Consider the following 57671-nt stretch of genomic DNA (forward strand, 5'->3'; position numbering starts at 1 on the left):
CCGGTTCTCGGTGAAGGGTTACAAATGCGTTTCAGCGTACTCAGCCAGTATCGAGCGAGGCACCCCTTGCAGGGTGATGTGCACCCCGTTGGGGAAATCCTTGAAGCGTTCGGTCAGGTAGGTCAGCCCGGAGCTGGTCGCGGACAGGTAAGGGGTGTCGATCTGTGCGAGGTTGCCCAGGCACACCACTTTGGAACCGGCGCCGGCACGGGTGATGATGGTTTTCATCTGGTGCGGCGTGAGGTTCTGGCATTCGTCGATCAGGATCAGGCTTTGCTGGAAGCTGCGACCGCGAATGTAGTTGAGCGATTTGAACTGCAATGGCACCTTGCTGAGGATGTAATCCACGCTGCCATGGGTGTTTTCATCATCCATGTGCAAGGCTTCGAGGTTGTCGGTGATAGCGCCCAGCCAAGGCTCCATTTTTTCCGCTTCGGTGCCGGGCAGGAAGCCGATCTCCTGATCCAGACCCTGCACGCTACGGGTGGCAATGATGCGGCGATAACGTTTGCTGACCATGGTCTGCTCGATGGCAGCGGCCAGCGCCAGAATGGTTTTACCGGAGCCGGCGGCACCGGAGAGATTGACCAGATGAATGTCCGGGTCGAGCAGCGCATACAGCGCCAGGCTCTGATAGATGTCGCGTGGTTTGAGCCCCCACGCCTCTTGGTGCAGCAGTGGCTCCTGATGCAGGTCGAGAATCAGCAAGCGGTCTTCTTCAATCTCCTTGATCCAGCCGACGAAGCCCTGTTCATCAATGATGAACTCGTTGATGTGAACGGCCGGCAGGTTGTCAATCAGTTGTACCTGGTGCCAGGTGCGGCCGTGATCCTGCCGGGTTTCGACCTTGCTCACGCGGTCCCAGAAGGAGCCGGTCATGTTGTGGTAGCCGTTCGGCAACAGGGACACGTCGTCGACCAGTTGGTCGGTGCTGTAATCCTCGGATGCAATACCGCAAGCGCGCGCCTTCAGGCGCATGTTGATGTCTTTGGTAACCAGCACCACCGGTTTTTTCGGCTCGCGGGTGTGCAGGTCGATCAGTTGGTTGATGATTTTGTTGTCGTTCAGATGCTCGGGCAAAATCAGGTTCGATTCGGCCTGCTTGCTCATCAGAATTGACAGCAAGCCCTTCGGCCCGCCCTTGCCGCGCTGGATCGGCACACCCAGTTCGACATCTTCCGGGGACGCATCGCCCAGGGTTTTGTCGATCAACCGGATGGCCTGACGGCATTCAGCGGCCACGCTGTGATGCCCGCTCTTGAGCTTGTCCAGCTCCTCAAGCACGGTCATCGGGATCGCGACGTGGTGTTCTTCGAAATTCAGCAGGGCGTTTGGATCGTGAATCAATACGTTGGTATCGAGTACATACAGGATTGGCTGGTTGGAGGAAGGGCTACGTCCGTGATCATCCATACTCGGTCACCTATGTCAGAGCCAGTAGACGCAATACCTGAGCGGTGCTGCGCCTCGAAGTGACTGCCGAAATCTCACCTGCGGAGATTCAAGTGACTGCAAACAAACGGGTCTTGGAAGACGCCACCTGTGTTGCAGGTTTCGGCGGTCTGTCTTCGTAATACTCCAAAACCGATGACATAAAAAAGTACTTTGACGGTTTTTTTAAGTTTATTTTGCAAAGTGACGAAAAGCCCTTGGCGGACTCCGTCGACACCGTTAGAGTCGGAAGTCCACCTGCCGCAAATTCTCTTAAAAAATCACCCCAAGCCCAATGTTTCCGGGCTTTTTCCCGTTTCTCAACGAAACGCGTCCTGACAGTCTTCCCAACCGATGCCGCTCTGCGCGGTTTGCGTGATCAGCCACGGCAACGAGGTCTTCACCGCGTCCTGTTTCATATTGAAATTGATCACCCCGTGGCGCCACAACAGCATCAGGGTCAGCACCCGCTGCGCACTCGGCGCGCCCTTGAGTTTGCCGGCACCGTCCTGGGCATCGATGTCCCACAGCGCCACTTGCAGGCCCTGGGTGTTGAAGAAACCTTGTGCGTCACTGCGGCGCTGACCCTCCGGCGGGCGGAACAGCGGCACGTAGTTTTCCGGCAGTTTGGTCTTTACCAGATCGGCGCTGCGGCGCACTGAATCCTGCCAGTCCTGCCAGTGACTGTGAGAGCGGAACTCCCAACCCTGTACACCGACGCATTGTTTCGAGAAACCCGCTTGCAGGCTGGTGACCGAACGATCGGCCAGCCGCGCCTGAATATCCTTGCCCAACACGAAGAACGTGCCACTGAGGTTCGACTTGCGCAGGTACTCGGTGAGCCATTCGGTGTTGTCCGGTTGCAGGTTCGCGGCGCTGTCGAAGGTCAGCAGAAACAGCCGGTCGTGCATCTCGTCGCCGTTGCGCTCGTAGTCGCCGAAACGATCGAATTCATTGCTGGTCTGCGGCGACAGCGCGGCCTTGCGCATCAACTCGTCCAGGTACTGCAAATGGAAGATCCGGCTCGGCTCGGCCCACTTGGTGTAATAGCTGTCGTCGCTGACCACGAACTTCGCGGCTTGCTCACGCAAGGTCGGCAGGTCTTCGACGAGAAAGCAGAACGAGGCATCCTGATCGCAGCTTTGCTGGGCGTAGTTGTAGTTGGCCAACAGGCGCTGCCAGAGGCGCTGGCGCAGCTCGTTGACTGCATCGATATTGACCGTGCGCAGGCCCAGACGCTGCGCCAGGGCGGCGTCGGTTATCGATTCGGTGCCGAGCAAACCACGGGCGAACATGAGGATTTCGGCCCGTGAGGCGACATCGAACAGCGTCGGGCTGCTCAGCTGCTCAGGCCAGGTGCTGCGATCCAGCGTCGCCACATCGCCCGGCGCCGCCACGGCACCGAAGCTCAACAGCCACGCGGTGAATAAAAGAACAATGCGCAAAGGGATGTCTCCGTAACAAAACCCGCGCGGCACTATAGCTGATCCCACACGATTCCCCTTAGCCGCGGATGATCGTTCCCACGCTCTGCGTGGTAACGCCTCCCCGGACGCTCCGCGTCCAGCTCGACGGTGACGCAGAGCGTCACAGGCGGCATTCCCACGCAGAGCGTGGGAACGATCATCGCCAAGCCGTCGATCACCTATGGGCTTGATAGCTGGAGTCAACTCGGACAACCCCCTAGAATCGCCCCCACGATTAAAGGAGACGACTTCATGCTGATGGTGATTTCCCCCGCCAAGACCCTCGATTACGAAACACCGCCGGCGACCCAGCGCTTTACCCAGCCGCAATACCTCGACCATTCGCAGGAACTGATCCTGCAACTGCGCGACCTGACGCCGGCGCAGATCAGCGAGTTGATGCACGTGTCCGACAAGATCGGCGGGCTCAATGCCGCGCGTTTCGGTAGCTGGACGCCCGCGTTCACCCCGGAGAATGCCAAGCAGGCACTGCTCGCCTTCAAGGGTGACGTCTACACCGGCCTCGACGCGCAGTCCTTCAGCGAAGGCAATTTCGACTACGCGCAAAAACACCTGCGCATGCTCTCCGGTCTTTATGGCCTGCTGCGTCCGCTGGACTTGATGCAACCGTATCGCCTGGAAATGGGCACCAAACTGGCCAACGCCCGCGGCAAAGACCTCTACGCCTTCTGGGGCACGCGTATCAGCGAATGGCTGAACGAAGCGCTGGCTGACCAGGGCGATGACGTGCTGCTCAATCTCGCCTCCAACGAATACTTCTCGGCGGTCAAACGCAGCGCCTTGAACGCGCGGATCATCAATACCGAGTTCAAGGATCAGAAGAACGGCCAGTACAAGATCATCAGCTTCTACGCCAAGAAAGCGCGTGGCCTGATGAGCCGTTTTGTGATCCAGGAGAAAATCAACGATCCGGCGCAGCTCAAGCAGTTCGATGTGCAGGGTTATCGCTACAGCGCCGAGCAATCGAAACCCGACAATCTGGTATTTCTGCGCGACCACGCCCCCGAATAAAGCATGCCTAATGCACGACTCTTTCTATATAGAGTCGTGCACCTCGCACGATGTCAAAAATCCCTCGCCCGTTTTCGCCATTTTAATGGCGTCAGAAATTTTTCCCTGTCCTTTCTAAGATTAGTTTCACTCGACACTGATCATTTTTTTCAGTAGTGGCACCTAAATTTTTTCACGGTAGTGGCACAAAACTATCTACCGCGAGTATCTCCCTATCAATAAAGGGCGAAACGGAAAGTGCTATCAAATTGAGACCAGTGCCATCTTTGTCAATATTTCAAGAAATTTCAGATGGCGCGATGAGCGGACTGGAACTATGTCCAAATGCGTAGCTCATACCACCGGTAACGATTCTCGCCGAGTTTGTACGAGATAACTTACGTAGGACAAAAAGCCATGTAACCAAGTTGTCACAGCAACTTGCCTAGATGACTAACTAGTCTGAAACCACACTGAAGGACAGGAGATAGGCGACATTAATATCCCCTGCAAGGCCATGGCCGCGCCCCTATAAACGTGCTCGCCTGAGCACCCAACCGCTTGATCCACGGGCCTTTCGCCCGACATCGAGCGCATAAGACCAATGCACCAGAGTCTTCCACAAAGAAGATCCGCTGCATAACAGGGCAAGTCATAACTACAAGGCCTGGTTGCGCACATCTTGAGTGCACTTATTTAGACACTCGGAACTTAGTATGCCTGCACACGGCATTGTGGCGCCTGTAAGCCGCACTTTCGAGTGCACTAGTGACCGCTGAACACCATTAACTCCGGCCTTCTAAGGCCTGATATATACAGAGGTAATTGCGATGCGCATCAGCATATTTGGTTTGGGTTACGTTGGCGCAGTATGTGCCGGTTGCCTGTCTGCACGGGGCCATGACGTAGTTGGCGTCGATGTAGCCAAAGACAAGATCGACATGATCAACGCTGGCAAATCCCCCATTGTTGAACCGGGCCTGGGCGAACTTCTGCAACAGGGCATTCAGACCGGTCGTCTGCGTGGCACGACCAACTTCGCCGAAGCGATTCGTGACACTGACCTGTCGATGATCTGCGTCGGTACGCCGAGCAAAAAGAACGGCGACCTGGAACTGAACTACATCGAGGCCGTGTGCCGCGAGATCGGTTTTGTCCTGCGTGAAAAAACCACCCGCCACACCATCGTTGTGCGCAGCACCGTTCTGCCGGGCACTGTTGCCAACGTGGTGATCCCGATTCTCGAAGACTGCTCGGGCAAAAAGGCTGGCGTCGACTTCGGCGTTGCGGTCAATCCTGAGTTCCTGCGCGAATCCACCGCCATTGCCGACTACGACCTGCCACCGATGACCGTCATCGGCGAGTTCGACAAGGCTTCGGGCGACGTTCTGCAATCGCTGTACGAAGAACTCGACGCCCCGATCATCCGCAAGGACATCGCCGTTGCCGAGATGATCAAGTACACCTGTAACGTTTGGCACGCGACCAAAGTGACCTTCGCCAACGAGATCGGCAACATCGCCAAAGCGGTCGGCGTCGATGGCCGTGAAGTGATGGAAGTGGTTTGCCAGGACAAGACCCTCAACCTGTCCCAGTACTACATGCGCCCGGGCTTCGCCTTCGGCGGTTCGTGCCTGCCGAAAGACGTGCGCGCCCTGACCTACCGCGCCGGCTCCCTGGACGTCGAAGCGCCGCTGCTCAACTCGCTGATGCGCAGCAACGAATCGCAAGTGCAGAACGCCTTCGACATCGTTGAAAGCCATGACAAACGCAAAGTCGCCCTGCTTGGCTTGAGCTTCAAGGCTGGCACCGACGACCTGCGCGAAAGCCCGCTGGTAGAACTGGCCGAGATGCTGATCGGCAAGGGTTACGACCTGAGCATCTACGACAGCAACGTCGAGTACGCCCGTGTTCACGGCGCGAACAAGGACTACATCGAGTCGAAAATCCCGCACGTGTCTTCCCTGCTCAACGCGGACTTCGATTCGGTGATCGACAACTCCGACGTGATCATCCTCGGTAACCGCGACGAGAAATTCCGTGCGCTGGCCCAGCAGGCGCCGCACGGCAAGCAGGTCATCGACCTGGTCGGCTTCATGGCCAAAGCCACCGACGCCGGTACTCGCACCGAAGGTATCTGCTGGTAAAGCAGCCCTGTAGGAGCTGTCGAGTGAAACGAGGCTGCGATCTTTTCGGGAACACCAAAATCCCAAGCGAAAGATCAAAAGATCGCAGCCTTCGGCAGCTCCTACATGTCCTTGCAAGTTTTTGTAAGCCTGCCTTAACCCCATCGGGCCCGGCCCGAGATAGAGACGGATGCAGATTATGCACAGGCTAAAACACGGCCTACTTCAGGCCGCCGGTTGGCTGTTCTACCTAAGTTTGTTGATGGGCCTGGCCTTGATGCTGCCCACGTCCACATTCGACTCCGAGTCGAAGGACTTCATTTTCCTGATTGGCGCCGTGGGTATCTGGCGCTACTCGATGGGTGCAACGCACTTTGTGCGCGGCATGATTTTTCTCTACATCGTTTACCCGCATCTGCGCCGCAAAGTGCGCAAGCTGGGTAAAGCGGCGGACCCGTCGCATGTGTTCCTGATGGTCACCAGTTTCCGTATCGACGCGCTGACCACGGCGCAGGTCTACAGCTCGGTGATTCGCGAAGCCATCGACTGCGAACTGCCGACCACCGTGGTCTGCTCGATCGTCGAAATGTCCGATGAGCTGCTGGTCAAGGCAATGTGGGCGCGGATGAATCCGCCAGAGCGCGTGAAGCTCGACTTCGTGCGCATTCCCGGCACCGGCAAGCGTGATGGCCTGGCCTATGGTTTCCGCGCGATCTCCCGTCACCTGCCGGACGACCGCGCCGTGGTGGCCGTGATCGATGGCGACACCGTGCTCGGCGAAGGCACCGTGCGCAAGACCGTGCCGTGGTTCCAGCTGTTCGGCAACGTCGGCGGCCTGACCACCAACGAATTCTGCGAAGTGCGCGGCGGCTACATCATGAGCGAATGGCACAAGCTGCGTTTCGCCCAGCGCCACATCAACATGTGCTCGATGGCCCTGTCCAAGCGCGTACTGACTATGACCGGGCGCATGTCGGTGTTCCGCGCCACCGTGGTGACCAACCCGGAATTCATCGCCGACGTTGAAAGCGACTCGCTGCAACACTGGCGCCTGGGCCGTTTCAAGTTCTTGACCGGCGACGACAAGTCGAGCTGGTTCAGCCTGATGCGTCTGGGTTACGACACTTTTTACGTGCCTGACGCGGCGATCAACACCGTTGAACACCCGCCGGAAAAGAGCTTCATCAAGGCCAGCCGCAAACTGATGTTCCGCTGGTACGGCAACAACCTGCGCCAGAACTCGCGAGCACTGGGCCTGGGTGTGAAACGCCTCGGCGCCTTCACCTCGGTGGTGCTGTTCGACCAGCGGGTATCGATGTGGACCTCGCTGCTCGGCCTGACCGTGGCGATAATCGCCAGCTTCAAATACGGCACCGCGTTCATCCTCGTTTACCTGCTGTGGATCGGCATCACCCGCCTGATTCTGACCTTGCTGCTGTCGTGCTCCGGTCACCGCATCGGCCCGGCTTATCCAGCGATTCTCTATTACAACCAGATCGTTGGCGCGCTGGTGAAGATCTACGTGTTCTTCCGCCTCGACCAACAATCCTGGACGCGCCAACCCACATCCCTGACCCGTGATCTCGCCAGCTTTCAACGTTGGTTCAACACCTGGTCGTCTCGGACCATGACCTTCTCCGCCGGCAGCATTTTTGTCGCCGTGCTGCTGATGATGGTCTGACCCGCCCCTATTGAATTAACAAGGAAATCGCCCCTATGAATACCGCCGTGAACGTCAACGTAGTGCATGAATCTGAAGCCCAGCGCCAACACGCCCGTGTGAAAATCCCGGCCAAACTGCGCTTCTTCGGTCCAGACCGGACACCGGTTGAAGCGCGGGTCATCGACCTGTCTGCCGGTGGTCTGGCGTTCAACGCCGGGCAAATGCCGCTGACCATCGGCGAGGTGTACAAGGCGCGTCTGCAATTCGTCATCGATAACCTCGGTCTGGCGATGGACGTTGAACTGCAAGTGCGTTCCTACGACCGCCCGACCGGCCGCGTCGGTTGCCAGTTCCAGAACCTTGAGCAGCAAGACATTTCCACCCTGCGGCACTTGATCACCTCGCACCTGGCCGGCGACATCGTCAGCATCGGCGAAGTACTCGCGACCCTGCAGCGCGACAACTTCACCAAGGCGCGCAAGGTCAAGGACGGCGGCTCCGGCATGACCCCGTTCGGGCGCCTGAAAGCGGTGACGTTCAGCGCCGGTATCTTTGCGGTCGGTCTGGTTGCAGCGGGTTTCATTTTCAAATCGGTGTACAGCATGTACTTCGTCAGCCACGCGCAGGCCGGTCTGGTCAGCGTGCCGGGGATGAACATCACCATGCCGCGCGACGGCACCGTGCAGAGCCTGGTCAAGTCCGACGGCGTCGCCGCCAAAGGCGCGCCATTGGCGACCTTCAGCACCAGCATGCTCGACGTGCTCAAGGGCCATCTGGAAGAAGATCAACTGTCGCCGGCCAAGGTTGAAGAACTGTTCGGCAAGCAAATGACCGGCACCCTGACTTCGCCGTGCGATTGCACCGTGGCCCAGCAACTGGTGGCTGACGGTCAGTACGCGAGCAAGGGCGACGTGATCTTCCAACTGGTGCCGCGCAACACCCTGGCCAACGTTGACGCGCGCTTCTCCTATCGCCAGTTCGGCGACGTGCGTCCGGGCACCCCAGTGAGCTTCCAGATCGCCGGCGAAGACAAGACCCGCACCGGCAAGATCGTTAGCAGCACCAGCCTGAAGAGCGAAGACCTGTCTTCCGACATCCGCGTGCAGATCAAGCCTGACGAGCCGCTCGACAGCAGCCTCGCCGGCCGCCCGGTGGAAGTGAACAGCGACCGTGGCCCGAACCTGAACTGGCTGATCGACAAAGCCATGGCTGCCGGTCTTTAAGTCGAGGACATGCCTGTGACTATCACCAGTCTTTTCAGAACGCCACGATCCCTGTGGGAGCTGGCTTGCCAGCGATCGGATCAATGCGGTCCTGCTGAAATACCGAGTCGCCTGAATCGCTGGCAAGCCAGCTCCCACAAGGGGACCGTGTGTGCCTTGGCATTGGCAGTCAGCCTGGCCGGTTGTGCCGGCCTGCCCGATCAGCGTCTGGCCAACGAAGCGCTCAAGCGTGGCGACACCGCCACCGCCGCGCAGAATTACCAGCAACTGGCCGACCTTGGTTACAGCGAAGCGCAAGTCGGCCTCGCCGATATCCAGGTCGACAGCCGCGACCCTGAGCAAATGAAACAGGCCGAAGCGACTTACCGCGCTGCCGCCAGTGTTTCACCGCGTGCTCAGGCGCGTCTCGGTCGCCTGCTGGTGGCCAAACCGGGCTCCACCGAAGCCGAGCATCAGGAAGCCGAAAGCCTGCTGAAAAAAGCCGCCGCCAATGGCGAAGGCAACACGTTGATCCCGCTGGCGATGCTCTACCTGCAATACCCGCACAGCTTCCCGAACATCAACGCCCAGCAGCAGATCGATCAGTGGCGCAAATCCGGTTTTCCGGAAGCAGGTCTGGCCCAAGTGCTGCTGTATCGCACCCAAGGCACCTACGATCAGCACCTGGATGACGTGGAAAAGATCTGCAAAGCCGCGCTCAACAGCACCGACATCTGCTACGTCGAACTGGCCACCGTGTACCAGAAACGCGCGCAGCCTGAGCAACAAGCCGAGCTGATCAAGCAGATGCAGGCCGGTTACAGCCGTGGCACCGTCACCGCGCAGCGCATCGATTCCGTGGCCCGTGTACTGGCCGATTCGACCTTGGGCAAGCCTGACGAAAAAACCGCGCAGTCGTTGCTTGAGCCGATCGCTCCAGGCTACCCGGCGTCGTGGGTGACCCTCGCGCAATTGCTGTACGACTACCCGGAACTGGGCGACGTCGACCAGATGATGAAGTACCTCGACAACGGCCGCGCTGCTGACCAGCCGCGCGCCGAGCTGTTGCTGGGCAAGCTCTACTACGAGGGGAAAATGGTCCCGGCCGACGCCAAAGTCGCCGAAGAACATTTCCAGAAAGCCGTTGGCCGTGAAGTCGCCGCCGACTACTACCTCGGCCAGATCTATCGCCGTGGCTACCTCGGCAAGGTCTACCCGCAGAAGGCTCTCGACCACTTGCTGACCGCTGCGCGCAACGGCCAGAACAGCGCCGATTTCGCCATCGCCCAATTGTTCTCCCAAGGCAAGGGCACCCAACCCGACCCGGTCAACGCCTACGTATTCAGCCAATTGGCCAAGGCGCAAAACACCCCGCAAGCCGATGAGCTGGCGACCACCCTCGCCGCGCAACTGCCGCCCGAGCGTCTGGCCGAAGCCCAACGTCTGCTGCAACAAGAGCAAGCCAGCCGTGGCGCTCTGAACCAGAACACGCTGCAACTGCACGCCCTGCAAGAAGAAGACGGCGAGGAAAAATTATGAAGTTGAATCCATTTGTGAAGGCCGGTATTGGCCTCACCTTCGCGCTGATCTGGTCTTGCCCGACACTGGCCGCGATGACTGAAACCAAGAACTTCGGCCTCGAAGTGAAAGTCACCGGCCAGTCCGAAGACGACCGTGATCTCGGCACTGCCAGCGGTGGCGACGTCAACGGCGTCGGCCTCGATTTGCGTCCGTGGATCTACGGCGAAAGCGGCGCGTGGAGCGCCTACGCCATGGGTCAGGCCGTGACCTCGACCGACATCATCGAAACCGACACCCTGCAACAATCCGACGGTGAACAAACCACCGACAGCGGTGATCGTGAAACCAAGAAAAACTACCTGGCGATGCGCGAGTTCTGGGTCGGCTACAGCGGCTTCACACCCTACCCCGGCGAGATCCTCAAGTTCGGTCGCCAGCGTCTGCGCAATGACGACGGCCAATGGCGCGACACCAACATCGAAGCGCTGAACTGGACGTTCGACACCACCCTGTTGCGCGCCAATGCCGGTGTTGCCGAACGCTTCAGCGAATACCGCACCGACTTGAAAGAGCTGGCGCCGAAAGACAAGGATCGCCTGCACGCCTACGCCGACGCCGCTTATCAGTGGACACCGGGCCAGTGGGTCGGCATTCGCGGTCATCACACCCACGATGACGGCAAACTCGATTACGCCGAGCCGGGCGTTCCGCGCGACTCGCTGGATAAAACCGAGAACGGCGACATCAGCTGGCTCGGCCTGACCGCCGACAGCGACGCCTACAACTGGCGCAACACCAACACCGTCAACTACTGGGGCAGCATCACCGGCATGAGCGGCGACCGCGACACGGTCAACGCGCTGAACGCCGATGGTTCGCGCCCGGCGCAAGCCAAGCGCAGCGATGACGTTAACGGCTGGGCTACTGACATCGGTGTGCGTCTGCGCCTCGATCCGCAATGGCAAGTCGGCGGTGCCTATGCCCGCGCCAGCGCCGATTACGAGCAGAACGGTCTGGAAAGCAACCGCTCCAACTACACCGGTACGCGCTCGCGCGTTCACCGTTTCGGCGAAGCGTTCCGTGGCGAAATGAACAACATGCAGACCGCAACGCTGTTCGGTTCGTGGATGGTCAACGACGAGTACGACGCCAGCCTGATCTACCACAAGTTCTGGCGCGTCGACGGCAACAAGCCGGTCGGCAGCAACGGCATCAATGCGGTGGAAAACAACACCGACGACGTCACCGGCGCGATCCTTTCCAGCACCTCGCTGCCGCTTGAAGACGGCAACAAGGACCTGGGTCAGGAGATGGATCTGGTCGTCACCAAGTACTTCAAGCAAGGCCTGTTGCCGGCGGCGTTGAGCCAGTCGATCGACGAGCCTTCGGCCCTCGTACGCTTCCGTGGCGGTGTGTTCAAACCGGGTGATGCCTACGGCAAGCAGGTTGATTCGTACATGCACCGCGCGTTCATCGACGTGATCTGGCGCTTCTGATGCAAACCGCCAAGGGAGTGCCCGACATGATCAGCACCAGGATAGGCTCACTCAGCCTGCTGGCCGGCGCGATGCTGCTGGCCAGCGCCGGCGCCTTCGCCAATGTGGAGCCGACGGCGCCACAACCGGCCAAGCCGGCCACCGTGGCCAAAGAACTGCAACAGGCCAAGACCTACACCGTCAGCAGCGCGCCAACCGACGCGCTGAATCTGGCCGCGCCGAAACTGCCGGACATTTCCGGCTACACCGCCGAAGCCGCCGCCGCGAAGATCGTCCGTAGCAAACCGGGCAAGATCAGCGTGCGCCGGATGATGCAGGAAGACGCGCTGAAGGACTTCATCGGCGGCGACAACAAGATGGCTGAATGGGTGGTGCGTCAGCACGGCATCCCGCAGGCGATCTTCGTCGACGACGGCTACATGAACCTCAAGGATCTGGCAAAGAAACTGCCCAAGCAGTACTTCAGCGAGACTTCGCCTGGCGTGTATCTGTCGAAGCTGCCGATTGTGGTCGGCCGCAAAGGCATCCTCGAAATCGACGGCCAGACTCAGGAATTGCGTCTGTCGCAAGAGGCCGGCTCGTTCCTGGTCAACGACGGTCAGCTGTTTGTGCGTGACACCAAAATCACTGGCTGGCGCGAAAAGGAAAACGGCCCGGCGACCTTCCGTTCGCCGAAGGAATTCCGTCCGTTCCTGCTCGCCTGGGGCGGCACCGAGACCTACATCGTCAACAGCAAGATGGCCAGCTTCGGTTACGCCAACAGTAAGTCGTACGGCGTGAGTATTTCCCAGTACACGCCGAACATGGCCAAGGTGCTCAAGCGCCCTGAACCGACTGGCTGGATCGTCGGCTCCGAGTTCTCCGACATGTGGTACGGCTTCTACTGCTACGAGACCCGCGACTTCGTGGTCAAGGGCAACACTTACAAAGACAACATCGTTTACGGCATCGACCCGCACGATCGTTCCCACGGTCTGATCATTGCCGAGAACACCGTGCACGGTACGAAGAAGAAGCACGGGATCATTATTTCCCGTGAGGTCAACGACAGCTTCATCTTCAACAACAAAAGCTTCGACAACCACCTCTCGGGCCTGGTGATCGACCGTAACAGCGTCAACAACATCATTGCCTACAACGAGATCTACAAGAACCACACCGACGGCATCACGCTCTACGAGTCCGCCGACAATTTGCTGTGGGGCAACAAGGTCATCAGCAACAAGCGCCACGGCATCCGCATTCGTAACAGCGTGAACATCCGCCTCTACGAAAACGTCGCCATGGCCAACGGTTTGACTGGCGTTTACGGCCACATCAAGGACCTCACCGACACCGACCGCGACATCAAGCTCGACCCGTTCGATGCGCAGGTGTCGCTGATTGTCGTTGGCGGTGAGCTGGCGGCCAATGGCAGCGGCCCGCTGTCGATCGATTCGCCTTTGAGTGTCGAGCTGTATCGCGTGTCGATGCTGGCACCGACCAAATCCAGCGGCATCAGCTTCAACGGCATCCTCGGCGAGCGCCAGGATGAGATTCTCGACCTGCTGGTGCGCCAGCAGAAAGCCGTGCTGATCGACCCTGTCGAACGCCAGACCGAAATGCAGGACTGAGGATAATTTTATGCACCCACACTTGATCAAATTACTCAGCCTGTCGGCCCTGACCGTGGGCATTCTCGCGGCCAGCAACGGCGCCCGCGCCGATGAAGGTGCCGCCGCGACGCCGCCGAAGTTCAGCGCCGAACCGTGCTGCAATCTGTGCCCGGCTGCGCATGACGCGAAGAACTACACCACGCGGTATCAGCAGAACTTCACCACGCTGGTGCAGGCGCAAGGCGACTGGTTGTTCCGGACGCAGGAAGACCTGCGCACCGAATTCAACACCACCCCGGCCGGCTACAAGCGTCTGCAACAGTTGCACGATGCGTTCAAGGCCAAAGGCGTCGAGTTGGTGATTGTTTATCAGCCGACCCGTGGTCTGGTGAACCGCAACAAGCTCAACCCGCAGGAAAAAGCCGCGTTCGATTACGAGAAAGCGCTGGGCAACTACAAGACCATGCTCGGCCGTTTCGCCAAGATGGGTTACGTGGTCCCGGACCTGTCGCCGCTGACCAACGAATCGCTGCCGGACACCCTGCCCGCCCACGACTTCTACTTCCGTGGCGACCAACACTGGACACCATACGGTGCGCAGCGCACGGCGAAAATCGTCGCCGAAAAGGTCAAGCAGATCCCGGCCTTCGCCGACGTGCCCAAGCGTGAATTCGAGACCAAACGCTCCGGGCGCATGGGCAAGACCGGCACCCTGCACAACATGGCCGGGCAGCTGTGCGGCACCAGTTACGCGATCCAGTACATGGATCAGTTCACCACCGAGCCGAAAGGTGAGGCCGGTGACGGCGACCTGTTCGGTGATTCCGGCAACCCGCAAATCACCCTCGTCGGTACTTCGCACAGCGGCAAGAACTACAACTTCGCCGGCTTCCTCGAAGAGGCCATTGGCGCCGACATTCTCAACGTTGCGTTCCCTGGCGGTGGTCTGGAAGGTTCGATGTTGCAGTACCTCGGCAGCGACGAATTCCAGAAGACCCCACCGAAGATTCTCATCTGGGAATTCTCGCCGCTATACCGCCTCGACCAGGAAACCATCTACCGCCAGATGATGTCCCTTCTCGACAACGGCTGCGAAGGCAAAGATGCGCAAATGTCCGCGAGCACCACGCTCAAGCCGGGCGGCAAACAAGAACTGCTGGTCAACAGCAAGAACCTGAACCTGCAGAACAGCAGCCATCAGGTCGACATCCGCTTCGCCGACCCTTCGGTGAAAACCCTGCAAGCCACCCTCTGGTACATGAACGGTCGCCACGAGGACATCAAGATCGAGAAACCGGAAACCTCCGACACCGACGGTCGTTTCGCCTTTGAGCTGCGCACGGACGAAGACTGGGCCTCGCAAAATCTGCTGGCGGTCGAAGTCCAGGGCCCGGAAGCGGGCACCGCGCCGCAGAAAGTCGAAGCGAAAATCTGCAAACGCAACGTATTCCCGGGCGCTGGGCAACAAACCGCTCAGGTCGGGCAATGAGGTCTGCTATGCGAAACTCGAAACTGAAAACTCTTTTAGCGCCGACGCTGCTCGGGCTGGCGATCTTCGCCGGCACCGCGCAGGCCGCCGCGCCACTGCGTCCACCTCAGGGCTATTTCGCGCCTGTGGATAAATTCAAGACCGGCGACCACAGCGAAGGCTGTGATGCGATGCCGACGCCGTACACCGGACCGCTGCAATTTCGCAGCAAATACGAAGGTTCGGACAAGGCCCGCGCGACGCTGAACGTGCAGTCTGAAAAAGCCTTTCGCGACACCACCAAAGACATCACCACGCTGGAACGCGGCACCGCCAAACGCGTGATGCAGTTCATGCGCGACGGTCGTCCGGAACAACTTGATTGCACGCTGAACTGGCTGACCGCCTGGGCCAAGGCCGATGCGTTGATGTCGAAAGACTTCAACCACACCGGCAAGTCGATGCGCAAATGGGCGCTGGGCAGCATGGCCTCTTCGTACATTCGCCTGAAATTCTCCGACTCGCATCCGCTGGCGCAACATCAGCAGGAAGCGCAGTTAATCGAGGCATGGTTCAGCAAAATGGCCGACCAGGTCGTCAGCGATTGGGACAACCTGCCGCTGGAAAAAACCAACAACCATTCCTACTGGGCCGCATGGTCGGTGATGGCGACGTCGGTCGCGACCAACCGCCGCGACCTGTTTGACTGGGCGGTGAAGGAATACAAGGTTGGCGTCAATCAAGTCGATGCTGACGGTTTCCTGCCGAACGAACTCAAGCGCCAGCAACGCGCCCTCGCCTATCACAACTACGCCCTGCCGCCGCTGGCGATGATCGCCAGTTTCGCTCAGGTCAACGGTGTTGATTTGCGCCAGGAAAACAACGGTGCGCTGAAGCGTCTCGGTGATCGGGTGTTGTCGGGGGTGAAAGACCCGGATGAATTCGAGAAGAAGAACGGCAAAGAGCAGGACATGACCGACTTGAAAGAGGACATGAAATTCGCCTGGCTCGAACCGTTCTGCACGCTCTACACCTGTGCGCCGGATGTGATCGAGAAGAAGCACGGCATGCAGCCGTTCAAGACCTTCCGCCTCGGCGGCGACCTGACCAAGGTCTACGACCCGTCCCATGAAAAGGGCAACAAAGGCAGCTAGTCGCTGATCGTTCCCACGCTCCGCGTGGGAATGCAGCACGGGACGCTCTGCGTCCCAAAGCGTGACGCAGAGCGTCACAAGAGGCATTCCCACGCAGAGCGTGGGAACGATCACACCCCTCCACTACCACGGGGGGTTTGGGGGGGCTTTGGCCCTTGACTGTTGGTTCAAACATGGAGAGATCGGGATGGTATTTTCATCCAACGTGTTCCTGTTTCTGTTCTTGCCGATCTTTCTCGGCTTGTACTACTTGAGCGGGCAACGCTATCGCAACCTGCTGCTGCTGATCGCCAGCTACGTGTTCTACGCCTGGTGGCGGGTGGACTTCCTCGCGCTGTTCGCCGCCGTCACGCTGTGGAACTACTGGATCGGCCTCAAAGTCGGTGCCGCCGGTGTCAGAACCAAACCGGCGCAGCGCTGGCTGCTGCTCGGTGTCGCAGTCGATCTGTGCATCCTCGGCTACTTCAAATACGCCAACTTCGGCGTCGACAGCATCAACGCGATGATGACCTCGGTCGGTCTTGAGCCGTTCATCCTCACCCACGTGCTGCTGCCGATCGGTATCTCGTTCTACATCTTCGAATCGATCAGCTACATCATCGACGTGTATCGCGGCGACACCCCGGCCACGCGCAACCTGATCGATTTTGCTGCATTCGTGGCGATCTTCCCGCACCTGATCGCCGGCCCGGTTTTGCGCTTCCGCGACCTCGCCGACCAGTTCAACAACCGCACGCACACCCTCGACAAGTTCTCCGAGGGCTGCACACGGTTCATGCAGGGTTTCATCAAAAAGGTCTTCATCGCTGACACCCTCGCGGTGGTTGCTGACCATTGCTTCGCCCTTCAAAACCCGACCACGGGTGACGCCTGGCTCGGCGCGCTGGCCTACACCGCGCAGCTGTATTTCGACTTCTCCGGTTACAGCGACATGGCCATTGGTCTGGGCTTGATGATGGGTTTCCGCTTCATGGAAAACTTCAAACAGCCTTACATCAGCCAATCGATCACCGAGTTCTGGCGCCGCTGGCACATCAGCCTGTCGACCTGGCTGCGTGACTATCTGTACATCACCCTCGGCGGTAACCGTAAAGGCACGCTGATGACCTATCGCAACCTGTTCCTGACCATGCTTCTTGGTGGTCTGTGGCACGGCGCGAACATCACCTACATCGTCTGGGGCGCCTGGCACGGCATGTGGCTGGCGATTGAAAAAGCGCTGGGCCTGAACACTTCGCCGCGCAGCCTCAACCCGATCCGCTGGGCACTGACTTTCCTGCTGGTGGTCATGGGCTGGGTGATCTTCCGCGCCGAGAACCTGCACGTTGCCGGGCGCATGTACGGCGCAATGTTCAGCTTCGGCGACTGGTCGCTGTCGGAACTCAATCAGGCCAGCCTCACCGGTCTGCAAGTGGCAACTCTCGTTGTGGCGTACGTGACGCTGGCCTTCTTCGGTCTGCGTGATCTGTACACCCATCAGCCGCCGGCCAAGACCAAACCTGAAGTCAACGTCGAGGCCAACGGCCCTGCCACAGCGACGCCGGGAATGATCAAAGCCGCGCCTGGCGAAAACCCGGCGAGCATCCATGAGCCTGGCTACACCGTCGGCGTCGAAGCCCAGGTGCAACCGGCCTACTGGAGCGCGAATTGGTCCCGCTATGTGATGCGCGGCCTGATCCTGCTGCTGTTCATCGCCTCGATTCTCAAACTCTCGGCGCAAAGCTTCTCGCCGTTCCTTTACTTCCAGTTCTGAGGGATCTGACATGACCCGCTCATTACGCATCTTCTACATCGCCCTGTTCCTGGTGACGCTGTTGGTCCTCGGTCTGTGGTCGGTTCGCAGCTTCTTCGGCTTCAGCACCAACGCCGATGCAACCGTGCTCAACGGCCGCTGGACCAAGGCTGTGGAAACGCACTACGACGATGAATTTCCGATCAAGCGCCTGGGCACCAATCTCTGGGCCGCGCTGGATTTCAAACTGTTCAACGAAGGTCGTCCGGGCGTGGTGCTCGGTCGCGATCAGTGGTTGTACAGCGATGAGGAATTCAACCCGATCGTCAACGAAGAGCTGAACCTGCAAGGCAACTACGCGCTGGTCGAAGGCGTGCGCCAGACCCTGAAAGCAAAAGGCGTGAAACTGGTGATGGCGATCGTGCCGGCCAAGGTTCGTCTGTACCCGGAGCATCTGGGTGAAGTGAAACCGGCGAGCATCCACGAAAACCTTTATCAGGATTTCCACCATCGCGTGGCGGCCGACAAGATTCTCGCCCCTGACCTGCTCAAGCCATTGCAACAGGCCAAGCAGGGCGGCCAGCAAGTGTTCCTGCGCACCGACACCCACTGGACGCCGGAAGGCGCCGAGATTGCCGCCAACACCCTGGCGAAAACCATTGCTGACAAGTTCCCGCTCAGCGGCGAGCCACAGCGCTTCGTCACTACGCCAGCGGAGAAAGTCACGCACAAGGGCGATCTGCGCTTGTTCCTGCCGCTCGACCCGCTGTTCGAAAACCTGATGCCGGCGCAAGAGCCGCTGCAAAAGCGCAACACCGTCGCGGCTGGCGATCAGCCTGCCGGTGACGACGCGCTGTTCGCCAGCAATGAAGTGCCGGTGGCACTGGTCGGCACCAGCTACAGCGCCAACCCTAACTGGAACTTCGTCGGCGCGCTGAAACAAGCGCTGCACAGCGACGTGGTGAGCTACGCCGAAGACGGCCATGGCCCGATCCTGCCGATGCTCAGCTACCTGAAAAGCGATGACTTCAAGAACAGCCCGCCACAGGTGCTGATCTGGGAGTTTCCTGAACGATATCTGCCTGTGAACAACGAAATCGGCGACGCCGACCCGCAGTGGGTCGCAGAGCTTAAACAAGCCGGCGCGCGCCAACAAAACGTAGCAATCAACACTAAATCCGAGACGCCCGATCGGGCGCAAAACTGAAAGAGAGGTACACCATGACTTTCACTACTACTCCTCGTCGTCTCGCTAAAAGCTTCGCACTGGTTGCTGGTCTCAGTGTGCTTTCCGTCCCAGCCTTTGCCGGTGGCGACGCCGCGCTCTACGGTCCGACCGCACCGAAAGGCTCGACCTTTGTGCGTGTCTACAACGCCAGCAACGCTGAAGTCAGCGCGACTGTCGGCAGCACCAACCTGAGCGATGTTGCGCCACTGGCCAGCAGCGACTTCAGCTTCATGCCGGGCGGTGACTACAGCGCCAAGGTCGGCAGCCAGACCCTGCCGGTGAAACTCGCCGGTGACCATTACTACACCCTGGTCAACAACGCTTCCGGCGCGCCGCAACTGATCGAAGAGCCGCCGTTCAAAAACAAGCAGAAATCTTTGGTGCGCGTGCAGAACCTCAGCGACAAGCCACTGACCCTGAAGACCGCCGACGGCAAGACCGACGTGGTGCCGAACGTGGCCGCCAAGGGCCGTGGCGAACGTGAAATCAACCCGGTGAAAGTCAGCCTGGCGCTGTACGAAGGTGACAAGAAAGTCGGCGACGTAAAACCGGTCGCCCTGGAGCGCGGTGAAGCCGCAGTGCTGTACGTCACCGGCAGCGGCAGCAGCCTGTCGCCAGTCTGGGTAAAACGCCCGGTTTCGACCCGCTAACAAATTCCCGATGAGACGCTGATCCCTGTAGGAGCTGCGGCACGCTGCGATCTTTTGACTTTGTTTTTAAAGATCAAGATCAACAGATCGCAGCCTTCGGCAGCTCCTACAGGGGAATGCGGCGGCCTCTCGGTACGAGACAAAAACAAGAGTGAAACGACACAGCGTTCGTGCCTCTAACCAATCGATTTTATGGAGTAAACAATATGATTCCGGTGATCTTGTCAGGTGGTAGCGGTTCACGTCTTTGGCCGCTTTCGCGTAAGCAGTTCCCTAAGCAATTCCTCGCCCTGACCGGCGAACACACGCTGTTCCAGCAGACCCTCGAGCGTCTGGTGTTCGAAGGCATGGACACCCCGATCGTGGTCTGCAACAAGGATCACCGTTTTATCGTCAACGAGCAGTTGGCCAATCGCAATCTGGAATGCCAGCGCATCCTCATGGAACCGTTCGGTCGCAATACCGCGCCCGCCGTGGCGCTGACCGCGATGATGCTGGTCAATGAAGGGCGTGACGAACTGATGCTGGTGCTGCCGGCCGACCACGTACTGGAAGACCAGAAAGCCCTGCAACGCGCCCTCGCCCTCGCCACTGTCGCTGCCGAGAACGGCGAAATGGTGCTGTTCGGCGTGCCGGCGACCAAACCGGAAACCGGTTACGGCTACATCAAATCCACCGGCGATTCGCTGCTGCCCGAAGGCGTCAGCCGCGTCTCGCACTTCGTCGAAAAACCCGACGTCAAGCGTGCCACCGAGTACGTTGCGTCCGGCGGTTACTACTGGAACAGCGGCATGTTCCTGTTCCGCGCCAGCCGCTTCCTCGAAGAGCTGAAAAAGCATGATCCGGACATCTACGACACCTGCCTGCTGACCCTTGAGCGCAGCGAGCAGGACAACGACACCGTGACCTTCGACGAAGCCACCTTCGCCTGCTGCCCGGACAACTCCATCGACTATTCCGTGATGGAAAAAACCCAGCGCGCCTGCGTCGTGCCACTGACTGCTGGCTGGAGCGATGTCGGCTGCTGGTCGTCGCTGTGGGAAGTCAACGAGAAAGACGCCAACGGCAACGTCAGCAAAGGCGACGTGGTCATCCAGGACAGCAAGAACTGCATGATCCACGGCAACGGCAAACTGGTGTCGGTGATCGGTCTGGAAAACATCGTCGTGGTCGAAACCAAAGACGCCATGATGATTGCCCACAAGGACTCGGTTCAGGGCGTCAAGCAGATGGTCAACACGCTCAATGAGCAGGGCCGCAGCGAAACCCAGAACCACTGCGAAGTCTATCGTCCGTGGGGCTCGTACGACTCGGTGGACATGGGCGGGCGTTTCCAGGTCAAGCACATCTCGGTGAAACCGGGCGCATGCCTGTCGCTGCAGATGCACCACCACCGTGCCGAACATTGGATCGTGGTCAGCGGCACCGCTGAAGTAACCTGCGATGAAAACGTGTTCCTGCTCTGCGAAAACCAGTCGACCTACATCCCGATCGCCTCGGTGCATCGCCTGCGCAACCCGGGCAAGATCCCGCTGGAAATCATCGAAGTTCAGTCGGGTTCGTACCTGGGCGAAGACGATATCGAACGCTTCGAGGATATCTACGGTCGCTCCACCCCGATCGAACGCGGCGTGTCGGTGAAAACCATCGCGCAGTGATCGATCTGCAATAAGAAGCCCCCGTCCAGCCCACTGCGTCCCCTATCCGCAGCGGGTTGGGCGGGGGCTTTTTTTAGAAGCGAAAGATCGCAGCCTGCGGCAGCTCCTACAGGGCAAACGCGTCCCAACTGTAGGAGCTGCCGCAGGCTGCGATCTTTTGACTTTGCCCTTCCCATCGCCAACCTCACCTACGCTTAGGTAGGATGACCCTCTCTCTTCTCGAGGTTGTGCGACATGTTCATCGGCATTTTGCTGGTCATCACCTGGTTGATCCTGCTGTTGCGCTACCCGGCCAAGGCGTTGCCGGTTTCCGTTGCGGCGGCGATTGGCCTGGGTTTTGTGGCCATGTGGGTGGTGTGGCTGGACAACCGCGAGATCAAACAACTGGCGCGCCTTGAGATGCGTATTGCTTACGACCCGGAGCAATGCCCGGCGGATCGTCCGCTGCAACTGAAAATGAAAAACGCCAACGACGTGCCCCTGACCGAGCTGCGCTGGCGCATTGCAGCCTATGCGCCGGGTGACACCGTCAATCTGGCCGACAATCAATACACCGCCCCGCGCTATCGCGGTCCCGGCGAACTGCAAGCCGGCGGCGAATGGGAAGACTGCCTGCCGATGCCTCCGCTGCGCCCCGGTTATCGCCCGCAAACCCTGGAGTTTCGCGCCGAGCGCTTGCAGGGTAGTTTCTCCGACTGATCCCCTCCCCCAATTTGCTGCACAAGGAATGCGCCATGCCCGTTGCGTTGATTACCGGTTGTTCCAGCGGCATCGGCCGCGCCCTCGCCGATGCATTCAAAGTCGCCGGCTACGAGGTTTGGGCCAGTGCGCGCAAAAGCGAAGACGTCGCCGCCCTTAGCGCTGCCGGATTCACCGCCGTGCAACTGGACGTCAATGACGGCACCGCGCTGGAACAACTCGCCGAGCGCATCAACCAGCAACACGGCGGCCTCGATGTGCTGATCAACAATGCTGGCTACGGTGCCATGGGCCCGCTGCTCGACGGCGGTGTGGCGGCGATGCAGCGCCAGTTCGAAACCAACGTGTTCTCGATTGTCGGCGTCACTCGCGCGCTGTTTCCAGTCCTACGCCGGGCCAAGGGGCTGGTGGTGAATATCGGCAGCGTGTCCGGCGTTTTGGTCACGCCATTCGCCGGAGCTTACTGCGCTTCAAAAGCCGCGGTACATGCGTTGAGCGATGCCTTGCGCATGGAGTTGGCGCCGTTCGGCATTCGCGTGATGGAAGTGCAGCCGGGGGCGATTCAATCGAGCTTCGCCAAGAACGCCGGGCATGAGGCCGAGCAGCTGATCAACGAACAATCGCCATGGTTTCCGCTGCGTGAAGGGATCCGCGCCAGAGCCAAGGCCTCACAGGACAAACCCACGCCGGCCAGCGAGTTTGCTGCTGAGTTGCTGAAGGCCGTGCAGCAGAGCAAACCGCCACGGCTGATCCGCATCGGCAATGGCAGCCGCGCATTGCCATTGTTGGCGGCGCTGTTACCCAAGGGCTTGCTGGAATCAACGTTGATGAAGCGGTTCGGCTTGCGCGTAAAGCTCTGAACTAGAGTCGACACCTTCGCGAGCAAGCTCGCTCCCACATTGGCTATCGGTCACACCGAAGATCTCCTGTGGGAGCGAGCTTGCTCGCGAAGAGGCCAGAAAATACACCTCAAACCCTCAGCCCCAACCTTTCATGAAATCGATGAACGCCCGCACCTTCAGCGGCAGATGCCGGGTGTCCGGGTACAACGCGTACACCCCTTGCTGCGCAAAGCGATGATCCGCCAGCAAACGCGTTAAGCGCCCGGCATCCAGATCGTCCTGAATCAGCCATTGCGGCAAAATCGCCACACCTTGCCCGGTCAGCGCAAACGCCCTGAGCGTCGCCGAGTTGTCCGCGACAATCGCAGTGGTGCCCGGTTTTGGCTGGTAGCAATGCTCTGCACCATGCGGATCGGTGACGGTCATTTCCGGCACCCGCCCATGCCCCAATGTCGGCATCGACTCTAGGGTTGCCAGCGTCGCGACCGGGGCAAAACGCTCAATCAGACCCGGCGCGGCCACCGCAAACACTTCGAATGTCGACAACTGCACCGCCCGCAAATTGGAGTCGTGCATGCGCCCCAGACGAATCGCCATGTCGAACCGTTCGGAGATCAGATCGGCATGGGTCGAAGACGTCGACAGATGAATATTCAGCTGGGGCTGCTGCTGGCGAAACACCTCCAGCGCCGGCACCACTTGGGCCAAGGCAAACTCCACGGTGGTGGTGATGCGCAACGTGCCCTTGAGCTGCGAATGCTCCGAACGCGCTTCTTCGATCGCCAGCCGTGCTTCGTCCAAGGTGCGCAGACAGCGCCGATAAAACCGTTCGCCTGCATCGGTCAGCGCCAGTTGGCGGGTGTTGCGGGTGAGCAAGGTCACCCCCAGTTCTTCCTCCAGGCGCTTGAGATTGAAGCTCACCACCGCGCGCGTCTGGCCCAGCGTTTCGGCGGCAGCGGTCAACGAACCGGCCTCGACCACGGCTTTGAAGGTGTCAAAACGGTCCAGGCTGACCATGCTCAGGGGCGCTCCTTGTCAAAATAATTTTGACAAACTAGCAGCCAAACCAGCGTTTTCCTATGGCTAAAAGCGCCCTACCCTGCACGTCTCATCACAGGGAAGTTGCCATGGCTTATCGCTCGAAAGTCGCGCTCGTGTATCTGCTGGGTTTCGCCCTCGACCTGCTCAACATGTTCGTCGCCAGCATTGCCTACCCGGACATTGCTCAGCAATTACACGCCTCGGTGACGCAACTGGCGTGGATCACCAACGCCTACATGCTCGGCCTGACGCTGGTGATTCCGCTGAGCGTGTGGCTGGCGACACGGGTGGGCGAGCGGCGGCTGATCCTCGCTTCATTGCTGTTGTTCGGCATTGGCTCGGCACTGGTGGCGCAGGCCGGATCGATTGAAAGCCTGATCGGCTGGCGACTGCTGCAAGGGCTGGGTGGCGGGTTGCTGCTGCCGATCGGTCAGGCACTGGCCTATCGACAATTTCCGCCGGCGCAGCGTGCGCACTTTACCGGCGTGGTGTTGCTGGTAGCGCTGCTGGTGCCGGCACTCTCGCCAGCGGCCGGTGGACTGATTGTGCAGGCGTTGTCGTGGCGCTGGATTTTCTATCTGAATTTACCGGTCGCGTTATTGGCTTTCGCGCTCGGTGCGTTCTGGCTGAAACCTGATCTACCCAATGATGAGCGCCCGACGCTGGACGCCCGTGGCCTGCTGCTGGCGGCGTCGGCTCTGAGTCTGTTGCTGATTGCCGTCAGTCTGCTGAGCGCCGCCGACAGCCGAATGATCGGCGCGGTTGTCCTGATACTTGGCGCGCTCACGTTGTGTTTCTACCTGCGCGATGGCTGGCGTAAACCCGGCGCCATACTCGATCTGCAACTGATCAAGAATCCGTCACTGCGCTTGGCAATGCTGATTTATTTATGTGTACCGGGCGTGTTCACCGGCACCCAAATGATTGCCGTGTTGTACCTGCACAACCTCGGCGTCGGCGCCGCACCAATCGGTGCGCTGATGTTGCCGTGGGCCGCCGGTTCTGGCGTGGCGATCATGCTCGGCAAACGCAGTTTCAATCGCCTCGGGCCCAAGCCATTGCTCAGCGCCGGCATGCTCCTGCAATGCATCGGCATCGTTCTGTTGATGCGCATCGAACAACCCGCGAGCACGCCGCTGATCTTCGCCTACGTAATGATGGGCCTGGGCGGCAGCCTGTGCAGCGTCACCGCACAAACACTGGCCTTCGTCGGCATACCGGCGGAAAAAATGGGCCACTCCAGCGCCCTGTGGAACATCAATCGCCAGCTCGGTTTCTGCCTCGGCGCGGCGCTGCTCAGTTCACTGCTGGGCGCCCTCGGCGGCAACGCATTCCACGCCTGTTTTGCCGCTGCCGCGCTGCTCACGCTGATCCCTATGGCCAGTGTTCTGCGCTTTGATTCGACCACTGTGCTCGCGCTGCTGAACCCACATCCTGCTGAGGAAAGATCCACATGACCGATTACGCCGCCTATTTTGAAGAAGTGATTCAGGCTCACGAAGCCATCGAGCGATGGTTTGCCGTGGAGGAAAATGACGTTGCGTTGAGGCAATTGTTGAGCCGGTTTTCGCCAGCGTTTTCGATGACTTCACCGCTGGGCCGGGTCTTGGATTTCGACGCGTTGGCAGCACTGTTTCGAATGGCCGGCGGCAAGAAAAAAGGCTTCCGGATCGAGCTCAGTGAACTCCACGGGATTGCATGGCATGAACACGGTGCGACGGTGAGTTACCGCGAGCGGCAGACCGATGCGAGCGGGCTGCATTCGGATCGGCGGGCGACGGCGGTGTTTGAACTAGACGAATCCGGGCGGGTGGTCTGGCGGCATTTGCAGGAGACGTTTTGTGCTGAGTGATTGATTACCGGTATTGGGCTGATACACCGAGTTGCCCTTATCGCGAGCAGGCTCACTCCTACAGGTGATCTTCGGTGTGACGCAGATCCAGTGTAGGAGTGAGCCTGCTCGCGATGCAGACGACGCGGTTAATCAGTTGTCCACGGAATCTTGCTTCACCACCACCGTGCAAGTAATCCCCGCCGCCAACAAAACACCCTCCGGCACTTCATCAATGTGAATCCGCACCGGCACCCGTTGCGCCAGGCGCACCCAATTGAACGTCGGGTTCACATCGGCGATCAGCTCGCGGCTTTCCGGGTTGTCGCGGTCGTAGATACCACGGGAAATGCTTTCCACATGGCCCTTGAGCACTTCGCCGCTCATCAACTGCATGTCGGCTTTATCACCGACTTTGACGTGCGGCAGTTTGGTCTCTTCGAAAAAGCCGTAAACCCAGAACGAATTCATGTCGACCACGGCCATTTTCGCCTCGCCGATGCGCGCGTAATCACCGCGATGCACATTGAGGTTGGTCACGTAGCCGTCGACCGCCGCACGCACTTCGGTGCGTTTGAGGTTGAGTTCGGCGGCTTCCAGTTGCGCTTGGGCGTGCTGGTAATCGGCGAGCGCGGCGTCGGCGATGTTGCTGGCGTCATCGCGGTTTTCCTTGGAGATCACCAGGTTGTCGAGGTCGGCGCGGCGGTGGGCGTTGACCTTGCGCATCTCCCACGTCGACTTGCGCGAAGCGACCAGCGACTGCGCTTGCTTGACCGCGATGCGGTAATGCTCGGGGTCGATCTGCATGAGCAGATCGCCCTTCTTCACCAGTTGGTTGTCGCGCACCGGCACGTCGATCACCTCACCGGTGACGTCGGCGGCAACGTTGATGATGTCGGCACGCACGCGACCATCACGGGTCCACGGCGTGTTCATGTAGTGCTCCCACAACGTGCGGCCGATCCACAGCGCCAGGGCCAGCACCAGCAGGGTCGCGAGCAGGCTGAAAAACTTTTTCATCGGGACGTTCTCAACGGTAGACAGTCAGCGCCATGGCGCCGAACAGACAGGTAAACAGACTCAAGCGCAGCAGCGCCGGGTGCCAGAAAAAGCGATACAGATCAAACCCCGACAAGAACCGGTCCACCGCCCAGGCCAATGCCGCTGCGATGAAAAACATCAAAGTCATGGTCGGCATGTACACGCCGTGGAAAGCGATTTCACGAGGCATGGGCAAGTCCTTCGGGCTTGGCGACGGCGAACGCGGCGAGCGGTGATTGCGGGTCGAGCAGCGAGGTACGGATGAAGTGCAGATAGCTCTTGACCCGGCGCAATGCGGAGGTATCGAAGTGCGGCGCGAATGGCTCGTCGGTCGCCGCCACGCGACTGATCGCGTGATCGACCGCCACCAGTGCGCGCTCCAGATTGCTCGCGTTCGGCTGCAAAAACAGGCGCACCAGTGCACGGCCCATCACGCGGATTGCCTGGCGCCACGGCTGCGATTCGGCATAGGCCGGGTGCACCGGCAGGATCGCCTGTTCCTTGCGCAATTCGATGATCGCGTGACCGACTTCGAGCACCACGAACATCCAGCGCAGCAGGTTTTTCTGCACCTTTGGTTCACCGGCAGCGAGACCGTAAGCCTGATGCAGCAAATCGCGGGTGCGGCTCTCGAAGCTTGAAGCGAGCCCTTTGAGTTTGCCGCTGATTGCATAGACCACTTGCCCACGCAGATCCTGCTCCAGGCGCTTCCACAACCAGCGGCTGTTCGGCGGCAAAATAATCGCGCCCGCAGCGGCGCAGACCAGCATGCCCATGACCATGGCGATGTAGTCGTTGATGAAGGTGTAAGGGTTGTAGATCGTCAGGTTGTCCGGCACTGAACCGGTACTGAAAAAGATCAGCAAACCGAGGCCGACACCGGCGTATTGCGGCCGCGAGGTGAGGAACGAACCGAGTACGATCACCGGTGCGAGCATCACGCACAGCAGCGGGAAACCGTCGATCCACGGGAAGATGAAAAACATCTCGACGAAGCCGATCAGCGCACCGAGGAAGGTCCCGCACGCCATCTGAAATGCCATACGTTTCGGGTTCGGCGTGGCGGCGGAGAGGCCCACGGTGGCGGCCGCAATCAGGGTCATCGTCGCGCCACTTGGCCACGCGGTCGCGACCCAATAACTGCCCAGCACCACGAGAATGAACGAGGCGCGAATCCCCGATGCCGCTGCTGCCCACCAGTTGGTTTGCGGGGTGAACGGCTCGTCCCAGCGCTCGCGTTCATGGCGGTGATCGGCCAGGGAGGCGTGAGTCTGTGCGTAACTGTGCAGGTCGTCGACGAAGCGATAGAGCAACTCGTAAGCGGTGTGAAAATCCAGTTGCTCGGCTTCGCTCGGATCAGTGTCCTGAAAGATTCCGCGCAGGGTTCGCACGCGTGCCGGCAGGCCTTCCTTGTAGCTCGCCAGCGCTGTCGCCAAGCGTGCAGCATCGGGGCTGGTCAGGGCGCGACCGCTGAAACCGTCGAGCACTTCGGCGAGATCTTGCAAGCCCGGCCTGATCGCCGCGACCACGTGTTCCTCGCCATTAACGCGTAGGCGTTCAAGCAACTGATGCAAAGCGTTGAAGCGTGTGGTGATGCCCATGAACTCGCTGTTCAAACGACTCAAGCGGCCGTTGCGCCGGCGCATGTGCGGGTCTTCGAACACGGTCACACTGCGCAAGCCTTCCAGCCCCACCGCTTCGGCGATGAAGCGCACGTTGCTCGCCTCGAAAGACTCGGCTTTGCTGCGCCCGCGCAGGCCATCGGTGACGAACAGCGCGAACACGCCAAAGCGCTGATACAAAGCGTTGCGCATGGCGGCGCTGGCGGTTTGCGGGAGGATCGCGGCGCTGATCAGCGTCGAGCAGAGAATGCCCAATGAGATTTCCAGCACGCGCCACACTGCTGCCATAAAGGCGCCGTCCGGATGCGCCAGTGCCGGCAAACCGACCATCGCCGCGGTGTAGCCGGCAAGGACAAAACCGTAAGCGCGAAAGTTACGGCAACGTGCGGCACCGGCCGAGCAGATGCCAACCCAGATCGCCAACGAGCCGAGGAACAGTTCAGTGTTCTGTGCAAATAACGCAATCAGCGTGACCATCATCGCCGAGCCGGCCAACGTGCCAAGGAAGCGATAGAAACTCTTGGCAAACACCTGGCCGCTCTGCGGTTGCATGACGATAAACACGGTGATCATCGCCGTGCGTGGCTGCGGCAACTCCAGGCGCATGGCCAGCCACAGCGTGAGGAACGCGGCGATCAACACCTTGAGGATATAGACCCAGGTCACGCCATCACTGCGCGCCCAGTCGAACAAACCCCGGCGCCATTCTAGGGAGTAGAGCCAGCGCAGAGATGCGGGCAAGGGAGTCATTCAAATGTGCTCAAGAATTCAGGCAAGACGCGATCCCTGTAGGAGTGAGCCTGCTCGCGATGGCGATTTCACATCCAACATTTCTGTTGACTGATACACCGCTATCGCGAGCAGGCTCACTCCTACAATTTGATGTGTGTTCAACGCAGGAGGGCCGAGGTTTTCGGCGCTTGGGTTTTCTCGGCCGTCGGCACGTCGTTACCGGCGCCGAGGCCACCACCCAGCGCAGTGACCAACTCGGCATGCGCACTCAACCGCGCCGCCTGCACTTGCTGCTGCACTTGCTGCTGCTTGAACAGCAACGTCTGCGCATTGAGCACGTTGAGGTAATCGGTGAGGCCGCGCTGGTAAGCGATCATCGCGATGTCGTAAGTCTTCTGCGCGGTGGCCACGGATTCGGCGGCGAAGCCCTGTTGCTTGTCCATCGACTCGCGGCGGATCAACTGATCGGAAATGTTCTTCAGCGCATTCACCAGCGTCTGGTTGTAATGCGCCACGGCGATGTCGTAACCGGCGGAGGCTTCACCGAGTTCGGCACGCAAACGCCCGCCGTCGAAGATCGGCAGCGAAATCGCCGGGCCGACGTTGTAGTTGAGTTTCTTGCCGGTCAAAAACTCCAGCGCGCCACCGCCGGTGGCCATGTAACCGAGACTGCCGACCAGATCGACATTGGGATAAAACCCGGCGTGCGCCACGTCGATGCCGCGTGCCTGCGCCGCGACCTGCCAGCGACTGGCGACCACGTCCGGACGCTGGCCGAGCAGTTCGGCGGGCAATGCCGACGGCAGTTTCAACGCAGCGCCGAGAGACAGGGTCGGGCGCTGCAACTGCGTGCCCTCGCCCGGCCCTTTACCGGCCAACGCTGCCAACTGATTGCGACTGAGGGCAATCTCTTCGTCCAGCGCATCGATTTGCCGATGGGTTTCCGGCAGCGGCGTCTCGGCCTGGCTGACTTCGAAATGCGTACCGATCCCGCCGTTCAAGCGCTTCTGCGCCAGATCGAGAATCTGCCGTTGCTGCTTGAGCGTCGCCGCGACGATGTCGCGCTGGGCGTAATGCAGCGACAGTTCGATGTAGGCGCGGACGATGTTGTTCTGCAGTTCAAGCTGCGCCAGCCGTGCTTCAGCGGCGCTCATGTGCGCCAGATCTACCGCCCGTTCGCTGCTATTGGTTTCGCGGCCCCAGAGGTCGAGGGCATAGCTGAAACCGAGCGCGGCGTTGTTGTCCCACGTCGTGGTGTTGGCCAGATCGCCCGGGCCGTAGAACTGATCGGTCGGCCAGTTGTGCCGTTTGAGCGTCGATTCGCCGTTGATCTGCAACGACTCCGCCGCCTCGGCAACACCGGCCAAGGCTTTGGCCTGACGCACTCGCGCCGCCGCCATGGCCATGCTCGGGCTGCCCTGCACGGCGAGGTCGATCCAGCGATTGAGTTGCGGGTCGCCGTAGGCTTGCCACCATTGCGCGGTGGGCCAGTTGGCGTCACGGGCAGCGTGGGCGATGGCGTCATCGGTGGCCAGTGAGTTGGCCTCCAGCGCGTTGCCTTGCGGGGCAATTCCGTCAGTTGAGATGCAGCCGCTTAGACCCAGGGTAAAAGCCAGAACACTGAGCGGCAAAAGCGCTCTGTTGATGCGACGCGGCACAGCTGCGAATTCCTGAGAGAGGGGTAGATCGAGGATCCTTGTAGGAGCTGCCGAAGGCTGCGATCTTTGATCTTGATTCCCTTAAAACAAAATCAAAAGATCGCAGCCTTCGGCAGCTCCTACAGGGATCGGCGCAATTCTATGGAAGGCCCTGTGCGGCGATAAGCTGGGATTTCTGTGAATCTTTGTTACGGTTAACGAGATAATCCCTTGGTCGGGGGTCTCGCCCCTGAAACTTCGTGTCACAATTTGCCATCTCCCTTGAGAGCACCCCATGGACACTTTGCAAAACATGCGCGCCTTCAGTTGTGTCGCCGAAGCCGGCAGCTTCACCGCCGCCGCCGTGCAACTCGACACCACCACCGCCAACGTCTCGCGCGCGGTCTCCAACCTGGAAGCCCACCTGCAAACCCGCTTGCTCAACCGCACCACGCGACGCATCGCCCTCACCGAGGCGGGCAAACGCTACCTGCTGCGCTGCGAGCAGATCCTCGCCTACGTCGAAGAAGCCGAAGCCGAAGCCAGCGACGCCCACGCCCGCCCGGCCGGACAACTGAAAGTGCACACCATGACCGGCATCGGCCAGCACTTCGTCATCGACGCCATCGCCCGCTACCGCAAGACCCACCCGGACGTGACCTTCGACCTGACCCTGGCCAACCGCGTGCCGGACTTGCTCGACGAGGGCTACGACGTGTCCATCGTGCTCGCCAGCGAACTGCCCGATTCGGGCTTCGTCTCGCAACGCCTGGGCATCACCTACAGCATCGTCTGCGCCTCCCCGGCCTACGTGAAAGCCAATGGCGCCGCGCAAAAGCCCAGCGACCTGCTCAACCACGCCTGCCTGCGTCTGGTCAGCCCGGTGATCCCGCTGGAGAAATGGGCCTTCGACGGCCCGGAAGGCCAGGAAGTGGTCACCATCAACAGCTCGCCATTCCTGGTGAACTCCGCCGACGCGATGAAAACCGCGATCATCAGCGGCATGGGTTTGGGCGTGCTGCCGGTGTACGCGGCGATTGAAGGTTTGCGCAACGGCACGCTGGTGCGGGTGATGCCGAACTACCGCTCGCAGGAATTGAACCTGTACGCGATCTACCCGTCGCGGCAGTACCTGGATGCGAAGATCAAGACCTGGGTTGAGTATTTGCGCGGGTCGTTGCCGGAAATTCTCGCCGCACACCAAGCCGAACTGGCCGCCTACGAACTCAGCGGCAGTCTCGCCGGCGCCCGGGTCGCCAACTGATTTTTTAAACACACCACGCCCGTGTAGGAGCTGCCGCAGGCTGCGATCTTTTGATCTTGCCGTTTAATCAAAAGATCGTCCGAACGCGGCCCGAGCCTACGGCAGCTCCTACACACCGGGGATTTCGCGGATATTTCCGACAGGTTTTGACGGTTGTCCGTCGGAAGTGCGGTGGCTAGGATCTGGGGGTCGCTGACACATCAGCGACCGGGTCTGGAAAACCCGCAGGATCACAGCACATGACATAATGCCGCGCTTTTTCGGCGCCGATGTTTGTTATGGCGGCTGTACGTGGGAGACCTTCGGGTCTACCGGGTTTGATCCTTTGCCGGTTTTTCCAGTCCGCGTACAGCTGCCACCCTTATCGCCTGGAAAACGAAAGATGGCAGATCCAATTGAATAAAAGGATCTTAGTCATGTTCAAAGTCACACCCAATCCGCCCGAAGCGGACGACACCACACCCTACGAATTCCCCGGCTCAAAGAAATTCCACGACGCCGCCGAACGCGCCCTCGACCACTACCTCAAACCCAACGCCACCACCCTCAGATTCCACAAACCCAGCACCATGTTCCAGATCACCCCCGATCAGGACAACGAAACCCTGTTGGCCCACGCCTGCGAATCCCTCGCCTCCGCCAGCATCATGACCAGCGACATCGCCGCCTACGTCGACCCACCACAGCGCCATACGATTCTGGCCATCCAGCAAATCATCATGCTGGCCGAACTGGCGGTGAATCAGGTACTGGATAACGTCGAAACCCGCCAACCCCAACACTGACCTTCGTGGGACCGAGCCAGCTCGCGAAGGCGTCAGCACCTTCTGCATCGAAGGTTCTAACTAACATCATTCGCGAGCTGCCCTGTCTCCCTCCGTCCTGAGTTTAATTAACCTTTTTTATATTACTCATCGAACACCTATCAATCGCCAATTGATCTATTAAACCTGTCAAACCTGACAGTACCTCTCTGATTACGACCCGTGTTCAATGGGTAACTCATGACTCGATTAACAAGAAGGAGCAAGGTATGTCTATTAACGATTTGAAACTCGATGACCGCAAAAAATCAGGCACGGGCACCATCAAGGCAAAAATCAACAAAGACTACGTTACCGACGAATATGATGGGACCCCCCTCTATTTTTTGACCGACAATGAGATCGTGGTGCTGCGAGCCAGTTACGCTAAGCCGCAATATGGTTCTTTTGAAATCGACTTGAGATTTCATGCAAACATAAAGAAAGGTCGACATGAGTTCAGTACGGAGCATTTTCCCTGTCCGTTCAGTTTCTCCAGGAGAATCGGCTCAGGTATAAAAGGTTACACCTCCGAGAAAAATGCAGGTTTTATAGATATAGAAGACTTCAGCATCGACAAGGGGACTCTCAAAGCTTCGTTCAACTTCACTTTTACAGACTTCGATACAGATCAAGTGCATCAGGTTCACGACGGCTCCATCGATGTCCAAGGCCTCGAAATCGTTGACTAATAACTGCGTTAATCAAGATCAAAAGATCGCAGCCTTCGGCAGCCTCCTCTACACACGAGGAACGCAAGTTCGGTGCAGCTTTTGATCTTGATCCACAGGCGAGTGTTGGAGAATGGTCGGCTGTAAGGGCGCTATCGCGAGCAGGCTCACTCCTACAATTGGACCGTATGCAATCTGCAAGTCCTTGGTCGGCTGTCAGGCCGCCATCGCTGGCAAGCCAGCTCCCACAGTTGGATTGGGGGTATTCAGTTGGAGGTTGGTCGGCTGGCAGGGCGCTATCGCTGGCAGGCTCACTCCTACAATTGGATCGTATGCAATCTGCAAGTGCTTGGTCGGCTGCCAGGCCGCCTCGCTGGCAAGCCAGCTCCCACAGTTGGATTGGGGGTATTCAGTTGGAGGTTGGTCGGCTGTAAGGGCGCTATCGCGAGCAGGCTCACTCCTACAATTGGACCGTATGCAATCTGCACGATCTTGGTCGGCTGTCAGGCCGCTATCGCTGGCAAGCCAGCTCCCACAGTTGGATTGGGGGTATTCAGTTGGAGGTTGGCCGGCTGTCAGGGCGCTATCGCGAGCAGGCTCACTCCTACAATTGGACCGTATGCAATCTGCAAGATCTTGGTCGGCTGTCAGGCCGCCTCGCTGGCAAGCCAGCTCCCACAGTTGGATTGGGGGTATTCAGTTGGAGGTTGGTCGGCTGGCAGGGCGCTATCGCGAGCAGGCTCACTCCTACAATTGGATCGTATGCAATCTGCAAGTGCTTGGTCGGCTGTCAGGCCGCCATCGCTGGCAAGCCAACTCCCACAAAATCAAGATCAAAAGATCGTCCGATCGCGGCCCGAGCCTTCGGCAGCTCCTACACAACCCCCGCGGCGCAGCCGCCCCACTCCAGGATGAGCGTTAGCTCGGCTTTAGCTTTTGATCTGTAGGGCGACGTCGGAAGGCTGAGTGGAGGGATTGATCCGGGGGTGGGAGCGCAGCGACCGTTTGGCGCAGCCAAACACAGCGAGAGGAGGTGCAGCGAAGCAAACCGTAGGCGCTGCCCCCGGATCGATCCCGCAGCGAAGGAACCCCGAGCCCCAGCGAGCGGGCCGAACGTAGGAGCAAGCCTTTTCGGTTACCTTTTCGGCGTTTGGAAAAGGTGACTCGCCGTAAGGGCGAAACCTTAATCCGCCATCACCCAAAAAACGGATATACACACAAACCCCGAGAACATGGTCGGCCCAGAGGCCGCCAAGCCCCCCAAGACACCCCCAAGACAAAAATGTTAGCTTGCTTGGCATCAAGCCCGAACAAGAGCCAAAAACGATGAAAAAGACTGTCCTGGCCTTCAGCCGCATCACCCCGCCCATGATCGAACGCCTGCAACAGGAATTCGACGTCATCGTCCCCAACCCAAAAGCCGGCGACATCAACGCCCAATTCAACGAAGCCCTGCCCCACGCCCACGGCCTCATCGGCGTCGGCCGCAAACTCGGCCAGGCCCAACTCGAAACCGCAACCCAACTCGAAGTGGTCTCCAGCGTCTCCGTCGGCTACGACAACTACGACCTCGACTACTTCAACCAACGCGGGATCATGCTCACCAACACCCCCGACGTCCTCACCGAAAGCACCGCCGACCTCGCCTTCGCCCTGATCATGAGCAGCGCCCGCCGCGTCGCCGAACTCGACGCCTGGACCAAGGCTGGCCAATGGCAAGCCAGCGTCGGCGCCCCGCTGTTCGGCTGCGACGTGCACGGCAAAACCCTCGGCATCGTCGGCATGGGCAACATCGGCGCTGCCGTCGCCCGCCGTGGTCACTTCGGCTTCAACATGCCGATCATCTACAGTGGCAACAGCCGCAAAACCGATCTCGAACAACAACTCGGCGCACAATTTCGCAGCCTCGACCAACTGCTCGCCGAAGCCGATTTCGTCTGCCTGGTGGTCCCGCTCAGCGACAAGACCCGCCACCTGATCAGCCATCGCGAACTGGCGCTGATGAAGCCGAGCGCGATCCTGGTGAATATTTCCCGTGGCCCGGTCGTCGATGAACCCGCGTTGATCGAAGCCCTGCAAAACAACCGTATTCGCGGCGCCGGCCTGGACGTTTACGAAAAAGAACCGTTGGCCGAGTCGCCGCTGTTCCAACTGAAAAACGCCGTAACCTTGCCGCACATCGGCTCGGCGACGAATGAAACCCGTGAAGCCATGGCCAACCGCGCCCTCGCCAACCTGCGCAGCGCCCTGCTCGGTGAGCGCCCGCAAGACTTGGTCAATCCGCAAGTCTGGCGCGGATAAAACAACAACGGGCAAGTGCAAACATGCACTTGCCCGTTATAACTTCAATACACAACTTGAAATCCAACAGCAGCCCCATCAATACTTCAGCGTTATAAGCTCCCGTCACTATCGAATGAACGGTAGATCGCCATGGAGAGCAATAACCTTGAACAGCCTGACCACAGACAAACTTATCCGCTATAGCAAAGTATTGTTGATGGCTTACATCAGCTTCTTTGGCTTACTGGTAATGATCCATAACTTTTTCGACTACGACTCGAACTACGTATATGTCGCTCATATTCTGAGCATGGATACAACCACGGCCAACGACAACATCATGTACCGGGCGATCGACTCGCCCTACCTGCATCACCGAATCTACTGGTTCATCATCACGATGGAAGTCACCTACACCGTGCTTTGTCTTATGGGAACTTATCACTTGTACCGCAAGATCAATGATTCGGCAGAAGCGTTTCATGAGGCCAAGAAGTTCTCGATCCTGGGAATACTGGTGGCCATCTTCATCTATTACGTATGCCTGCAAACTGTCGGCGTCGAATGGTTTGACATGGACACTTCGCAAGCCTGGAATGCAAAAGACTGGGCACGCCATATTGTTGATTTCATATTCCCCGTGATGATTTACATCACATTGAGAGTCGAGCGCTGAACATCAGCGCTCGCCTGCCTCAAGCCAACTTGCCGTGTGGCGGCACCAGCGCTGTTCTCGGTTTGCGAAACACCAGTACATTCCCCAGCATCACCAGCACCAACCCGAACAGCGCCGGTGCCGTCCACTGATAACCCTCGGCAAACGCCGAGACGTTCAGCGCGACCACGGGGAACAGCACCGTGCAATACGCTGCGCGTTCCGGGCCCATGCGCCCGACCAGCGTCAGGTACGCGGTAAACCCGATCACTGAACCTGGAATGACCAGATAGAGCAGTGCGCCCACGTATCGCGGCGACCAGTCCATGTCGAACGGAATGCCTTTGACCAGGCACCACACCGAGAGCATGGCCGCACCGTACGCCATGCCCCAGGCGTTGGTGGTCAACGGCTTGAGGCCGGCCTTCTGTTGCAGGCTCGACAGCATGTTGCCCGCCGAGAAACACAAGGTGCCGCACAACGCCAGACCCAGTCCCAGCAAGGTTTGCGGACTGGCCTGATGGCCAGCCAGTTCAGGCCAGAACAACATGCCCAGACCGAACAAACCCAAAGCGCCACCCATCAACACATTGCGTGCGATGCGCTGACCAAAGAACACGCGGGCATTCAACGCGTTCCACAGGGTTGCGGTTGAAAACACCACCGCCACCAGACCGCTGGGGATCCACTGGCTGGCAGTCAGGAAACACATGAAGTTCACGCAGAACAGGCACAAGCCCTGCGCCACACAAATCAGGTGACCGCGCCGGTTCATCGGTTGCAGTCGACGGCTGAGCAGCAGCAACACAAACAACACCAGCGCGGCGAGGCCGAAGCGATAGACGATCGAGACCGGAATCGCCACCACGCCCAACTGCCATTTCAAGGCAATCCAGGTGGTGCCCCAGATCAGTACGGTCAGCAGATACAACGACAGGTTCATGGCACACACTCCTCAATAGGTTTTGAGTGTGTGCCTGAGGCAGTCCTGCGCACTTGCAGATTCTTGCGCTTTTGTCTGTCGGCAGGCTGGCAGCGCGACGTCTACGGAGTAGGATGCAAAGCGTTGAAGAGAGCCGATCATGACCGCTATCGATAGCCTGCAAGTCTTTCAAGCCCTTAACCGCTCGCCGAACGCACGCCTTGTGCACAGCGCCGAGCTCGGTGACGGCTTGTCTGCAGCGTTGTGGACCAACCACCACGACGCTCAGGAATACGAAGCGCCCAGCCACCACACACTGTCCTGCTACATCGCCGGCGGCACCGGCACGTTTCGTCGCGGCCAACCGGGGCACAAGGGCGGACCGGACAAATTGTGCATCCTGCCCGCCGATCACGAATCGGGCTGGGTGATCAATGGCGATATCCGCTTGGCTCATGTGTATTTCAGCGCGGAGCAATTTGCCCTCGGTTGCGTGACCTTGCTTGATCGCGAACCCCGGGAGATGCAACTGCGCGAGCAGACCTTTCTCGAAGACCCGCAGCAGGCCCAGCGCTTTCGGCAACTGTTGACGCTGAACTGGGACGAACCCGCTGAACGTCTGCTGACCAGCAGCCTGGCCCACGAATTGATCAGCCACACCTTGCTCAGCCAGGTTGGCGCGCGTAAGGGCTTGCGTTTAAAGGGTGGACTGGCGCCGCATCAGCGTCGGCAATTGGTCGAGTTCATCGACGGCCAACTGGCCGAGCCGATCAGCCTCGGTCAACTCGCCGGGTTGTGTGCGTTATCGGAATACCACTTCGCGCGGATGTTCCGTACGAGCTTTGGCCTGCCGCCGCATCAATATGTGCTGGCGCGGCGCTTGAGTCGGGCGCGGGAGTTGTTGCGCAGCACTTCGCTGCCGTTGGGGGAGATTGCGCTGGCGTGCGGGTTTGCCAGTGCCAGTCATTTCACCAACCGCTTCAAGCAGGTTTTGGGTGGCACGCCTGGCGAATATCGGCAGGCGTTTTTGCGTTAGAGCTGATTGTTTTTGGTCTGTCAGGGCCTCATCGCTGGCAAGCCAGCTCCCACAAAGCCCTGTGGGAGCTGGCTTGCCAGCGATGAACGATGACGCGGTTCGGGATCAAAACTCCAGGGTGCTGGACAAGGAGATCTGCCGCGAATCGCCCATCGACACAAAGAACCGGCTCGCCGCCGAGGTGTAATACGTGCGATCAAACAGGTTCTTCACATTCAGCTGAAACTTGACCTTCTGCCCTTCCACTTTCGTGTCGTACGTGGCGAACGCATCGGCCACGGTATAGCTCGGCAGGTCGAAATCATTCACCGCGTTACCCGCCCGCTCGCCGACATAACGCGCCCCGGCGCCGACGCGCAGCTGATCGCCACCGATCACGCTGCCGAAGTCATACACCGCTGACAGCGAGCCAGAATTCTTCGCCACGTTTTGCAGGCGCTTGCCTTTGTAGTCCGGGTCTTCGGTCACTTCGGCATCGGTGTAGGCGTAGCTGCCGATCATGCTCCAGCGCTCGCTCAGTTGACCGGTCAAATCCATTTCCAGACCTCGCGAGCGCACTTCACCGGCGGCGCTATAAATCGTCGTCGGGCCTTCAGAGTTGGCCACCAGCACGTTGCGTTTCTTGATGTCGAACAACGCGATGTTGCCGGTGATTTGCCCCGGCAGATCGAGGCGCGCGCCCAGTTCCCACGACTTGGCTTCTTCCGGCGCAATACTGCCATCGAGCACCGTGCTGCTGCCGCTAAGCGGGGCGATGGTCGAGTTGGGTTTGAACGATTCGGTGTAGCTGCCGTAAAACGACAAGGCGTCGGTGTAGCGATACACCAGCCCGGCACGCGGCACCCACTTCTGGCCGTTGCTGTCGGTGTTGGCCTTGAACGGCACGCCTTTGCCGGCGTACTGGTCGTACTCCTGGAAGCGCCCGCCAGCAACCAGAATCCACTGGTCGGTGAGGTGAATCGAGTCCTGCATGAAGATCGAATCGCTGCGCAGTTCATCGGTCTGCGCGCTGTCGGCAGTACTCACGGTGGTGCCTTCGACTTCACGGCCATACACCGGATTGACGTAGCTGAAAGTGCTCAGACTTTTCTGCCGGATCAGGTCGGCGCGGTAGATCTTGCGGTACTCGTCATCGACGCCGAACACCAGGTCATGCTGCATGCCCAGCACGTTGACTTTGCCTTCGAGGCTGGCGGTGGTGAAACGGTCGGTGCTGATCGCGTTTTGCGTGCCGTCCATGCTGCGGGTCAGTGTGCCGTTTTTGGTGTTGATGGCCGTGACACGCACTTGGCTGGCGTCGTAGGTTTCGCGGTTCCAGCTGTAGCCGAAGTGGGCCTTCCAGTCGTCGTTGAGTTCGTGGTCAGCTTCGAAATGGTAGAGATCGGAACGCCCTTCCATATTGTTGAACGGCTCGTCCAGACGCTCGTTGCGCGAGATATCCAGCGGATGATTGGTGCGCGGATCGATCAGCGTGCCACGGTCGAACGGCGTGAGAAATTCGCGGTGCTCGTAGGCGAACAACAACTTGGTGCTTTCACCGAACCAGGCCAGCGACGGCGCGATCAGGGTTTCCCGATGGGTGCCGAAATTGCGCCAGTAATCTTCATCTTCGTGGTCGAGCACCATGCGATAGGCCAGCCCGGAATCACCCAGCGCGCCGGTGCTGTCAAAGGTGCCGCCGCTGCCATTCTTGCCATCGCCGTAGGTCGAGCCGCGCAGGGTCAAGGCGTTGTACTGCGCCAGTTCAGGCTTCTTGCTGACCAGGTTGACCACGCCGCCCGGGTCCTGAATCCCGTACAACAACGAGGCCGGTCCTTTGAGCACTTCGACGCGATCAACCGTGGCGTTCATGCCACGGCCCTGCACGATCGGCATGCCGTCGCGCATGATCGAACCGTTGCGGTTGTCACCGAAGCCGCGGGTCATCACCGAGTCTTGCGTGCTGCCCAGCGTGTTGCCCTGAGTGATGCCGCTGACGTTGGCCAGCGCATCGTCGAGATTGCGCGGCGCCTGATCGCGGATGACCTGCGCCGGGATGACGTTGACGGTCTGCGGGACTTCCTGCAACGACGCCGAAGAACGCATCACCGAGCTGGTTTCCGGTGGCTGATAGCTCGTCGAATCGTCGCGCAGCGAGGTGATGGTGGTGGCGCCGAGGTTCAGCGCACCTTCGGTCGGTTTCGGTTCCAGCGCCAAGGTATGGCTGTCGGTGCGGCGGAAGCTCAGGCCCGAACCGCTGAGCAGGCGCTGCAGCGCTTGTTCGGCGCTCATCTGGCCGTTGACTGCCGGCGCGGTGAGGCCGTACGGCGCTTCATCGGTGTAGACCACACTCTGCCCGGTGACACGGCTGAAGTCGCTGAGGGCTTGGGGCAGCGGTTTGGCGGCCAAGGCGAAATTGAACTGCTTTTGCGTCTGGCTGCTGGCCGTTTCAGCGGCGCGCGCCACGCTCATCGGCAACAACGCCAACGCCGAAAAACTCAACGCCGACACGCCCAACCACTGTTTGACCGAACCCGATTTTGCCCTGGACTTCATTGCTCAATGACCTGTGTAGAACCGCTACGGATGCGAATGGCTCGCAGTTTCAGTCACTACACGGATGGGGGTTGGGTTTACCTCACCACAAAAATGAAAATAATTTTTGCAGCTCAAAAGATCGCAGCCTTCGGCAGCTCCTACAGGAGATCGCATTCCAATGTAGAAGCTGCCGAAGGCTGCGATCTTTGGACTTTTGCTTCAACGCAAAATAATCAGATGCCCCAACACCTGATGCTGCTCAAACCCCAACACCCCTTGCAGAGAATTCAAAACTGCCTGCGGGTCCTTGCTCGGAAAACTGCCACTGACCTTACGCGCCGCCAATTCATCATTGAGCACAACAATTCGTCCCGGGTAATACCGGCGCAGATCCTCCACCACATTCGCCAACGTCGACTTGTAGTAAGTCAGCCACCCTTGGCGCCAGGCCAGTTGCGCCTCACTGTCCGTCGTGTGAAGTTTTTCCGCCGCGCCTTCACCGTAAGCCACCTGCTGCCCCGCCGTGAGAATCTGCTGTTCGCCTTGACGATCGGCCTTCACCCCAACGCGCCCGGACAGCACCGTGACCTGCGCGCCGTGTGGCTGCAGACGCACTTCGAATTGCGTGCCGAGCACCCGCGCCTCGCCCTGCTCGGCCTCGACCACAAACGGATCACCGGTGTGCGTCACACTGAAAAAACCGGCACCGCGACGCAGTTGCACATGCCGCTCGCCGTGACTGAAATCAACGGCGATGGCGCTGTCGGCATCCAGCGTGACTTGCGATTGATCGGCCAACGTTACCGTGCGAATTTCACCCGGCGCGGACACATAATCAGCACCCAAATCATCGACCCAACGCTGCGGCTGCCACCCTGTACCGAGGCTGACCATCAGCACCAGACACGCCGCCATCGCCAGCACTCCGGTCCAACGCAACAGCGGCGAACGTCGCGGGCGATCCATCGCATCGAGATAACCCTGCAAGGCGAAAGCGTCTTCAGCGGCCAGGGTCTGCGCCGGGCCTTCGCTCAATTCCCAGAGCACTTGCGCCTGCGCGTAAGCCTCGGCGTGGGCCGGATCGGCGCGCAGCCATTGGCTGAAAATCAATTGATCGCCGGCACTCGGCCGATCATGCAACAGGCTCAGCCAGGCCAGTGCGGCCTGCTCCTGAGCGAGCGTCGGGGTGCTGGATTCTGATGGCTTCACGGTGCTTTCCCTGGCAAGCGTGGCGCGGGTTCGCGCAGGCTGGCCTTGCAGGCCTCGAGGGCGCGCATCATATGTTTTTCCACAGCACTTTGGGAAAGGCCCATGGCTTTGGCGATGTCTGCGTACTTGCGCCCGTGAATGCGATTGAGCAAAAAAATCTGCCGCGTGCGCTCAGGCAATGCGCGCAACGCCGCTTCGACATGGCGCAGATCGTTGCCTGCTTCCAGCGCAGCTTGCGGCTCACTGCCGTGGCTGTGCGGTTCGTCCGGTTGCCAGCCTTCATTGACGCGGGTGCGCGTGCCTTCGCTGCGCAGATGATCGATGGCGATGTTGCCGGCACAGCGCAAAAGATAAGTGCTGAGTTCTTCGACCTGCACCAATGGCCGTCGCCAGAAGCGCAGAAACAGATCCTGCACCAGGTCCGCCGCCGTCGCCCGGCAACCGACGCGCCGGTTCACCAGCGCTTCCATTTGCGAACGCTGCGACAGGAACACCTGGAGAAAATGCGCACGCGCCCCGCGCGGCTCGTCGTCGCGGGATTCCGGCGGCAGACCGATCAGCACCTCAGCACTGCGCCCAGGCTGCGACCGGACTGGCCAACAGGCTCAATCCGGCCAGCGCCAAGGCCAGACGCGGGCGATACGGCAGCAGCAACACCAAGGCCAGCGCACTGAGCATCAGCACGGCGAACCAGTCGACCAGACCGAAGCTCCAGCCGTTGGCCTTCACCGCTGCCACGAGCGATAAGCACAGCAACAGCCATCCGCCGATTTTCAGGCCCTGACGACGTCGCTCAGAAAGCTTATGGCCGAGCAGTTCATCGTGGTGCCGAGGCATCGACAGGCACAACGCGGTGAAGCCGGCGTAGGTGAGCAACAAAGGCAAAAGCATCAGTTCGCCCCTTGCTCAAGGATGATCGGCGCAGCCTTTTCGCGACGGGGCTTTTTGGCGCTGGCGGCGCTACCGGCGCGCTGCATTTTCCATCCAGCCCAAGCAAGGAAGAGACCCGTTGCGAGGCACGTCAGATCGAATCCGGCCAACGTCCAATCGCCCTTGATCAGGGTCACGACGAGATTCCACGGCGTGGTCAATGCATTGATCAACGGCACCGAGGTAAACAGCACGGCGCCCAACAGAAGCTGCTCGACCCAGGCTTTGCGCCCCGGACGCAACAGTGCGTGCACCACACTCAAACCCCAAGCGATGAAGAACGCATTCACTTCCCAATCCGCACGTCCGGCAAGGCTCACCGGCAACAGACGATTAGCCAAAAAGAATACCGCCACCGCCGAAACCAGCCCGGCCATGCTGGCGATGTTCAGCACTTCCACCAGTCGCAACTCGAACGGCATCACACCACTCTTGGCGTGTTTGAGTTGACGCTTGCCGAGCCAGATCACCAGCCCGGTGCCGATCATTGCCGTCCCGGCCAGGCCGCAGATGAAGTACAGCCAACGCAATACCGGGCCGGCGAAATGGCCCATGTGCAAACCATAGAACGCGCCGCCAACGGCCATCGCCACCGGTTGATCCGGTGTACTGCCGAGCCGTTCGCCGGTGACGCCGTTGAAGGTCACGGCGCTGCCAAAATCATGCACCACGCGGTCACTGGCGCGTGACAGCACCACGCTGGCATTGGCGTCGCCCGGATTGTTCACTGACAGGCGTGCAGTCTCGCCGCCCGACCATTGCGCGCTGGCCTTGGCCAGCAGCGGCGCCAGTGGGGCGAGTGGTGCCGCAACGTTGGCCCGCTCGGGCGTCTTCGAAGCAGGAAACACCTCATCGTAGAACTTGCGCACGTCGCTACCGTAAGACGCGACGATGCTCGCCGGCATGACCATCGACATGAAAATCACCAGGCTGCTGTAAGTGATCATCAAGTGGAACGGCAGCACCAGCACGCCGACCGCGTTATGCCCGTCGAGCCAGGAGCGCTGGCCCTTGCGCGGGCGGAAGGTGAAGAAGTCCTTGAAGATTTTCTTGTGGGTGATGATCCCGGTGATCAGCGCAATAAACATCACCATCGCGGCGATGGTCGCCAGCCAGCGGCCCCATGGGTAAGGCATCTGCAATTGAAAGTGGAAGCGGTAGAAGAACTCGCCACCCATGCTTTCGCGGCCCTGCACTTCGGTGCCGGTTTGTGCGTCGAGGGTTTTCGATTCGAAGCGCCCGCGCTCACCGGGATTGGCCGGCGCCTGCTGCCAGCGCACGGTCAACCCGGGATCGCGGGCACTGGGCATATCGATCAGCCAGCGTGAGGCGCCAGCGGCGTGTTGCTGCAGATAATCCTGGGCAAGCGTCAGGCTCGTCTCGGCACTCACCGCGCGCGCCGGGATTTCCGGCTGCATCCAGTGGCTGATTTCATCCTTGAAATAGGCCAGCGTGCCGGTCAGAAAAATCGCGAACAGCAACCAGCCGAACAGCAATCCGGTCCAGGTGTGCAGCCAGGCCATCGCCTGACGGAAACCTTCTTTCATGCCAGCCCCAGACCACGTGCGGCGCCGGAAATGGTCGCCAGAATCACGCTCGGCACCAACAAACCAACCCACGCCGACCATGCGGTGCGGCAGGCGAAACACCACAACACGGCGACCAGATAGACCAGAAACGAAATGGTCATGCCGGTGACCACCGCTTCGGCGCGGCTCAACGGCAACCACAACGTCAGGGTAACGCTGGCCAGCGCGGCAACCAGATAGCCGCCGAACACCGCCGCCAATACTCGCGAGGTGACAGCCAGACGGTAGGACATGGGAAGTGTGGCGAGTTTGCCTTTCATGTTTCGACCCTGAAACGAAAAACGTCCGGCCGATGTGCCGAACTGATAAGCGAGCAATATTAATGATAAATATTCTCATATGCAAAAGCATCTGATTGCCGGCTGAGCGCTTCGCACCCTACAATGCGAACAGTTCTTGTTCTCTAACGTACTCTCTACCGCGTCAAGAAAGCGCCCGGAGTCCACCGTTGTCGTCCGCCCACCCCGTCGAATCGCTCTATCAGGCTCATCACAGCTGGCTGACTGGCTGGCTGCGGCGCAAACTCGGCTGCCCGGACAGCGCAGCGGACCTGGCTCAGGACACGTTCATCAAGGTGCTGACCGCCCGCGAGCCGCCAGTGATCATCGAGCCGCGCGCCTTTCTGACAACGCTGGCCAAGCGCGTACTGTTCAATCATTACCGCCGTCAGGATCTCGAACGCGCCTACCTCGACACGCTGGCGCAGATGCCGGAAATGGCCGCGCCGTCGGAAGAACACAAAGCGATCATCCTGCAAACCCTGATGGAACTGGATGAGCTGCTCGACGGCTTGCCACGCCAGGTCAAACGCGCCTTTTTGCTGGCACAGGTCGATGGCCTGACCTATCCACAAATCGCCGCCGAACTCGGCATCTCCGTGGCCACCGTCAAACGGCATCTGAACAAAGCGGCGATGCGCTGCTATTTCGCCTTATGAATCGCGCGCCGGATTTCTCATCGCAAGTGGCCGAACAGGCGGTGCACTGGCTGCTGGAAATGCAGCAAGGCGCGCTCACCCCGCGTCAGCAACAGGCCTGGCAACAATGGCTGAACGCACACAGCGAACATCAGCGCGCGTGGGAACACATTCAGCGCGTCAACCAGCGCTTGCGCGGTGTGTCTTCACCGTTGGCGCATGCGGCGCTGAACGGGCCGAAGTCGGGTAGCCGTCGTCAGGCGCTCAAGCTGCTGCTGATTCTCGGCGCCGGCTCAGCCGTCACCTGGGGCATGCGCGAACACAACCCGCTGCCGTCAATGCTCGCCGATTACCGCAGTCCAGTCGGCCAGCGGCGTAAAATTGCCTTGGGCAGCGGTAATCAGTTGCAGCTCAACACCGCCAGTGCGGTGGATGTGAACACTTCGGCACGCCTGATCCAATTGCTCGAAGGCGAAATCCTCCTGACTGCTGGGCAATCCTTCGAAGTGCGCACGGCGCAGGGCGTTCTGAAAACTCAGGGTGCGCGTCTCAACGTGCGCCAGTTTGCCGATCGTACGCAGGTCGCGCTGTTCGACGGTCGAGTCGAACTGAGCAGCAATGGACGCGCGCCCATGTTGCTGCCTGTCGCGCGCGAATTGAGTTTCACCTCGACATCCGTCAGCGCAGCCAAACCGCTGAATGCCAACAGCGGCGCCTGGGCCGATGGCATGTTGGTCGCGGCGCACATGCGCCTCGGTGACTTCCTCGATGAACTCGGCCGTTACCGTCGCGGCCAACTCAATTGCGATAAAAAAGTCGCCGATCTGTTGATTTCCGGGACGTATCCGCTGGACGACAGCGAGCGAATTCTTGACCTGCTGGAAATCAGTTTGCCGGTAAAAGTGAAGCGCTTCACGCGCTACTGGGTGACCGTCGAAGCGCGGGTTTAAAGAGCAAGATCAAGCGACCGCAGCCTTCGGCAGCTCCTACATTGGGCATGCATATTTCCTGCAGGAGCTGCCGAAGGCTGCGATCTTTTGATCCTTGAAAAATAAATGAGCCGTTTTTCAGATCTGGCGTGACAGAGAAGGAAAGCCCCCTTGATTCAACCTTCTCAGGATCATCCGACATGCACCCCACCCGCCTCACGCCACTGGCTCGCAGCCTGCGCAATCTCGTCCTCGGCGCCAGCCTGAGCTTCAGCGCCGTGCCTGCCGTACTGGCGGCCGACGCCAAGGCTTATCACATTGCGCCAGCGTCGCTGGAAAACGCCCTTAACCAGTTTGGTCGTGAAGCCGGCGTGCTGATTTCTTTCGGCTCGCAAGTCACCAGCGGTGTGCAAAGCCGTGGCCTGGAAGGCAATTACACGCCCGAGCAAGGTTTGAATGCGCTGCTCGAAGGCACCGGCCTGCAAGCACGCGCCGAGGGCAACAATGCGTTCAGTCTGCAACCAGCGAATGATGCGGCGCTGGAACTGGACACCTCGACCGTCGTCGGTGACTGGCTGGGCGATGCGGCGCAAATCAACGTCTTCGAACACCCTGGTGCGCGCGATGTGATCCGCCGCGAAGCGTTTGAACGTCAGGGTGCGACTCAGGCGCGCGATGTGCTCAACCGTATCCCCGGCGTCAACGCCCCGGAAAACAACGGCACCGGCAGCCATGACATGGCGCTGAACTTCGGCATTCGCGGTTTGAATCCACGTCTGGCGGCGCGCTCGACCGTGCTGATGGATGGCATTCCCGTGCCGTTCGCGCCCTATGGCCAGCCACAGTTGTCGTTCGCACCGATCAGCATGGGCAACATGGATGCCGTGGACGTGGTCCGCGGTGGCGGCGCCGTGCGCTACGGCCCGCAGAACGTCGGCGGCGTGGTCAACTTCGTCACCCGCGCAATTCCGGATGAGCCGACGGTCAAGGGCGGTTTCCAGACTGAGACCAGCCCTTCATCGAGCCACGACGGCTTCAAGACCAGCGCCAATCTGCTTGCCGGTGACACCAACGCCAACGGTCTCGGCGGCGCGCTGTTGTACTCCGGTACCCGTGGCGGCGACTGGCGCGAGCACAGCGACACCGAGATCGACGACCTGATTCTCAAGGGCAAATATCAGCTCGACGAGGCCAACAGCTTCAACGCCATGGCCCAATATTATGAAGGCAAGGCCGACATGCCCGGCGGTCTGAACGTCGCCGATTACGATGCCGATCCGTATCAGTCGACGCGCCCGAAAGACCAGTTCTGGGGCCGCCGCACGATGTTCAATTTCGGCTATCGCTACCAGGAAGATCGCCGCGAGTTCACCGCCAATACCTTCTTCACCAAAACCCTGCGCAGCGGCTATCTGGATCAAGGCTCGTTCCTCTCGCTGTCGCCGCGCGAGTATTGGGTGCGTGGTCTGGAAACCCGTTTCGCCCAAGGCTTCGACCTCGGCCCGACCAGTCATGAAGTCGGCGTCGGCTACCGCTATATCAACGAAGCCGGCCACGAATTGCGCTATCGCACGCCGATCAGCAGCAACGAATACCCGACCACCAACAGCCGCAATGACCGCGACACCCGTGGCGGCACCGAAGCCAATGCGTTCTTCGTCGACGACCGCATCGACATCGGCAAATGGACGATCACCCCGGGCGTGCGCTACGAGATGATCGACTCGCAGCAGACCAACAACCTGACCAACGTCAAATACAAGGGCGACTACAACACCGCACTGCCGGCGTTGAACGTGCTCTATCACCTGACCGACAGCTGGAACCTGTACGCCAATACCGAAGGTTCGTTCGGCAGCGTGCAGTACAGCCAGATGCCCAACCGTGTGAGCAGCGGCGAAGTGAAACCGGAAAAGGCGCGGACCTGGGAACTCGGCACGCGCTATGACAACGGCGCGCTGCGTGCAGAGATCGGTGCGTTCCTGATCAACTTCGACAACCAGTACGAAAGCAATCAGACCAACGACTCGGTGATCGCCCGTGGCGAAACTCGCCATCAAGGCATCGAGACGAGCGTCAACTACGCGCTGGACGACTTGAGCCCGGTGCTGGCCGGTTTCGATGTCTACGCCACTTACGCCTATGTCGACGCGACCATTCGCGAAGACGGGCCGAACAAAGGCAATCGCGTACCGTTTGCCTCAAAACACAAGGGCACGCTTGGCGTCGGTTACACCGAAGGGCCGTGGAAGTTGAATCTGGACAGCAGCTTCCAGAGCGACCAGTTCGCCGACAACGCCAACACCTCACAAGAAAGCGCCGACGGCAGCACCGGCAAGATTCCGGGTTACATGCTTTTCAGTAGCCGTGCCGGGTATGACTTCGGGCCGCAGTTGGCGGATCTGAACGTGGCGGTGGGGGTGAAGAACATCTTCAACACGCAGTACTTCACGCGCTCCTTTGATGACAACAACAAGGGTAAATATGTCGGTGAGCCGCGCACGGTGTATGTGCAGACATCCGTAGCGTTCTGAGTGTTGTTGGCACCTTGACTGATAGCCCGTCGAACCCGTGCCCGCTGCAATGGGCCGAGTTCGACGGCACACCTTCAGAATTCAGGTTTGGGCCCGGGCGTCGTTTGCAGATCACCTGCAACCAGTCGGCCTTTGACGAACTGTTCGTAGTCATAGGCGTAGCCGATCAGCTCGCGCTCGCTCCACATGCGACCGACGAAGATCAGCGAAAACGGCTGTCCTCCGGGGTACGCACCACTGGGCACCACCACACCGGGAATGCCGGCAATATTGATGACCGAAGAGGTCGTCGCGTCCATGAATCCCCCATACACATCACCCACGGGCTCGAACATTTGCGGGAATACCAGCGCATCGAGCTGATGTTCGCGCATGACCCGGTTGATGATGCGCAAATAGTGCTCGCGAAGATCGGCAAACTCGGACAGGTCGGGAGCGATGGCCGGTGTCTGGTATGACCGCGCCAGCACGGGCAACTGCGTCACGTAGTACTCAAGCGGGCCATCGGATTCAAACAGCTTTACGCCGATTCGCTCCTGCAATTGCTCAAGCGAATGAACCTCTGCACTGGCACCCAACTTGCGCAGATAACGATCAAGATCATACGCATGGGCATCCGATCCGCGCGCGTCATAACTGCCGTCAACCGGCGCCAGGTCAACCAGGCCGGACCCGCTGAACGGGTCGTCAATCACCACAGCGCCCAGCTTCTGAAGCTGACTTACTGCCTTGCGATACTGTGTTTTTGTTTCTGCCGGTAAAGTGGCAAACGCCTTGCTCCAGCCCGCGCCGAATAATCCGATACGCTTGCCGTTGAGTTCGCCCGGACGCAAATCGGTCGCATAACCTGCCTGTGGGATATTGCCAAAGGCCGCGGTGGTTTTAGGATCTTCCAGGGTGTAACCGGCCAATACGTCCAAAGTGATGGCCGCGTCTTGCACGGTGCGGGCGATGGGTCCGACAACATCGCGGGTTGAACCCGCTTGCGGAATCACGCCAGAATTCGGGATCAAACCGAACGTCGGTTTGATCCCGACAAGACTCTGCGCTGCTGCCGGATTTTGAATCGATCCGCCCGTTTCCTCGGCCAGTCCGACCACGGCAAAGTTCGCCGCGACAGCGGTGGCAGAGCCTGCCGAAGAGCCACCCGGCAACCACGCGCGATTGAGCGCGTTATACGTCACGCCCGCCCAGCTGTCATTGGCATTGGCAGGGCTTCCAGAAAATACCGGCACGTTGGTTTTTGCCAGAATGATTGCGCCGGCAGCCCGCAGTCGTTGAACCACGGCAGAATCCTTTTCCGGAATCAGGTCGATGCCACCGGCTTTGGAGGAGAGAGGGGCATAACCGGCGGTGGAGGCCAATCCAGCCATGTCCATAGTGTCCTTCACGACCACGGGAACGCCCGCCATCTGCGCAAGCTTCTCTCCGGACTTGCGCCGCCGATCAATATCACGCGCATCATCCAGCGCCTTCGAGTTCATCACGGTAAAGGCGTTGTAATAGGGATTGTAATGATCAATGCGCGACAGAAAGACTTTTGTCAGTTGCTCCGACGTGTAGCGCCCGTCCTCGAATCCTTGTTGAATCTGCGTAATGGTCAGTTCCCTGACATCAATCGGGCAGCTTTGAACCTGGGCACTGAACATGCCGATCGCTGCCCCGGCCAATGCCGAAAGAATAAACCGTGGAAAAGGGGCCAGAACAAACTCCATTACAATCATCCTTGACTTGTACAACTTCTCGATAAACTTGACCGAACTAGTATTTGAAACGAACTGACGCGCGGGAAAACGAAAACAATCGTGTAATCACGCTGATACAAATGCGGTGATTCGCTTATTTGATATCAACTTGAAACCATCTTGCACAAACAAAAACGGGCCTGCTTTCGCAGGCCCGTTCTCATTGGGTGGCTATAAAATCAGCGCATCAACTGTTGATCGCTGCCTGTTCATTCTCGTCAAACTCTTCCGCCAACAGCTTGTCATTGGCCTTGCCGGTAAATGGCACTACAGCGGCGCGTGGTTTACCTCGCAGTTTGCCGAACAGGTGCTCCAGGGCGTGCTCGAGTTTTTCGGCGGCGCCGTCGATTGCCTGTTCCAGCGAATCGGCCTTGTGGGTCACGGAAATCGGTTGATGGCCTTTTGGCCGCGCTTCCAGTTGGCAGCGCAAATCATGCGGACCTGGTTTGTCACCGTTCTCGTCGCTCAGGTGGACTTCGACACGGGTCAGGTCTTCTTCATAACGGTCGAGCGTGCTCTCAATGGTTGTACGTACCCACTCCTCCAGTCGTTTACTGCCTTGAACATGGTTATCGCTGTTGACTTGGATTTGCATAGTTCATCCCTTATTTCAGCTAGCTCGCGAGAGGCCGGATTTGAATTTCCTGACCCCTTGGTTACAACAATCGGCCCGACTGACGAACATTTCAACCCCTGAAAAAAGATAAATATTCATTCGCAAAAAAAGCCGGACAACCGAGCAAAGCGCTGGTAAGGTCGGGAGTTGGGTCGCCTCGCAACCCGGTAAAATTTGCTCACAATTGCCCGTCGTTCAACGGGTGCAAACTGCGAAAGATCCCCGCCTCTTCAACCAGCCAATCATGCACCGCACGCACGCCCGGATGGCTCAACGCCCCCGGCGCATAGAGCAACACGTAACGTTTATGGTTAGGCACCGACAGGCCGAACGGCACAATCAGCGTGCCTCGCTCCAGCTCATCGTTGAGCAATGTGCGCCGGGCAATCGCCACGCCCATACCGGCAATCGCCGCTTCGATGGTCAAGTGATTGCGATTGAAAGTGTGCCCGCGCCGTACGTCGGCGCCCTCGAAGCCGATCGCGTTTAAATAGAATTCCCACTCCGCGTATTCATAACTGCCACGCCAGGCAGTGATGTCGTGCAGCAGCGGGAAATGCACCAGATCCGCCGGCCCGTGCAGCGGCGGTCGTCCACGCAACAGGCTCGGCGCGCAGACCGGGAATATCTGCTCATCGAGCAACGCTGTGGATAACAAACCCGGGTAACTGCCGTCGTTCAAGTCGATAGCCAAGTCGAAGTCACCCTCGTGCAACGGCACGCTGCTGTCCTCCGCGACCAGTCGCAACTGAATGTCCGGATAGCGTTGCTGCAGGCGTGGCAGGCGCGGTGTCAGCCATTTGCTCAGGAACGAGGGGATAGAGCGCACGCGCAGAATCCCGCTGATCATCCCCGCGTCCAACCGACGCAATTCGGCATCGATGCTGCCGTAAGCCTCGTTGACGGTAATGGCCAGACGCTGCCCTTCTGCACTCAGCTCTACACCGCGCGCACGCCGATGAAACAGGCGAAAGCCAAGGCGCTCTTCGAGTTGGCGGATCTGCTGGCTGACCGCCCCCGGCGTGATGTGCAGTTCTTCGGCGCAGCGGGTGAACGACAGGTGCCGCGCGGCACAGGAAAACACCTGCAGCCAGACGTAGGTCTGGGCATGCAATTGACGACTCATCGTTTAGTCCTGCTAAAGGCTTACTTAGGAAGTTTCGTTAGTCACGTAGGACTGAGGCAGGCAGTATCGCCGACATTGCGCTTGTCCGACAAAAAATGGCAGCGATTCCTACTCCATTGCTTGTAAGGGTTTAGCATGGCTATCAGTGTTTTCGATCTATTCAAAGTCGGTATCGGCCCGTCCAGCTCCCACACCGTGGGTCCGATGCGTGCTGCCGCGACCTTCGCCCAGGCGCTGATTGATCAGCATCTGTTGAACGATGTGCGTCGCGTTGAAATCCGTTTATACGGCTCGCTGTCAGCCACCGGCGTCGGCCATGCCACTGACCGCGCCACGGTCATGGGCTTGATGGGCGAATGGCCGGACAGCATCGATCCGTCGACCATCGATCCCCGCATCCAGCAATTACGCGAGACCGGCCAACTGTCCCTCGCCGGACAAAGAAACATTTCCTTCGACTGGCAACGCGATCTCCTGTTGCTGGATGAGAGCCTGCCCTACCACCCCAACGCGATGTCGCTGACAGCCTTCGGCGAAACCGATGAGCTGTTCCAGCAGACGTACTACTCGGTCGGCGGCGGTTTCATCATTGAAGCAGCGGAAGCCGAGTCCGGTCTGGCCCCGGCCGGTGATGTGGTGTTGCCGTACGATTTCTCCAGCGCCGCCGAACTGCTTTCACTGTGCAAGAAGCACAATTTGCGCGTGTCCGAACTGATGATGGCCAACGAGCGTGCGTGGCGTACTGATGCGGAGATCCGTCAGGGACTGCTGCACATCTGGTCGGTGATGCGCGAATGCGTCGAACAGGGTTTGAGCCACGAAGGCATCCTGCCCGGCGGTCTTAACGTGCCGCGCCGTGCCGCCAAACTGCATCGCAGCCTGTTGGAAATCGGTAAACCGAATGTGATCAGTTCGACCCTGTCGGCGATGGAATGGGTCAACCTGTTCGCCCTCGCCGTCAACGAAGAAAACGCCGCCGGTGGGCGCATGGTCACTGCGCCGACCAATGGTGCCGCCGGGATCATTCCGGCAGTTTTGCACTACTACATGAAATTCAACCCGGACGCGTCTGACGATGACGTAGTTAATTTCTTCTTGGGTGCGGCCGCCGTCGGCATTCTCTGTAAGAAAAATGCCTCGATTTCCGGCGCCGAAGTCGGCTGTCAGGGCGAAGTCGGTTCGGCCTGCGCGATGGCCGCTGCCGGCCTCGCCGACGTGCTCGGCGCAACCCCGGAGCAATTGGAAAACGCCGCCGAAATCGGCCTGGAGCACAACCTTGGCCTGACCTGCGATCCGGTCGGCGGCCTGGTGCAAGTGCCTTGCATCGAGCGCAACGCCATCGCCGCCGTAAAAGCGATCAACGCCACGCAAATGGCCCTGCGCGGCGACGGCAACCACTTCATTTCCCTCGACCGGGTGATCCGCACCATGCGCGATACCGGCGCCGACATGCATGACAAATACAAAGAGACTTCAAGGGGCGGCCTGGCTGTGAACTGGGTGGAGTGCTGATCCCGATTGCACTGTCAGCGGTCATCGGTCCGGTTCTGCCCTGAAAACGGGCCACAAAAAAAGGCGAGCCACGTGGCTCGCCTTTTTTATCGCCGTGTTCATTGTTCGACAATTTTTCCGGCACAGCCCTTGCAAACTCCCTGTAGGAGCTGTCGAGTGAAACGAGGCTGCGATCTTTTGACCTTCATCACCGAAATCAAAACATTGAAGAGCAAAAGATCGCAGCCTGCGGCAGCTCCTACATGAGTAACCAGAACAGGACACGGAATGGCCAGTGATCAGGTTTGGCGAACCAACCCGAACATGGCCGGTCAACAACTGCACGTTCAATCAGGCGGTGACGCATCATGGACAACCCATTTCAGATCATTACCGATGCCTTCGCGCCGGATTATCAGATCAATCTGAGCATTCAGGGCCTGGACGGCAGCATCATGCTGACCCTGTCCAACAGCGGCCACATCGTGGCCAAGCGCATGATCAGCGCCGAACAGCGCAATGATCCGGCGCGGCTCAAACGCTTGGTGCAGAGCATTCAATTCGGCATTGCCATCGAACAGGGCCACAGCGCCATGGCGATTCTCGAAGCGATGACCAGCGGCGACGGAATAACTCCGCCACCACCACGGGTCATCGGCCAGCCACGCCAAGCGGCTGGGCTTTAAAGCTCGCCCTTCTCTACCTCGGGATGCTCACCGGAACCCGCGCCGAGTTTGCGCTGCGGTTTCTCGATCTTCACCGAGGGAAATTGTGACGAGGCGTAACGCACCACCAGAATCGAGAACGCCAGCAGCAGAATCCCGCCGCACAGGTAGATGATGCCCATGTCGGGCGGGTTGTGGTGCGAGACGTTGGAGATCAGCAAACGCGTGAGCGCGGTAATCGCCACGTAGATCAGGAAGCGCACCGGCATGTGGTTGGTCTTGAAATAAATCCCGACCATCGCGCCCAGTTCCAGATAGATGAACAGCAACAGAATGTCATCGATCTTGATGTGGCCCTCCTCGAGCATTCCGAGAAACTCCATCACCGCCGCCCACGCCGTCACCGCACCAATGGCGAACAGCGCCAGATAATGGAAGGTTTCGACGAACAGGTTGCCCAGGGACTCGGCCAGTTGATGCACGTTTTGCCGCAGTTTCTCGGCCCAGTTGATTTTCACGATGATGTTCCTTAGCCCGATTCGAGCGGATGATGCGTGTTGGACGTGACGGTTTTCTGCACGTAGTCGTTTTCATGCAGAAAAGAGGCCACGCCATCATGGCGAGCCACCGCGAAACCTGCGCCGTGGCGTTTGGTCGCACCACCCGAGCGCCCCCCTGACAAACACCAAATTCGGTCTACATTGAAAAGCCACTACCCATGGCGCAGGGATTCGCTTATCCTTTTCGCTGTATATGGATACAGTAGTCGTCAAGACAACTTAATGTGAAGGCATGTGAGGTGGTGAATGGCCGTCGAAGTGGTATACCGCAGCAGCCGAGATCTGGAGCGCTTGTTCATGGATAAAGCCGAAGCTGACCGTCATGACAAAATGCTCGAACTGGCCGAATATCTGGCCGATGTGCTGCAAAAAGCCGTTCCGTCCCTGACTGAACAGCAAGTGGAAGAAGCCGGGATCTACATGGCGAAGAACCGCGATGTGTTCGCCCGGGCATTCAAGAGCCAGCCGGATGCACTGTCCGAGCTGATCAATGCTCCGGCCGAAACGGTCGAGAATGCTGAAGCAGCAGAACCTGCTGAAGCGCCGGCGAAGCCAGCCAAAGTGGCGAAAGCGGCGAAGTAAGCGATGCCCGAATTGAATAGGCCCTGAGTCGAATGGCTCAGGGCCTTTTTCATGCTTGTGAAACTCAGCGATACAAAACTTTCTCTGCCAACTCATCCGCCACCCGCGCCGGAGAGCGTTTTTCCGCCTGCGCATGGGCGAACACTTCGGTCAGCCGTGAACTGATCTTCGACAGATGCGCGGTAATCGTCGGCAATTCTTCACCACGATGTTTCAGCGAAACATAGATCAAGCCACCGGCATTGATCACATAGTCCGGCGCATACAGAATCCCGCGCCGCTCCAGTTGATCGGCCACGTCCAGATGCGTCAGCTGATTATTCGCCGACCCCGCTACTGCCGAACAACGCAATTGCGTGACAGTGTGGCTGTTGAGCACACCGCCCAAGCCACACGGCGCGAGAATGTCACACGGCGTACTGAGCAGCGCGTCATTGGCGATGGGATGGGCGTTGAGCTGTTCCATCGCCAATTGCACCTTGCCGTGATCGATATCGCTGACCAGCAGTTCCGCCCCGGCGGCATGCAACTGTTCAGCCAGGGCAAATCCGACGTTGCCCAGGCCCTGAATCGCGATGCGCAAACCTTCCAGATTATCGCTGCCCAGACGCGCCATGGCCGTCGCGCGAATGCCCGTAAAAACGCCCATCGCCGCGTGCGGCGCCGGGTCGCCCGCCGAAGTGGTGCTGGTGACATGTTGGGTTTGTTGGGCGATGCAATCCATGTCCGCCACCGAGGTGCCGCTGTCGATGGCGGTGATGTAGCGGCCATCGAGCTGATCGATGCAGCGACCAAAGGCTTCGAACAGCGCCCCGCGATTTTCCACATGGGCCGGGCGCACGATCACCGCGACTCCACCGCCCTGCGCCAGGCCCGCGAGCGCAGCCTTGTAACTCATGCCCTGAGCGAGGCGGATGGCGTCTTCGACGGCAGAGTCGTCATTGGGATAGGCAAGATAACGACATCCGCCAAGGGCAGGCCCGAGGCGACTGTTATGAATGGCAATGACCGCCTTCAACCCGGAGACCGGGTCGACGCTAAGGTGCAGCGAATCCAGGCGAGTGCTTTGCATGAGAGCAAACATCGTTGGGCTCCCGAATCACTTCTTGTAGAACGCCAGTATAGGCTTGCGCCTGAAAATTGCTGGAGCGCACCGGAATAAGCGCCCGCAAGGTCAGTGGCTTTGCGGCATAACCAGGACTTCGCGCAGGGGGCACTGGACGAATCCCACGGACGGGGCTAAAACGAGGCATTCCCCGGAGATTTCAATGAGTCCGCGCCAACGTTTTTTCGAGTGCCTGCACCGTTCGCCGCCCGCATTGCTGGAAGCTGGGCTGTGGATCGCCGCCGAGCACGAAAAAGAGCTTGATCCAGCTGCGCTGCTGCAGGACTTCAAAGAGCTGCAACAGCGCATCAGCTACGGTCTGCCGATGCTACCGGTGAGTGAGCTGGCGCAGCCGCTGTTACGGCGCATGAATGAACTGGGATTTGCCCAGGACGATTTCCTGCCGCTGCGCCCGCAAGCGGCGTTGCTGCATAAAGTGTTGCAGACCCGACGTGGCCAGCCCTTGGCGCTGGCGTTGATCGCGCTTGAGCTGGCGCACGGCTTGGAGATTCCGCTGGTCGGCGTCAGCTTTCCGGGGCACTTCCTGTTGCGGGTGCCTGGCGCCGATCACTTGCTCGATCCATGCGGTGGCCGCCGCTTGTACCCCAACGATTGCCGTGAGTTGTTGCAGCGCCAGTACGGGCCGAACATGAAACTCAATGCCGAGCACTTGGCGA

General features: G+C 59.4%; 48 protein-coding genes and 1 pseudogene (1 of these 49 running past the window's edge). 30 read left to right on the plus strand and 19 right to left on the minus strand.

What is annotated here, in order from left to right:
* Positions 1-18: 18 nt before the first annotated feature.
* Positions 19-1413, minus strand: a complete 1395-nt coding sequence (locus EJA71_RS04910) for a PhoH family protein (RefSeq protein ID WP_008080207.1) — start codon at positions 1411-1413, stop codon at positions 19-21.
* 338 nt (positions 1414-1751) lie between these two features.
* Positions 1752-2876 (minus strand): polysaccharide deacetylase family protein, encoded by a 1125-nt coding sequence (locus EJA71_RS04915; RefSeq protein WP_158954808.1) that lies wholly within the window; start codon positions 2874-2876, stop codon positions 1752-1754.
* A gap of 273 nt (positions 2877-3149) precedes the next feature.
* Here EJA71_RS04915 and yaaA point away from each other — a divergent pair, with 273 nt between their 5' ends.
* The 15 genes from yaaA (at position 3150) to EJA71_RS04990 (ending at position 22960) form a co-directional block, all read left to right on the plus strand.
* On the plus strand, positions 3150-3929 hold the full coding sequence (yaaA, locus tag EJA71_RS04920; RefSeq protein WP_158954810.1) for a peroxide stress protein YaaA: 780 nt from the start codon (positions 3150-3152) through the stop codon (positions 3927-3929).
* 809 nt (positions 3930-4738) lie between these two features.
* The gene (locus EJA71_RS04925; RefSeq protein ID WP_008087506.1) at positions 4739-6055 is read left to right on the plus strand and encodes a nucleotide sugar dehydrogenase; all 1317 of its coding nucleotides are present in this window, start codon (positions 4739-4741) and stop codon (positions 6053-6055) included.
* A 178-nt stretch (positions 6056-6233) separates the two neighbouring features.
* Positions 6234-7715, plus strand: coding sequence for a mannuronan synthase (gene alg8, locus EJA71_RS04930; RefSeq protein WP_371925624.1), 1482 nt, complete (start codon positions 6234-6236; stop codon positions 7713-7715).
* 35 nt (positions 7716-7750) lie between these two features.
* Positions 7751-8920, plus strand: a complete 1170-nt coding sequence (locus EJA71_RS04935; RefSeq protein ID WP_158954814.1) for an alginate biosynthesis protein Alg44 — start codon at positions 7751-7753, stop codon at positions 8918-8920.
* Positions 8921-8929: 9 nt separating this feature from the next.
* Complete coding sequence (gene algK, locus EJA71_RS04940; protein ID WP_178113654.1) at positions 8930-10438, plus strand: alginate biosynthesis TPR repeat lipoprotein AlgK; 1509 nt, start codon at positions 8930-8932, stop codon at positions 10436-10438.
* A complete protein-coding gene (locus tag EJA71_RS04945; RefSeq protein WP_158954818.1) occupies positions 10435-11916 on the plus strand; it encodes an alginate export family protein in 1482 nt (493 codons plus the stop codon). The genes algK and EJA71_RS04945 overlap by 4 nt, the downstream gene beginning before the upstream one ends.
* Positions 11917-11942: 26 nt before the next feature.
* On the plus strand, positions 11943-13529 hold the full coding sequence (gene algG / locus EJA71_RS04950) for a mannuronan 5-epimerase AlgG (RefSeq protein WP_158954820.1): 1587 nt from the start codon (positions 11943-11945) through the stop codon (positions 13527-13529).
* A 10-nt stretch (positions 13530-13539) separates the two neighbouring features.
* Entirely contained in the window at positions 13540-15000 is a 1461-nt protein-coding gene (locus tag EJA71_RS04955; RefSeq protein WP_158954822.1) for an alginate O-acetyltransferase, read from the plus strand.
* Between the two features lie 8 nt (positions 15001-15008).
* Positions 15009-16133: a mannuronate-specific alginate lyase gene (locus EJA71_RS04960; RefSeq protein ID WP_158954824.1), complete on the plus strand. Its 1125-nt coding sequence runs from the start codon at positions 15009-15011 to the stop codon at positions 16131-16133.
* Positions 16134-16320: 187 nt separating this feature from the next.
* Complete coding sequence (locus EJA71_RS04965) at positions 16321-17886, plus strand: MBOAT family protein (protein WP_158954826.1); 1566 nt, start codon at positions 16321-16323, stop codon at positions 17884-17886.
* 10 nt (positions 17887-17896) lie between these two features.
* Complete coding sequence (locus EJA71_RS04970; protein WP_158954828.1) at positions 17897-19072, plus strand: alginate O-acetyltransferase; 1176 nt, start codon at positions 17897-17899, stop codon at positions 19070-19072.
* 14 nt (positions 19073-19086) lie between these two features.
* Positions 19087-19743, plus strand: coding sequence for an alginate O-acetyltransferase AlgF (locus EJA71_RS04975; RefSeq protein ID WP_007914291.1), 657 nt, complete (start codon positions 19087-19089; stop codon positions 19741-19743).
* A 206-nt stretch (positions 19744-19949) separates the two neighbouring features.
* Positions 19950-21401, plus strand: coding sequence for a mannose-1-phosphate guanylyltransferase/mannose-6-phosphate isomerase (locus tag EJA71_RS04980; RefSeq protein ID WP_158954830.1), 1452 nt, complete (start codon positions 19950-19952; stop codon positions 21399-21401).
* Between the two features lie 234 nt (positions 21402-21635).
* Positions 21636-22100, plus strand: coding sequence for a multidrug transporter (locus tag EJA71_RS04985; RefSeq protein ID WP_158954832.1), 465 nt, complete (start codon positions 21636-21638; stop codon positions 22098-22100).
* Between the two features lie 35 nt (positions 22101-22135).
* Positions 22136-22960: an SDR family oxidoreductase gene (locus EJA71_RS04990; protein ID WP_158954834.1), complete on the plus strand. Its 825-nt coding sequence runs from the start codon at positions 22136-22138 to the stop codon at positions 22958-22960.
* Positions 22961-23077: 117 nt separating this feature from the next.
* On the opposite strand, the gene EJA71_RS04995 is transcribed toward EJA71_RS04990, so the two are convergent.
* Positions 23078-23959 carry a LysR family transcriptional regulator gene (locus EJA71_RS04995; protein WP_158954836.1) on the minus strand — a complete coding sequence of 294 codons (882 nt, stop codon included), beginning with the start codon at positions 23957-23959 and terminating at the stop codon, positions 23078-23080.
* Between the two features lie 110 nt (positions 23960-24069).
* Between EJA71_RS04995 and EJA71_RS05000 the strand changes: the two genes are divergently transcribed.
* Both EJA71_RS05000 and EJA71_RS05005 read left to right on the plus strand, forming a co-directional pair.
* Positions 24070-25440 carry an MFS transporter gene (locus EJA71_RS05000; RefSeq protein ID WP_158954838.1) on the plus strand — a complete coding sequence of 457 codons (1371 nt, stop codon included), beginning with the start codon at positions 24070-24072 and terminating at the stop codon, positions 25438-25440.
* Positions 25437-25835 (plus strand): DUF4440 domain-containing protein, encoded by a 399-nt coding sequence (locus tag EJA71_RS05005; RefSeq protein WP_158954840.1) that lies wholly within the window; start codon positions 25437-25439, stop codon positions 25833-25835. Before EJA71_RS05000 ends, EJA71_RS05005 begins: the two co-directional genes overlap by 4 nt.
* A gap of 132 nt (positions 25836-25967) precedes the next feature.
* Here the strand turns inward: EJA71_RS05005 and EJA71_RS05010 are convergent, their stop codons facing one another.
* From EJA71_RS05010 to EJA71_RS05025, 4 genes are all read right to left on the minus strand, one after another.
* Positions 25968-26834 (minus strand): HlyD family secretion protein, encoded by an 867-nt coding sequence (locus EJA71_RS05010; protein WP_158954842.1) that lies wholly within the window; start codon positions 26832-26834, stop codon positions 25968-25970.
* Between the two features lie 10 nt (positions 26835-26844).
* Positions 26845-27045 carry a DUF1656 domain-containing protein gene (locus EJA71_RS05015; protein ID WP_007914106.1) on the minus strand — a complete coding sequence of 67 codons (201 nt, stop codon included), beginning with the start codon at positions 27043-27045 and terminating at the stop codon, positions 26845-26847.
* The gene (locus tag EJA71_RS05020; protein ID WP_158954844.1) at positions 27035-29227 is read right to left on the minus strand and encodes an FUSC family protein; all 2193 of its coding nucleotides are present in this window, start codon (positions 29225-29227) and stop codon (positions 27035-27037) included. Before EJA71_RS05020 ends, EJA71_RS05015 begins: the two co-directional genes overlap by 11 nt.
* A gap of 140 nt (positions 29228-29367) precedes the next feature.
* A complete protein-coding gene (locus EJA71_RS05025) occupies positions 29368-30867 on the minus strand; it encodes an efflux transporter outer membrane subunit (RefSeq protein ID WP_158954846.1) in 1500 nt (499 codons plus the stop codon).
* 274 nt (positions 30868-31141) lie between these two features.
* On the opposite strand from EJA71_RS05025, the gene EJA71_RS05030 reads away from it, so the two are divergent.
* The 5 genes from EJA71_RS05030 to EJA71_RS05050 all read left to right on the plus strand — a co-directional run bounded on the left by EJA71_RS05030 (position 31142) and on the right by EJA71_RS05050 (position 36543).
* Positions 31142-32110, plus strand: coding sequence for a LysR family transcriptional regulator (locus EJA71_RS05030; RefSeq protein ID WP_122595079.1), 969 nt, complete (start codon positions 31142-31144; stop codon positions 32108-32110).
* A 416-nt stretch (positions 32111-32526) separates the two neighbouring features.
* On the plus strand, positions 32527-32895 hold the full coding sequence (locus EJA71_RS05035) for a DUF6124 family protein (protein WP_158954848.1): 369 nt from the start codon (positions 32527-32529) through the stop codon (positions 32893-32895).
* Positions 32896-33143: 248 nt separating this feature from the next.
* Positions 33144-33605, plus strand: a complete 462-nt coding sequence (locus EJA71_RS05040; RefSeq protein WP_158954850.1) for a hypothetical protein — start codon at positions 33144-33146, stop codon at positions 33603-33605.
* A gap of 1305 nt (positions 33606-34910) precedes the next feature.
* Positions 34911-35885 (plus strand): D-glycerate dehydrogenase, encoded by a 975-nt coding sequence (locus EJA71_RS05045; protein ID WP_158954852.1) that lies wholly within the window; start codon positions 34911-34913, stop codon positions 35883-35885.
* Between the two features lie 148 nt (positions 35886-36033).
* Positions 36034-36543 (plus strand): DUF2165 domain-containing protein, encoded by a 510-nt coding sequence (locus EJA71_RS05050; protein ID WP_158954854.1) that lies wholly within the window; start codon positions 36034-36036, stop codon positions 36541-36543.
* Positions 36544-36562: 19 nt separating this feature from the next.
* Here the strand turns inward: EJA71_RS05050 and EJA71_RS05055 are convergent, their stop codons facing one another.
* A complete protein-coding gene (locus EJA71_RS05055; protein WP_158954856.1) occupies positions 36563-37465 on the minus strand; it encodes a DMT family transporter in 903 nt (300 codons plus the stop codon).
* 139 nt (positions 37466-37604) lie between these two features.
* Between EJA71_RS05055 and EJA71_RS05060 the strand changes: the two genes are divergently transcribed.
* Complete coding sequence (locus EJA71_RS05060; protein ID WP_158954858.1) at positions 37605-38480, plus strand: AraC family transcriptional regulator; 876 nt, start codon at positions 37605-37607, stop codon at positions 38478-38480.
* A 105-nt stretch (positions 38481-38585) separates the two neighbouring features.
* On the opposite strand, the gene EJA71_RS05065 is transcribed toward EJA71_RS05060, so the two are convergent.
* The 6 genes from EJA71_RS05065 to EJA71_RS05090 form a co-directional block, all read right to left on the minus strand.
* Positions 38586-41015, minus strand: coding sequence for a TonB-dependent receptor (locus tag EJA71_RS05065; RefSeq protein ID WP_158954860.1), 2430 nt, complete (start codon positions 41013-41015; stop codon positions 38586-38588).
* Positions 41016-41216: 201 nt separating this feature from the next.
* Entirely contained in the window at positions 41217-42206 is a 990-nt protein-coding gene (locus EJA71_RS05070) for a FecR family protein (RefSeq protein WP_158954862.1), read from the minus strand.
* Positions 42203-42769 (minus strand): RNA polymerase sigma factor, encoded by a 567-nt coding sequence (locus EJA71_RS05075; protein WP_158954864.1) that lies wholly within the window; start codon positions 42767-42769, stop codon positions 42203-42205. The genes EJA71_RS05070 and EJA71_RS05075 overlap by 4 nt, the downstream gene beginning before the upstream one ends.
* 1 nt (position 42770) lies before the next feature.
* Positions 42771-43097 carry a DUF3325 domain-containing protein gene (locus tag EJA71_RS05080; RefSeq protein WP_158954866.1) on the minus strand — a complete coding sequence of 109 codons (327 nt, stop codon included), beginning with the start codon at positions 43095-43097 and terminating at the stop codon, positions 42771-42773.
* The gene (locus EJA71_RS05085) at positions 43097-44683 is read right to left on the minus strand and encodes a PepSY domain-containing protein (protein ID WP_158954868.1); all 1587 of its coding nucleotides are present in this window, start codon (positions 44681-44683) and stop codon (positions 43097-43099) included. Before EJA71_RS05085 ends, EJA71_RS05080 begins: the two co-directional genes overlap by 1 nt.
* Complete coding sequence (locus tag EJA71_RS05090; RefSeq protein ID WP_016986986.1) at positions 44680-44985, minus strand: DUF3649 domain-containing protein; 306 nt, start codon at positions 44983-44985, stop codon at positions 44680-44682. The genes EJA71_RS05085 and EJA71_RS05090 overlap by 4 nt, the downstream gene beginning before the upstream one ends.
* Positions 44986-45173: 188 nt before the next feature.
* On the opposite strand from EJA71_RS05090, the gene EJA71_RS05095 reads away from it, so the two are divergent.
* The 3 genes from EJA71_RS05095 to fecA all read left to right on the plus strand — a co-directional run bounded on the left by EJA71_RS05095 (position 45174) and on the right by fecA (position 49104).
* Positions 45174-45662, plus strand: a complete 489-nt coding sequence (locus EJA71_RS05095) for a sigma-70 family RNA polymerase sigma factor (RefSeq protein ID WP_158954870.1) — start codon at positions 45174-45176, stop codon at positions 45660-45662.
* The gene (locus EJA71_RS05100; RefSeq protein WP_158954872.1) at positions 45659-46591 is read left to right on the plus strand and encodes a FecR domain-containing protein; all 933 of its coding nucleotides are present in this window, start codon (positions 45659-45661) and stop codon (positions 46589-46591) included. Before EJA71_RS05095 ends, EJA71_RS05100 begins: the two co-directional genes overlap by 4 nt.
* A gap of 179 nt (positions 46592-46770) precedes the next feature.
* On the plus strand, positions 46771-49104 hold the full coding sequence (gene fecA, locus EJA71_RS05105; protein ID WP_158954874.1) for a TonB-dependent Fe(3+) dicitrate receptor FecA: 2334 nt from the start codon (positions 46771-46773) through the stop codon (positions 49102-49104).
* Between the two features lie 74 nt (positions 49105-49178).
* Here fecA and EJA71_RS05110 read toward each other — a convergent pair whose 3' ends face one another.
* From EJA71_RS05110 to EJA71_RS05120, 3 genes are all read right to left on the minus strand, one after another.
* Positions 49179-50819: an amidase gene (locus EJA71_RS05110; protein WP_158954876.1), complete on the minus strand. Its 1641-nt coding sequence runs from the start codon at positions 50817-50819 to the stop codon at positions 49179-49181.
* A gap of 217 nt (positions 50820-51036) precedes the next feature.
* Positions 51037-51444 (minus strand): HPF/RaiA family ribosome-associated protein, encoded by a 408-nt coding sequence (locus tag EJA71_RS05115; RefSeq protein ID WP_064119419.1) that lies wholly within the window; start codon positions 51442-51444, stop codon positions 51037-51039.
* Between the two features lie 199 nt (positions 51445-51643).
* The gene (locus EJA71_RS05120; protein ID WP_007914183.1) at positions 51644-52591 is read right to left on the minus strand and encodes a LysR substrate-binding domain-containing protein; all 948 of its coding nucleotides are present in this window, start codon (positions 52589-52591) and stop codon (positions 51644-51646) included.
* A gap of 135 nt (positions 52592-52726) precedes the next feature.
* Between EJA71_RS05120 and EJA71_RS05125 the strand changes: the two genes are divergently transcribed.
* On the plus strand, positions 52727-54103 hold the full coding sequence (locus EJA71_RS05125) for an L-serine ammonia-lyase (protein WP_158954878.1): 1377 nt from the start codon (positions 52727-52729) through the stop codon (positions 54101-54103).
* Positions 54104-54450: 347 nt separating this feature from the next.
* Positions 54451-54768: a DUF3509 domain-containing protein gene (locus tag EJA71_RS05130; RefSeq protein WP_158954880.1), complete on the plus strand. Its 318-nt coding sequence runs from the start codon at positions 54451-54453 to the stop codon at positions 54766-54768.
* On the opposite strand, the gene EJA71_RS05135 is transcribed toward EJA71_RS05130, so the two are convergent.
* Complete coding sequence (locus tag EJA71_RS05135; RefSeq protein WP_095188769.1) at positions 54765-55265, minus strand: phosphate-starvation-inducible protein PsiE; 501 nt, start codon at positions 55263-55265, stop codon at positions 54765-54767. The two genes, EJA71_RS05130 and EJA71_RS05135, sit on opposite strands and share 4 nt — an antisense overlap.
* Positions 55266-55553: 288 nt before the next feature.
* Here EJA71_RS05135 and EJA71_RS05140 point away from each other — a divergent pair.
* Positions 55554-55808 (plus strand): annotated as a pseudogene (locus EJA71_RS05140) (YebG family protein); the annotation flags it as partial.
* A gap of 145 nt (positions 55809-55953) precedes the next feature.
* On the opposite strand, the gene EJA71_RS05145 reads toward EJA71_RS05140, so the two are convergent.
* The gene (locus EJA71_RS05145) at positions 55954-56973 is read right to left on the minus strand and encodes a Glu/Leu/Phe/Val dehydrogenase dimerization domain-containing protein (RefSeq protein ID WP_158954884.1); all 1020 of its coding nucleotides are present in this window, start codon (positions 56971-56973) and stop codon (positions 55954-55956) included.
* Between the two features lie 184 nt (positions 56974-57157).
* Here EJA71_RS05145 and EJA71_RS05150 point away from each other — a divergent pair, with 184 nt between their 5' ends.
* Positions 57158-57671: the 5' portion of a SirB1 family protein gene (locus EJA71_RS05150; RefSeq protein WP_158954886.1), read on the plus strand. It continues 290 nt past the right edge of the window; 514 of the gene's 804 nt are visible here — the first part of the coding sequence; the start codon lies at positions 57158-57160; its stop codon lies beyond the right edge, outside the window.

Origin of the sequence: Pseudomonas sp. PB106 (assembly GCF_009764645.1) — a bacterium.
Lineage (GTDB): Bacteria > Pseudomonadota > Gammaproteobacteria > Pseudomonadales > Pseudomonadaceae > Aquipseudomonas.

Coding starts and splice junctions, on each gene's coding strand:
- EJA71_RS04985 (WP_158954832.1), top strand. CDS start 21,636: ATGTTCATCGGCATTTTGCTGGTCATCACCTGGTTGATCCTGCTGTTG.
- EJA71_RS04955 (WP_158954822.1), top strand. CDS start 13,540: ATGCACCCACACTTGATCAAATTACTCAGCCTGTCGGCCCTGACCGTG.
- EJA71_RS05100 (WP_158954872.1), top strand. CDS start 45,659: ATGAATCGCGCGCCGGATTTCTCATCGCAAGTGGCCGAACAGGCGGTG.
- EJA71_RS04980 (WP_158954830.1), top strand. CDS start 19,950: ATGATTCCGGTGATCTTGTCAGGTGGTAGCGGTTCACGTCTTTGGCCG.
- algK (WP_178113654.1), top strand. CDS start 8,930: ATGCCTGTGACTATCACCAGTCTTTTCAGAACGCCACGATCCCTGTGG.
- EJA71_RS05015 (WP_007914106.1), bottom strand. CDS start 27,045: ATGCCTCGTGAAATCGCTTTCCACGGCGTGTACATGCCGACCATGACT.
- EJA71_RS05020 (WP_158954844.1), bottom strand. CDS start 29,227: ATGACTCCCTTGCCCGCATCTCTGCGCTGGCTCTACTCCCTAGAATGG.
- EJA71_RS05090 (WP_016986986.1), bottom strand. CDS start 44,985: ATGAAAGGCAAACTCGCCACACTTCCCATGTCCTACCGTCTGGCTGTC.
- algG (WP_158954820.1), top strand. CDS start 11,943: ATGATCAGCACCAGGATAGGCTCACTCAGCCTGCTGGCCGGCGCGATG.
- EJA71_RS04990 (WP_158954834.1), top strand. CDS start 22,136: ATGCCCGTTGCGTTGATTACCGGTTGTTCCAGCGGCATCGGCCGCGCC.
- EJA71_RS05030 (WP_122595079.1), top strand. CDS start 31,142: ATGGACACTTTGCAAAACATGCGCGCCTTCAGTTGTGTCGCCGAAGCC.
- EJA71_RS05065 (WP_158954860.1), bottom strand. CDS start 41,015: ATGAAGTCCAGGGCAAAATCGGGTTCGGTCAAACAGTGGTTGGGCGTG.
- EJA71_RS05045 (WP_158954852.1), top strand. CDS start 34,911: ATGAAAAAGACTGTCCTGGCCTTCAGCCGCATCACCCCGCCCATGATC.
- EJA71_RS05120 (WP_007914183.1), bottom strand. CDS start 52,591: ATGAGTCGTCAATTGCATGCCCAGACCTACGTCTGGCTGCAGGTGTTT.
- EJA71_RS05085 (WP_158954868.1), bottom strand. CDS start 44,683: ATGAAAGAAGGTTTCCGTCAGGCGATGGCCTGGCTGCACACCTGGACC.
- EJA71_RS05145 (WP_158954884.1), bottom strand. CDS start 56,973: ATGTTTGCTCTCATGCAAAGCACTCGCCTGGATTCGCTGCACCTTAGC.
- EJA71_RS05055 (WP_158954856.1), bottom strand. CDS start 37,465: ATGAACCTGTCGTTGTATCTGCTGACCGTACTGATCTGGGGCACCACC.
- fecA (WP_158954874.1), top strand. CDS start 46,771: ATGCACCCCACCCGCCTCACGCCACTGGCTCGCAGCCTGCGCAATCTC.
- EJA71_RS05125 (WP_158954878.1), top strand. CDS start 52,727: ATGGCTATCAGTGTTTTCGATCTATTCAAAGTCGGTATCGGCCCGTCC.
- EJA71_RS04910 (WP_008080207.1), bottom strand. CDS start 1,413: ATGGATGATCACGGACGTAGCCCTTCCTCCAACCAGCCAATCCTGTAT.
- EJA71_RS05010 (WP_158954842.1), bottom strand. CDS start 26,834: ATGAAAAAGTTTTTCAGCCTGCTCGCGACCCTGCTGGTGCTGGCCCTG.
- EJA71_RS04995 (WP_158954836.1), bottom strand. CDS start 23,959: ATGGTCAGCCTGGACCGTTTTGACACCTTCAAAGCCGTGGTCGAGGCC.
- EJA71_RS05005 (WP_158954840.1), top strand. CDS start 25,437: ATGACCGATTACGCCGCCTATTTTGAAGAAGTGATTCAGGCTCACGAA.
- EJA71_RS04970 (WP_158954828.1), top strand. CDS start 17,897: ATGACCCGCTCATTACGCATCTTCTACATCGCCCTGTTCCTGGTGACG.
- EJA71_RS05040 (WP_158954850.1), top strand. CDS start 33,144: ATGTCTATTAACGATTTGAAACTCGATGACCGCAAAAAATCAGGCACG.
- alg8 (WP_371925624.1), top strand. CDS start 6,234: ATGCACAGGCTAAAACACGGCCTACTTCAGGCCGCCGGTTGGCTGTTC.
- EJA71_RS05035 (WP_158954848.1), top strand. CDS start 32,527: ATGTTCAAAGTCACACCCAATCCGCCCGAAGCGGACGACACCACACCC.
- EJA71_RS04965 (WP_158954826.1), top strand. CDS start 16,321: ATGGTATTTTCATCCAACGTGTTCCTGTTTCTGTTCTTGCCGATCTTT.
- EJA71_RS05110 (WP_158954876.1), bottom strand. CDS start 50,819: ATGGAGTTTGTTCTGGCCCCTTTTCCACGGTTTATTCTTTCGGCATTG.
- EJA71_RS05115 (WP_064119419.1), bottom strand. CDS start 51,444: ATGCAAATCCAAGTCAACAGCGATAACCATGTTCAAGGCAGTAAACGA.
- EJA71_RS04960 (WP_158954824.1), top strand. CDS start 15,009: ATGCGAAACTCGAAACTGAAAACTCTTTTAGCGCCGACGCTGCTCGGG.
- EJA71_RS04975 (WP_007914291.1), top strand. CDS start 19,087: ATGACTTTCACTACTACTCCTCGTCGTCTCGCTAAAAGCTTCGCACTG.
- EJA71_RS05060 (WP_158954858.1), top strand. CDS start 37,605: ATGACCGCTATCGATAGCCTGCAAGTCTTTCAAGCCCTTAACCGCTCG.
- yaaA (WP_158954810.1), top strand. CDS start 3,150: ATGCTGATGGTGATTTCCCCCGCCAAGACCCTCGATTACGAAACACCG.
- EJA71_RS05080 (WP_158954866.1), bottom strand. CDS start 43,097: ATGCTTTTGCCTTTGTTGCTCACCTACGCCGGCTTCACCGCGTTGTGC.
- EJA71_RS04935 (WP_158954814.1), top strand. CDS start 7,751: ATGAATACCGCCGTGAACGTCAACGTAGTGCATGAATCTGAAGCCCAG.
- EJA71_RS04925 (WP_008087506.1), top strand. CDS start 4,739: ATGCGCATCAGCATATTTGGTTTGGGTTACGTTGGCGCAGTATGTGCC.
- EJA71_RS05000 (WP_158954838.1), top strand. CDS start 24,070: ATGGCTTATCGCTCGAAAGTCGCGCTCGTGTATCTGCTGGGTTTCGCC.
- EJA71_RS05130 (WP_158954880.1), top strand. CDS start 54,451: ATGGACAACCCATTTCAGATCATTACCGATGCCTTCGCGCCGGATTAT.
- EJA71_RS04945 (WP_158954818.1), top strand. CDS start 10,435: ATGAAGTTGAATCCATTTGTGAAGGCCGGTATTGGCCTCACCTTCGCG.